This window comes from Flavobacterium glycines (assembly GCF_900100165.1).
GTDB lineage: Bacteria > Bacteroidota > Bacteroidia > Flavobacteriales > Flavobacteriaceae > Flavobacterium > Flavobacterium glycines.
The window spans coordinates 230,686-288,356 of sequence record NZ_FNEO01000002.1; the positions used below are offsets into that span (position 1 = coordinate 230,686).

At 35.6% G+C, this 57,671-nt stretch carries 44 protein-coding genes (2 of these 44 only partly in view); 19 read left to right on the top strand and 25 right to left on the bottom strand.

Features of this window, described 5'->3' with window-relative positions; genetic code table 11:
- From BLR17_RS09385 to BLR17_RS09430, 10 genes are all read left to right on the top strand, one after another.
- Positions 1-815, top strand: partial view of a glycoside hydrolase family 3 C-terminal domain-containing protein gene (locus tag BLR17_RS09385; protein ID WP_066329728.1) — the end only. The gene continues 1,483 nt to the left of window position 1, outside the view; only the last 815 of its 2,298 coding nucleotides appear in the window; the start codon falls outside the window, past its left edge; its stop codon occupies positions 813-815.
- 31 nt (positions 816-846) lie between these two features.
- Positions 847-1,716: an alpha/beta hydrolase gene (locus BLR17_RS09390; RefSeq protein ID WP_066329727.1), complete on the top strand. Its 870-nt coding sequence runs from the start codon at positions 847-849 to the stop codon at positions 1,714-1,716.
- A gap of 17 nt (positions 1,717-1,733) precedes the next feature.
- Positions 1,734-3,329: a glycoside hydrolase family 43 protein gene (locus BLR17_RS09395; RefSeq protein WP_066329964.1), complete on the top strand. Its 1,596-nt coding sequence runs from the start codon at positions 1,734-1,736 to the stop codon at positions 3,327-3,329.
- Positions 3,330-3,379: 50 nt separating this feature from the next.
- Positions 3,380-3,700: a DUF3861 domain-containing protein gene (locus BLR17_RS09400; protein ID WP_066329726.1), complete on the top strand. Its 321-nt coding sequence runs from the start codon at positions 3,380-3,382 to the stop codon at positions 3,698-3,700.
- A 12-nt stretch (positions 3,701-3,712) separates the two neighbouring features.
- Positions 3,713-4,201, top strand: coding sequence for a cupin domain-containing protein (locus tag BLR17_RS09405; protein ID WP_174544393.1), 489 nt, complete (start codon positions 3,713-3,715; stop codon positions 4,199-4,201).
- A gap of 123 nt (positions 4,202-4,324) precedes the next feature.
- Positions 4,325-5,092: an SDR family oxidoreductase gene (locus tag BLR17_RS09410; RefSeq protein ID WP_066329720.1), complete on the top strand. Its 768-nt coding sequence runs from the start codon at positions 4,325-4,327 to the stop codon at positions 5,090-5,092.
- A 152-nt stretch (positions 5,093-5,244) separates the two neighbouring features.
- Positions 5,245-6,234, top strand: a complete 990-nt coding sequence (locus tag BLR17_RS09415; protein ID WP_066329718.1) for a VOC family protein — start codon at positions 5,245-5,247, stop codon at positions 6,232-6,234.
- A gap of 46 nt (positions 6,235-6,280) precedes the next feature.
- On the top strand, positions 6,281-7,390 hold the full coding sequence (locus tag BLR17_RS09420; protein WP_066329716.1) for an alpha/beta hydrolase family protein: 1,110 nt from the start codon (positions 6,281-6,283) through the stop codon (positions 7,388-7,390).
- Between the two features lie 35 nt (positions 7,391-7,425).
- A complete protein-coding gene (locus BLR17_RS09425; RefSeq protein ID WP_066329714.1) occupies positions 7,426-8,565 on the top strand; it encodes an FAD-dependent monooxygenase in 1,140 nt (379 codons plus the stop codon).
- 7 nt (positions 8,566-8,572) lie between these two features.
- On the top strand, positions 8,573-9,526 hold the full coding sequence (locus tag BLR17_RS09430; protein WP_066329712.1) for a fumarylacetoacetate hydrolase family protein: 954 nt from the start codon (positions 8,573-8,575) through the stop codon (positions 9,524-9,526).
- Between the two features lie 182 nt (positions 9,527-9,708).
- Here BLR17_RS09430 and xylA read toward each other — a convergent pair whose 3' ends face one another.
- The 4 genes from xylA to BLR17_RS09450 all read right to left on the bottom strand — a co-directional run bounded on the left by xylA (position 9,709) and on the right by BLR17_RS09450 (position 15,730).
- Positions 9,709-11,034, bottom strand: coding sequence for a xylose isomerase (xylA, locus tag BLR17_RS09435; protein WP_066329711.1), 1,326 nt, complete (start codon positions 11,032-11,034; stop codon positions 9,709-9,711).
- A 14-nt stretch (positions 11,035-11,048) separates the two neighbouring features.
- On the bottom strand, positions 11,049-12,530 hold the full coding sequence (locus BLR17_RS09440; protein WP_066329710.1) for a xylulokinase: 1,482 nt from the start codon (positions 12,528-12,530) through the stop codon (positions 11,049-11,051).
- A gap of 289 nt (positions 12,531-12,819) precedes the next feature.
- Complete coding sequence (locus tag BLR17_RS09445) at positions 12,820-15,108, bottom strand: type IA DNA topoisomerase (protein ID WP_066329709.1); 2,289 nt, start codon at positions 15,106-15,108, stop codon at positions 12,820-12,822.
- Between the two features lie 160 nt (positions 15,109-15,268).
- Positions 15,269-15,730 (bottom strand): OsmC family protein, encoded by a 462-nt coding sequence (locus BLR17_RS09450; protein ID WP_066329708.1) that lies wholly within the window; start codon positions 15,728-15,730, stop codon positions 15,269-15,271.
- A 161-nt stretch (positions 15,731-15,891) separates the two neighbouring features.
- On the opposite strand from BLR17_RS09450, the gene BLR17_RS09455 reads away from it, so the two are divergent.
- Positions 15,892-16,326: an META domain-containing protein gene (locus tag BLR17_RS09455; RefSeq protein WP_066329706.1), complete on the top strand. Its 435-nt coding sequence runs from the start codon at positions 15,892-15,894 to the stop codon at positions 16,324-16,326.
- Between the two features lie 6 nt (positions 16,327-16,332).
- Positions 16,333-16,779: a peptide-methionine (R)-S-oxide reductase MsrB gene (gene msrB, locus BLR17_RS09460; RefSeq protein ID WP_066329704.1), complete on the top strand. Its 447-nt coding sequence runs from the start codon at positions 16,333-16,335 to the stop codon at positions 16,777-16,779.
- Between the two features lie 160 nt (positions 16,780-16,939).
- Here msrB and BLR17_RS09465 read toward each other — a convergent pair whose 3' ends face one another.
- The 21 genes from BLR17_RS09465 to BLR17_RS09565 all read right to left on the bottom strand — a co-directional run bounded on the left by BLR17_RS09465 (position 16,940) and on the right by BLR17_RS09565 (position 52,102).
- A complete protein-coding gene (locus BLR17_RS09465; protein WP_066329702.1) occupies positions 16,940-17,527 on the bottom strand; it encodes a LutC/YkgG family protein in 588 nt (195 codons plus the stop codon).
- A complete protein-coding gene (locus tag BLR17_RS09470; RefSeq protein ID WP_066329701.1) occupies positions 17,527-18,915 on the bottom strand; it encodes a lactate utilization protein B in 1,389 nt (462 codons plus the stop codon). The genes BLR17_RS09465 and BLR17_RS09470 overlap by 1 nt, the downstream gene beginning before the upstream one ends.
- Positions 18,912-19,646: a (Fe-S)-binding protein gene (locus tag BLR17_RS09475; protein ID WP_066329698.1), complete on the bottom strand. Its 735-nt coding sequence runs from the start codon at positions 19,644-19,646 to the stop codon at positions 18,912-18,914. Before BLR17_RS09475 ends, BLR17_RS09470 begins: the two co-directional genes overlap by 4 nt.
- Positions 19,647-19,820: 174 nt before the next feature.
- Entirely contained in the window at positions 19,821-21,173 is a 1,353-nt protein-coding gene (locus BLR17_RS09480) for an FGGY-family carbohydrate kinase (RefSeq protein WP_066329696.1), read from the bottom strand.
- 187 nt (positions 21,174-21,360) lie between these two features.
- Complete coding sequence (locus BLR17_RS09485; protein WP_066329692.1) at positions 21,361-22,635, bottom strand: sugar isomerase; 1,275 nt, start codon at positions 22,633-22,635, stop codon at positions 21,361-21,363.
- A 15-nt stretch (positions 22,636-22,650) separates the two neighbouring features.
- On the bottom strand, positions 22,651-22,965 hold the full coding sequence (gene rhaM / locus BLR17_RS09490; protein WP_066329691.1) for an L-rhamnose mutarotase: 315 nt from the start codon (positions 22,963-22,965) through the stop codon (positions 22,651-22,653).
- Positions 22,966-23,141: 176 nt separating this feature from the next.
- On the bottom strand, positions 23,142-25,277 hold the full coding sequence (locus tag BLR17_RS09495) for a bifunctional aldolase/short-chain dehydrogenase (RefSeq protein WP_066329690.1): 2,136 nt from the start codon (positions 25,275-25,277) through the stop codon (positions 23,142-23,144).
- Positions 25,278-25,310: 33 nt separating this feature from the next.
- Positions 25,311-26,381 (bottom strand): L-rhamnose/proton symporter RhaT, encoded by a 1,071-nt coding sequence (rhaT, locus tag BLR17_RS09500; RefSeq protein ID WP_066329689.1) that lies wholly within the window; start codon positions 26,379-26,381, stop codon positions 25,311-25,313.
- 212 nt (positions 26,382-26,593) lie between these two features.
- Positions 26,594-27,625 (bottom strand): GntR family transcriptional regulator, encoded by a 1,032-nt coding sequence (locus BLR17_RS09505; RefSeq protein WP_066329688.1) that lies wholly within the window; start codon positions 27,623-27,625, stop codon positions 26,594-26,596.
- An 82-nt stretch (positions 27,626-27,707) separates the two neighbouring features.
- Entirely contained in the window at positions 27,708-29,078 is a 1,371-nt protein-coding gene (locus BLR17_RS09510) for a TolB-like translocation protein (protein WP_066329687.1), read from the bottom strand.
- Positions 29,079-29,090: 12 nt separating this feature from the next.
- Positions 29,091-30,659 carry a rhamnogalacturonidase gene (locus tag BLR17_RS09515; RefSeq protein ID WP_083189576.1) on the bottom strand — a complete coding sequence of 523 codons (1,569 nt, stop codon included), beginning with the start codon at positions 30,657-30,659 and terminating at the stop codon, positions 29,091-29,093.
- Between the two features lie 150 nt (positions 30,660-30,809).
- On the bottom strand, positions 30,810-32,705 hold the full coding sequence (locus tag BLR17_RS09520; protein WP_169817176.1) for a glycoside hydrolase family 43 protein: 1,896 nt from the start codon (positions 32,703-32,705) through the stop codon (positions 30,810-30,812).
- A 35-nt stretch (positions 32,706-32,740) separates the two neighbouring features.
- Positions 32,741-34,108, bottom strand: a complete 1,368-nt coding sequence (locus BLR17_RS09525) for a glycoside hydrolase family 27 protein (RefSeq protein ID WP_074517175.1) — start codon at positions 34,106-34,108, stop codon at positions 32,741-32,743.
- A 147-nt stretch (positions 34,109-34,255) separates the two neighbouring features.
- Entirely contained in the window at positions 34,256-36,691 is a 2,436-nt protein-coding gene (locus BLR17_RS09530; RefSeq protein ID WP_066329683.1) for a glycoside hydrolase family 2 TIM barrel-domain containing protein, read from the bottom strand.
- Between the two features lie 173 nt (positions 36,692-36,864).
- A complete protein-coding gene (locus tag BLR17_RS09535; protein WP_066329681.1) occupies positions 36,865-38,505 on the bottom strand; it encodes a glycoside hydrolase in 1,641 nt (546 codons plus the stop codon).
- A 1-nt stretch (position 38,506) separates the two neighbouring features.
- Entirely contained in the window at positions 38,507-40,114 is a 1,608-nt protein-coding gene (locus BLR17_RS09540) for a RagB/SusD family nutrient uptake outer membrane protein (RefSeq protein WP_066329680.1), read from the bottom strand.
- Positions 40,115-40,126: 12 nt separating this feature from the next.
- Positions 40,127-43,138, bottom strand: coding sequence for a SusC/RagA family TonB-linked outer membrane protein (locus BLR17_RS09545; RefSeq protein WP_066329679.1), 3,012 nt, complete (start codon positions 43,136-43,138; stop codon positions 40,127-40,129).
- Between the two features lie 40 nt (positions 43,139-43,178).
- Positions 43,179-44,579 carry a cadherin repeat domain-containing protein gene (locus BLR17_RS09550; RefSeq protein ID WP_066329677.1) on the bottom strand — a complete coding sequence of 467 codons (1,401 nt, stop codon included), beginning with the start codon at positions 44,577-44,579 and terminating at the stop codon, positions 43,179-43,181.
- A 465-nt stretch (positions 44,580-45,044) separates the two neighbouring features.
- Positions 45,045-49,124 (bottom strand): hybrid sensor histidine kinase/response regulator transcription factor, encoded by a 4,080-nt coding sequence (locus BLR17_RS09555; protein ID WP_066329675.1) that lies wholly within the window; start codon positions 49,122-49,124, stop codon positions 45,045-45,047.
- A gap of 176 nt (positions 49,125-49,300) precedes the next feature.
- A complete protein-coding gene (locus BLR17_RS09560; RefSeq protein ID WP_066329673.1) occupies positions 49,301-50,986 on the bottom strand; it encodes a sodium/sugar symporter in 1,686 nt (561 codons plus the stop codon).
- Positions 50,987-51,373: 387 nt separating this feature from the next.
- On the bottom strand, positions 51,374-52,102 hold the full coding sequence (locus BLR17_RS09565; protein ID WP_066329671.1) for a biotin--[acetyl-CoA-carboxylase] ligase: 729 nt from the start codon (positions 52,100-52,102) through the stop codon (positions 51,374-51,376).
- A gap of 96 nt (positions 52,103-52,198) precedes the next feature.
- Here BLR17_RS09565 and rsfS point away from each other — a divergent pair, with 96 nt between their 5' ends.
- From rsfS to BLR17_RS09600, 7 genes are all read left to right on the top strand, one after another.
- Positions 52,199-52,570 (top strand): ribosome silencing factor, encoded by a 372-nt coding sequence (rsfS, locus tag BLR17_RS09570; protein ID WP_066329668.1) that lies wholly within the window; start codon positions 52,199-52,201, stop codon positions 52,568-52,570.
- Positions 52,571-52,589: 19 nt separating this feature from the next.
- Positions 52,590-54,518 (top strand): ATP-dependent zinc metalloprotease FtsH, encoded by a 1,929-nt coding sequence (gene ftsH, locus BLR17_RS09575; RefSeq protein WP_066329667.1) that lies wholly within the window; start codon positions 52,590-52,592, stop codon positions 54,516-54,518.
- A 110-nt stretch (positions 54,519-54,628) separates the two neighbouring features.
- A complete protein-coding gene (locus BLR17_RS09580; RefSeq protein ID WP_066329666.1) occupies positions 54,629-55,231 on the top strand; it encodes a lactate utilization protein B/C in 603 nt (200 codons plus the stop codon).
- 1 nt (position 55,232) lies between these two features.
- Positions 55,233-56,123 (top strand): phosphatidate cytidylyltransferase, encoded by an 891-nt coding sequence (locus BLR17_RS09585; RefSeq protein WP_066329665.1) that lies wholly within the window; start codon positions 55,233-55,235, stop codon positions 56,121-56,123.
- A complete protein-coding gene (locus BLR17_RS09590) occupies positions 56,113-56,763 on the top strand; it encodes a phosphatidylserine decarboxylase family protein (protein WP_066329664.1) in 651 nt (216 codons plus the stop codon). Before BLR17_RS09585 ends, BLR17_RS09590 begins: the two co-directional genes overlap by 11 nt.
- Complete coding sequence (locus BLR17_RS09595) at positions 56,763-57,023, top strand: acyl-CoA-binding protein (RefSeq protein ID WP_066329659.1); 261 nt, start codon at positions 56,763-56,765, stop codon at positions 57,021-57,023. Before BLR17_RS09590 ends, BLR17_RS09595 begins: the two co-directional genes overlap by 1 nt.
- 14 nt (positions 57,024-57,037) lie before the next feature.
- Positions 57,038-57,671: the 5' portion of a superoxide dismutase gene (locus tag BLR17_RS09600; protein WP_066329657.1), read on the top strand. It continues 143 nt past the right edge of the window; the window shows 634 of its 777 coding nt (coding positions 1-634); its start codon is at positions 57,038-57,040; its stop codon lies beyond the right edge, outside the window.

Consider the following 57,671-nt stretch of genomic DNA (forward strand, 5'->3'; position numbering starts at 1 on the left):
ATTTTAATTTAACGGATGCTGAAAAACAAACGCTTAAAACACTTTCTGAATCTTTCCATGCTAAAAACAAAAAAGTTATTGTAGTGATTAATGCCGGCGGTGTTATTGAAACGGCAAGTTGGAATCAATGGGCTGATGCCATTTTAATGGCCTGGCAACCGGGTATGGAAGGCGGAAATGCCATAGCCGATATCCTATCAGGAAAAGTAAATCCGTCAGGAAAATTAACGACCAGCTTTCCAGTTTCATATATAGATGTTCCCTCTTCTAAAAATTTTCCAGGAAAACAATTGCCGCTTAAGGAAGGCGAAATACTGGATCCTGTAATGCCTACTTATCCTGCTGAAATAACTTATGATGATGACATTTATGTGGGTTATCGTCATTTTAATACCAATAATATCAAAACTGCTTATGAATTTGGATTTGGTTTAAGCTATACCCAATTTGAATACAGCGACATTAAACTGAGCTCTTCTGAATTTAAAGATAAAATTACGGCTACCATTACCATCAAAAACACTGGAAAAACTGCTGGTAAAGAAGTTGTTCAATTATACTTAAACGCTCCATCAGTAAAATTGAAAAAGCCTTCAGAAGAACTGAAAGGATTTGCAAAAACTAAATTATTGCAAGCCGGAGAATCGCAAACAATTAGTTTCACACTGACTCCTGGGGAACTGGCATCTTATGATTCAAATATTTCATCCTGGATTGCCGAAGCAGGAAACTATACTATTCAAATTGGAGCTTCTTCATTGAACATTAAAAAAACAAAACAATTCCATCTTGCAAAAGATTTGGTCGTTAAATAAATGATTTTCGAACATCTAAAACATTTTTAAAATGAAAAATAAAATCATATTCCTACTCTTATTTAGTGCTTTTGCAGCAAATGCACAAAAAGTAATTCCGCTTTATCAGGGCAAAGCAGCCGGTTCAGAAAACTGGAACTGGAACGAAAAAGAAATGTTTTCAGAAACGTTTCAAACTCAGGTAGTGTACAATGTTTCGCAACCTACACTTACGGTGTATGCACCGGACAAAGCCTTGGCAAACGGAACCGCTGTGATTGTTTGTCCTGGAGGTGGTTTTCATACCCTATCAATCAACAGCGAAGGAATTGAGGTAGCGAAATGGTTAAATTCTAAAGGAATAACTGCCTTTGTATTAAAATACCGATTAGTAAAAAGTGAAACTGATGATCCGGTAAAAGAGCTTTTTCCATTATTCAATAACAGAAAAAAATTAGATTCCATTAATGCTCCCGTTGTGACTCTAGCAATTGCCGATGGCTTAGCAGCAATACAATACGCCAGAGATCATGCTACTGAATATAATATTGAGAAAAATAAAATTGGAATTATAGGATTTTCAGCCGGGGGCACTGTAGCTGCCGGTACCGTTTATAATTCGAAAGGAAATAATCGTCCCGATTTTGCAGCCCCAATTTATGCCTACACCGGAGCCTTAAAAAATACGGTGGTTCCTGCGGATGCCCCACCACTATTTATTGCAGCCGCTTCAGACGATCAATTGGGTTTAGCACCCAATAGTGTAAAAACCTATAGCGATTGGTTAGCCGCTGGAAAATCAGCCGAATTGCATATCTATTCTAAAGGAGGTCATGGTTTTGGAATGCGTAAACTGAATTTACCTGTTGAAAGCTGGATTGAACGCTTTGGAGATTGGCTAAAATTACAAGACTTACTGTAACTGATAAACTTCAAAAAATGAAACTTTCTAAAACTAAAAAATTACTGCTACTACTGCTTTTCATACAGCAAACAGGCTTTAGTCAGGTACATTTTCAAAATCCTGTTTTACCAGGATTTTATCCTGATCCCAGCATCTGCAGGGTCAATAATGACTATTACATGGTTAACAGTAGTTTTGGTTATTTTCCGGGAGTCCCCCTATTTCACAGTAAAAACCTGGTTAACTGGGAGCAAATTGGTTACGTTTTAGACAGAGAAGAACAATTACCATTGGCAAAAGCACAGGTTACTTTAGGGATTTTTGCACCTACAATTCGGTATCATAATGGTTTGTTTTATATGATAACAACCAATATTACTGACAAAGGAAACTTTTATGTTACAGCCAAAAATCCTGCCGGCCCCTGGTCCAATCCCATTTGGATTGAAACACCCGGAATTGATCCTAGTTTATTTTTTGATGAAGATGGAAAAGTTTATGTTACCTCAGCACAAAATTGGGGCGCTGTAAAAAACCGAATTGTAATGTCTGAAATTGATATTGCAACAGGCAAACTACTTACGGAACCTGTAACAATCTGGAAAGGAACCGGCGGAAAATTTCCAGAAGGACCGCATTTATATAAAAAAGATGGTTTTTATTATCTAATCATTGCCGAAGGCGGAACGGAATACGGACATAAAGTAACCATCGCCAGAAGTAAAAACATTTGGGGGGATTATGAATCGAATCCTGCCAATCCAATTCTTACTCACGCCAATGCCAACGAAGAAAACAATCCAATCCAAGGTACCGGTCATGCCGATTTAGTACAAACAACTGATGGAAGCTGGTTCTTAGTAGCATTAGGATTCAGACCATTAGACAGTCATCAGATTTTAGGTCGTGAAACTTTCTTAGCACCGGTAATTTGGAATACTAACGAATGGCCCATTGTAAATAAAAATGGAAGTCTTTCTTTAGAAATGAATGTAGAAAAACTCCCTGAAGAAGTCAAAATTAAAAACTACAATCAAACGGATGATTTCTCCCAAAACAAACTTGATTTTGAATGGAATTACATCAACAATCCGATAACTCAAAACTATTCGCTCAGCGAACGCAAAGGTTATTTAAGATTGTACGGAAGCGAAAAAACATTGAATGAAAATCCGGGATTAAGCTTTATAGGCAGAAGACAACAACATTTTAATTTCATAGTTGCAACCACTCTTGATTTTAATCCGTCAACGGAAAATGAAGAAGCCGGAATTACCCTATACAAAGATGCTCAACATCATTACCAACTTTATATTCGAAAAAAAGGAAAAGAAAGAGAATTAGTTTTAGCCTACAGCATCGGTAAAATTCATGCCATTGAAAAGACTATTCTTTTAAAAAATGGAACTGTACAATTGAAGATTACCGGAACGCCTGAATCATATGAGTTTGCCTATTCACAGGGAAATGATACTGTAATCTTGCTTGGAAATGTAGATACAAAATACCTCAGCACGGAAACCGCCGGTGGTTTTACCGGAGTTTACATTGGCTTATATGCCAGCGGAAATAAAAGCCAATCAAAGTCTGCTGCTGATTTTAATGATTTTAGTTATACCACAAAAGAATAATCATTTACGAAGATTATGAAATTTATTCAACAACTGTAATAAATAAAAAAATGGAAAAACGTACCAATAAATACCAATTAAGACTGGAGTTACTAAAAACTTCAAAAGTTGATGATACCATCTACTCACCTATCGAACTGGAATTCGATAATCACGATAATATTTTTACGATTATCGAAAGAATGAAAAAAAGAAATCTTTTCCACACCGAAAACCAAGCTATTGAATTTGCCATAGGTTTAAAAATGTTCAGCGAAGTAATGCTGAAAAACAGAGAAAATGAACTTTTTTCTGAGTTAAGACCGGCTTTCAGTGAATTTATGAAAAAGCTTAAATCGACTCCAACAAAAGACGAAGACAAAAAAGATTAAAAATAAATCAAAATGAATTTACCCATCAGAAGAGTTGTAACCGGTCATAATCACGAAGGCACTGCGGTATTTACTTCGGACGAAGTATTTGAACCCCAAATTATCCCAACCGGCGATGCTGCTATGGCTACAATATGGACCACAGCTACCGTTCCTGCCGATTGTAATGATGAAACGGATGGTGCCAAAAGAGATGCCGGAACAACACTAAAAGGTGGCTCGGTAATTCGTATTGTAGATATGTTGCCGGGCGCTTCTTCCCCGCTTCACCGAACGGACAGTATTGATTATGGAATTGTGATTAGCGGCGAAATCGAATTGGAATTAGAAAATGAAATTTCGAAGAAAATGGGTGCCGGAGCAATTATAGTGCAACGCGGAACCCTTCATAAATGGAGAAATCCAAGCGAAACTGAAGTTTGCAGAATTGTTTTTGTACTCATTGAAGCAAAAGCATACGAGATTAACGGAATTCCGCTTCCTGAATATATGCAGCATTAGAATCTGTCGCTTTATTTAGAGGAACACTCTAAAGCAGGTGGATTTATAACGAGTCAAAACACCACCATTGGTGGAGGAACGACCATTAGCGATGGAAATTGAATAAGATAAAAAAGAAACACAATGAAACGATTTGAAAATAAAGTTTGCTTAGTAACCGGTGCTTCATCAGGAATTGGAAGGGCTACCGCTATATCATTTGCTAAAGAAGGAGCTAATGTCGTGGTTTCGGATGTAAATGAAGCGGCAGGAGAATTAGTTGTTAACGAAATCAAAGCATTAGGAAAAGAAGCTTTTTTTGTAAAATGTGATATTTCGCAAAGAGCCGAAGTTGAAAATATGATACAAAAAACCGTAAAGACATTTGGGCGTTTGGACTGTGCCGTAAACTCAGCGGGTATCGCAGGAACTTTATCCTTACCTACACATGAATATCCGGAAGATGCCTGGTTGCAGCAAATCAACATCAACCTAACCGGTACCTGGTATTGCGTGAAATACCAATTAATAGAAATGTTAAAACAAGGCGGCGGAAATATTGTATGCGTATCCTCGGCGGCAGGTTTAGTGGGACAACCGGACAATGTTCCTTATTGCGCTTCAAAACACGGAGTAATCGGAATTGTAAAAAGTGCCGCAATAGAAAACGCAACCAAAAATATTCGCATCAACGCTATTTGCCCTACCGCTATAGAAACGCCAATGATAATGGAAGGCAGAAGAAAACTAGCTCATAATCCCGAAGCCTTAGAAGCGGCAATCAATCTGCAAAGAATGAAGCGTATGGGACAACCGCTGGAAGTAGCCGATGTGGCTTTGTGGATGTGTTCGGATCAGTCAACTTTCATTACAGGTCACGCTATGGCGGTAGACGGAGGCGCTTTTGCATAGAAAAAGAATACAAAAAGACATTAAAAACAACCCGAAACAGCTAAGAAGATTGATTTTGAATAGTATCGGAATGTAATTGACTAACTCTCAGAGCCAATTCTCAATAATTTTGTTTACACAAAAAATAAAAAAACATCTAAATTAAAATACAAATGGCAAAAAATCCACATTATTTTTCACAAATGGCACACGTTGAGGTGCTAACTACAGATTTAGAAAAATCAGTACACTTTTTTGGAGACATTGTAGGCATGGATATTACCGGTAAAGAAGGTAATTCAGTATACTTAAGAGCTTGGGGTGATTATTTTCACCATACATTAAAATTAACACAAAGCGAAACTTCAGGTTTAGGACATATTGGCTGGAGAGCTGACAGCCCGGAAGCTTTAGAAGAAGCGGTAGCTTACTTAGAAAGTATTAGCGCAGGACTTGGCTGGGACAATGGCGATTTAGGTCATGGAAAAGCTTACCGTTTCAAATCTCCTGAAGGACATATTCACGAAATTTTCTGGGACGTAGTCTGGTTAAGAGAAGAAGGCGAAAGAGGAAGTGTTTATGCTGACAGATATGCCAGCAACCGTTTACAGGGAGCTAATCCGCGTCGTTTTGACCACGTAACTTATATGGTTTCTAAAGGAAAATATGCTGAGGAAAAAGCGTTTTGGAAAGCTTTAGGTTTAAGAAACCCTGACGAAATCAGAATTACAGATGATATGCCTCCTATTGGTGGTTTGTTTACCACAGCCAATCTTTCTCATGATATTGCCATATTCACAGACCCAAATATTGAACCAAATCAGGCAGTACTAAACCATATTTGCTGGAATGTAGACAGTCGAGAAGAGGTTTTATTAGCCTTAGATTATTTTATCGAAAAGGGATACAAAAGCGTTATGGGAGCACCTACCAGACATAAAGCTGACGAAGGTTTCTTTATCTACATCATTGATCCGGGAAGTGGCATTTTATTCGAATACTATGCCTGCGCCCGATTAGTTTTTGCACCCGATCATTTAGATGTTCATTACCTAAAAGACAATCCTAATGATGCCTGGGGAACTGCTAATCCATTTGCTGAAATGGCTAAAGGAAAAAAATTAGGATTAACAGACGGTGTGGTAAAACCAATGGATATCTAATTTATTAGAGCAAAAAACAATTATTAAAATTTAAAAAGCACAAATTATGTGGCACTATTTTCCGGGACAATACATGCCTTCTTATCAGGTAAATCGTGCGCTTACACAAGCGCATTATGGAGGAGGCGAATTTGCAGAAATATTAGAAGTAGCTAGTAAAATAGACCCTAATAACAGAGAATCTTACAACGAAGCCTGGCTGGAAATGGGGAATCCTGTTTATGAACTTGCCGAAGATTTTGAAAAAAATGGTAACTTTATTTCGGCGAGAAGAACTTATTTAAGAGCTTTTAATTACTTGCGTTCGGCTGAGTTTTTTATGAACCTTAATCATCCGAAAAAAATACCTACTTATTTAAAAGCAAGAGAAGCTTTCCTGAAAGCTATTAAATATTTTGATGAAAAAGTATTGCAGGTTGAAGTTCCTTTTGAAGGTTCCTTTCTACCGGGTTATTTGTTTAAACCGGCAGGAGTGAAAAATCCTCCGATGATGATTATGTTTGGTGGTTTGGATAGTTTGGCCGAAGAGCTTTATTTTGGTATTGGTCAGCATTTAAACGAGCGTGGCATTGCACTTTTGGCAATGGACGGACCGGGTCAGGGAGCTGCTTTGCGCTTGAATAATATCCATACCCGTCATGACTATAATGTGGCAGGAACAGCGGTTTTAGACTGGAGTATTGAAAATTTAAAAAACGAAATAGCCGTTGATCGTATTGGTATCGGAGCCGTTTCTATGGGAGGTTATATGGCTGCCCGCTGTGCCGCTTTCGAACCGCGTTTTAAAGTATGCATGGTGTATGGTGCGGTTTGGTCTTATTATGATGTTTGGGCAGGACGTCCTGACAATCATCCATTGGCAGAAATTGTTCAGCATATTGTGGGAGCGCCGGACATGAACGAAACCCGTAAAAGACTGGAAGGTTTTACACTTGAAAATGGTGTTGCCGAAAAAATTTCAATGCCTACTTACATTCTTCATGGTGAAGATGATAAACAAAATTTTGTTGAACATGCTTATAACCTTGAAAAACATTTAACTTGCGAGCACAAGTTAGAAGTCATTCCGGTGGGAGAAAGCGGTTCGCAACATTGTCAAATCGATGATTTCACCAAGACTTTCAACATGTACGATTGGATCGCTAAAAGGCTGTAAACTGACTAATTTTAACTATTATAACCGACCAAAATATGAAGTCCATAAATAAAGTATTAATTGTTGGTGGTGGCATTGGTGGCCAGTCGGCTGGTATTGCCCTTAGACAAATTGGAATTGATGTTGAGATTGTTGAACTTCAACCCAAATTTGATGTGTATGGCGTGGGGATTATCCAGCAGGCAAATGCATTAAGAGCACTTGATGTCTTAGGATGTGCTGACGAAGCGATGAGAAGAGGTTCGCCTTACCCGATGGTTAAAATGTGTACTCCTACAGGTCATCAAATAGCCGAAGCGGGAACACCACCTATTGGACGATTTCCAAGTCATAACGGAATTTCAAGAAGGGTTTTGCATGAGGTTTTACTCGAAAGAAGTAAAGAAGTGGGAGTTGTATACCGCATGGGACTTACTGTTGATACCATTACCAATAAACAAGATGGCGTTGATGTAGTTTTCTCTGATGGTTCAACCGGAAGTTATGATATTTTAATTGGTGGAGACGGTATCAACTCCAAAGTTCGCAACTTAATCTTTGGAGAATCAAAACCGAATTATGTTGGATTATCTAACTGGCGGTATGCTTTTAGAAGACCTAAGGATTTAGATACAGGATATATTTATTTTGGAAAACAGAGTAAATTAGGAATCATTCCGATGACTGAAAACAGCTGTTACATCTTTGTAGTTTCTGCTGAAGGAGCTGATAATCCTTTTATAACCCAAGATCAGATGATTCCGAAGCTACAATCCTATATGGCCGAATATCCTATCCCAATGATTCAGGAATTAATCGATCAGGTAGTTGATGCCAAACTGGTCAACTACCGACCATTAGAAACATTGAATCTTCCGGCACCTTGGCATAAAGGCAATGTTATCATAATTGGTGATGCAGCACATGCAACTATTCCGCAATTAGGTTCAGGTGCAGCCTTGGCTATTGAAGACGCTGTGGTATTAGCCGAAGAAATGAAACAACAGGACGGTGCCGATGCTATTTTCTCAAGATTTATGCAACGCCGATACGACCGTTGTAAAATGGTTGTCGAAAGTTCTGAAAAACTGGGAGAATGGGAATTATTAGCATTCGAAGGAAAACCATTGCCGGAAGGCGCTAATATTGGTGCTACAATGGGAAAAACCTGCATGGCACTTACACAACCAATTTAAAAACAAGATGAAATTAATAACTTTTCAAAATAAAACAGGCGAAAGCCGTATTGGTTGGTTACAGGACAATGCGGTTGTAGATATGAATCTTGCCGATTCCAGACTACCTGTTGACATGCTTACATTCATAGACAATCACGAAGCTAATTTCGAAATCATAAAAGAATTAGAATTTACTGAACCTCATTATTCCCTTGATGAAATAAAATTATTGGCTCCATTGCCAAATCCACGTAGTTTTAGGGATTACATCGGATTTGAACAGCACATGCTCAATGCTTCAAAATCTTTTGGACATATCGTTGGAGCAGCATGGTATGAAATACCTATTTTCTATTTTACTAACCATCATGGTATTTATGGCCCTGAAGATGAAATTAAGCGTCCTAAAGGAGAAGAGAAATTAGATATTGAACTCGAAATGGCAGTTATTATTGGCAAAAAAGGAAAAGATATAAAGGCCGAAGATGCCGATGAATATATTTTTGGTTATACCGTTTTTAATGATTGGACGGCACGTGCTATACAAAAACATGAAATGACTGTGCCACTGGGACCACACAAAGGAAAAGATTTTGCAAATGCTATTGGACCATGTATTGTTACCAAAGATGAATTTGAGAAATATCGTTGTACTATCTCAAGAGAATCGCATCCGGAGCATTTGGCTATGCCTAAAACTAATGGCGCCCGATTTGATTTAAAAATGACTGCAAAAATTAATGATGAAGTCATCTGCGAAGGAAATTACAAAACCGTTCACTGGACGTTTCCTCAAATGATGGAACGTGCTTCCGAAAACAATGTTACACTAATGCCCGGAGACATTTTAGGTTCTGGAACTGTAGGCTGGGGAAGTTTGATCGAAAATAACTTTAGCGTTCACCGCCCTTTAGAACCGGGGGACATAGTAGAACTAGAAATTGAAGGAATCGGTATCCTTAAAAATACCGTTATTTAGTTAAGTTGGTTTACTAACGAAACCCCTTTTGCTTATTTTTAGTAAAAGGGGTTTCTTTTACTAAAAAAACAGGAAAATGTTACTTCTTGTTTTTCAATTAATTTTTACAAAAAAAATGTTACCAATACTTTTCATTCGTATTGATAACATTTTCCAAACTAATACTATTTTAAAAGAATTTTTTAAATATACTGATTGATTATATTTTCAAAAAGTTCTTGTTTACCACTTTGTAATTGTAGTTCTCCGTTTTCCTGAGCGATTTTGTATAAATCTTCTAAACCTAATTTTCCGTTTTCGAAATCTTTACCTTTTCCTGAATCGAATGAGCTGTATCTTTGAGTTCTTAATTTATCATAAGGAGAAGAAGCAATGATTTTATCAGCTGTTAGTAAAGCTCTTGCAAAAGTATCAGCACCACCAATGTGAGCTAAGAAAACATCTTCCATATCTGTTGAGTTTCTTCTGATTTTTGCATCAAAATTAACTCCTCCACCCTGTAGTCCTCCTGCTTTTAAGAAAACCAGCATCGCTTCAGTAATCTCCTGAATGTTGTTTGGAAATTGATCTGTATCCCAACCATTTTGATAATCACCACGATTCGCATCTAAACTTCCTAACATTCCTGCATTAGCAGCCACTTCAATTTCGTGTTGGAAAGTATGTTGTGCTAATGTAGCGTGGTTTACTTCGATATTGATTTTGAAATCTTTCTCTAAACCATATTTATGCAAGAATCCGATAGCCGTAGCCGAATCAAAATCGTATTGATGTTTCATCGGCTCCATTGGTTTTGGCTCAATGAAAAAGTTTCCTTTGAATCCCTGAGCACGAGCATAATCTCTGGCTTTCACTAAAAATTGTCCCATGTGGTCTAATTCACGTCCCATATCGGTATTCAACAAAGACATATAACCTTCGCGACCTCCCCAGAATACATAATTTTCACCTCCTAAGGCAATTGTAGCATCCAAAGCTAATTTTACCTGTCCTCCGGCTCTTGCTACTACATTAAAATCAGGATTAGTAGCTGCTCCGTTCATATAACGTGGATTAGAAAAACAGTTAGCTGTACCCCAAAGTAACTTTGTTCCTGAAGCTGCTTGTTTTTCCTTTAAATACTCCGTAATAGTAGCTAATCTTTTTTCAGATTCAGCGAAAGTTGCTCCTTCTTGTACCAAGTCATAATCATGGAAACAATAGTAATCAAATCCCATTTTAGTAATAAATTCAAAAGCTGCATCAGCTTTGTCTTTAGCTGCCTGAATTGGGTCATTAGCTAAATCCCAAGCAAAATTTTGTGTTCCCGGTCCGAATGGATCTGAACCCTGCCCACAGAAAGTATGCCAGTAAGCAATTGAAAATTTAAACCAGTCTTTCATGGTTCTTCCCGCTACTACTTGCTCCGGGTTGTAATATTTAAACGCTAAAGGATTATCCGATTCTTTTCCTTCAAACTTAATTTCACCAATACCTTTAAAGTATTCTTTGTTTCCTATTAAAGCCATTTTTTAATTTTATTTTATTTGTTGATAATTAGTTCTAATTCTTTTTTCCACTTTTGATATGCTACTAAATAAGGTGTTTTATTTTGCAAAGGCATAAATGTCATTACATGATCATTTTTTATAATATTATCGCCAAAACTTTCATAATCACCGTTAATTAATCCTACTGCTCTTGCCGCTCCTACTGCACCTGTAGTATTGTAAATTTCTATTTCGTGACCAATTAATGTGGCTACGGTATTCGAAAAAATTTCCGAGCGGAATAGATTGTCATTTCCTGCTCTGATAACATTAATTTCCGCATTATCAGCTTTCATAATTTCCATTCCGTAAACAAAAGCAAAGGCAATTCCTTCTAAGGTAGCGCGGTACAAATGACCATGACTGTGTTTGTTTAAATTCAGATTTAAGAAATGACTGTCGATGTTTTTATTGTTCAGCATACGTTCAGCTCCATTTCCAAAAGGAATTACAATTACACCATCTGAACCTACTGCAACTTCTTCCGCTTTAATATTCATGTTTTCGTAAGAATCCCAGCCGCAATGGTTACGTAACCATCGGTATTGAATTCCTGCACCATTAATGCACAATAATTTTCCCACAGTAGGTTTATCATTGGAATAATTCACATGAACAAAACTGTTGATTCTGGATGTTTCTTTTGATTTTAATTTATCGGTAACAGCATAAATCACTCCTGATGTTCCACCTGTTGCTGCTACTTCTCCTGGTTTTAAAATATTAAGAGACAAGGCATTGTTAGGTTGGTCACCCGCACGGTAAACTACCGGAATTCCAACAGGCAACCCTGATTCTTTGGCTCCTTTATCGTTTAAGAAACATTGGTTTGTGAAATTTTCAACAATTGGAGGAGTTAAAGCCTCATCAATCCCATAATATCGTAACAACCAATTGGCTACTGCATTTTCTTTATAATCCCAAAGCATACCTTCGGACAAACCATTTTTAGTTGTATTGATTTCGCCAGTAAGTTTAAAGGCGATGAAATCACCCGGAAGCATGTATTTGTAAATTTGACTGTAAATTTCAGGTTCATTCTCTTTTACCCAGGTTAATTTAGAAGCAGTAAAATTTCCCGGAGAATTTAATAAATGCGAAGCACATTGCTCTTCACCTAAATCTTCAAAAGCTTTGTCACCAATTTCTACTGCACGACTATCGCACCAAATAATAGAATTACGCAATGATTTTCCTTCCTTATCAACAACCACTAATCCGTGCATTTGATAAGAAATCCCCACTCCGGATATTTTCGAAGCTTCAATATTGGCTTCTTTTATAGCTCTTTTAGTTGCAATACAACAATATTCCCACCACATTTCCGGATCCTGTTCAGCCCAGTCTTTATGATAGGCTATAATTTCCATCTCATTTGCAGGCTCATGAAGATTAATTATTTTTTTTCCTGTTGCTGCTTCAACTATAGCAACTTTTACTGAAGAACTCCCTATATCGTATCCAATGTAATACATAATTTATACTAATTCTCTTGTGGTTATTTTTTTATTGGTTGATTTACTCAAACACTTTTTTGCGAAAACAAAAAACCATACTGTTCTGTTCCGGTATGCAAACTTAGTTTATTTTTTTATTTAAAAAAAGAACTCATTCTTTTTATTTAAAAAATAATACTAAAAATACATTAGTTACACTAAAAACCTACTATTCAAAAAGATAATAATACAACTTAAGTAATAAATTATAATATACAGGCTTATAAAACCAATATTAAAAAGAAGTTGACAATCAGAAACTCTATTATCAAACTTCCTTCAAAATTGCATAAACCAATTCTTTTGTAGGTTTTTGATTCTGAAGTTTTTCTCGAACTATTTCGAAACTAACTTTAAAGTTACATCCTGATTTATAATCGCTGCAACCATAAGCAGTATTTCCTTTTAAAATGGTTCCTTTTTGACATTTCGGACAGGCCAATTCATCAGCAATTGCTTTGGGTGCTGTTTTCTTAGTTGCTAATACGAGTTTGAAATTTTCATCAAAACGGAGCAAACCTTCCACCATACCGGTATCGGTTTTAAAGTCTTTTAAATTAACGGTAGATCCTTTTTGAAGCAATCGTAAATATTGATTCTCCGATATTTTTTTATCTGCAAAAGTAAAAGGCAATACAAAATCGCAACCTACTTTGTAATCACCACAACCATAAGCTGATTTACCCTTAATAAGTGTCGCTTTTTTACATTTAGGGCAGGATTCCGCTACAATTCCCGCTGCTTTCTTTTTCTCTGTTTTTACAACTTCTTTCTTTACACTTTCGGCGTGCGAAATATTAGCATGAATCCTTTCACTTCGTACTTCATACACCAAAGCATCTACCATGCGTTTCATATTGTTTATAAACGCAGTAGCTGTAAAAGTTCCTTTTTCAATATCTTTCAGTTGTTTTTCCCAAACTCCTGTCAATTCAGCCGATTTTAATAAATCGTTTTGAATAATATCAATCAACTGAATTCCTGTAGGTGTAGGCAATACCTGTTTTTTATTTCGAACGATATACTGACGTTTAAAAAGCGTTTCAATAATATTCGCTCTTGTAGACGGACGACCAATACCATTTTCTTTCATCAATTCGCGCAAATCTTCGTCGTCAACCTGTTTTCCAGCAGTTTCCATAGCACGCAGCAAAGTTGCCTCTGTAAACTGATTGGGTGGCTTGGTTTCTTTTTGAAGAAAGGAAGGTTCATGTGGTCCTTTTTCGCCCACAACAAAACTCGGTAATAAATCAGCTTCTTTTTCCTTTGCATTCGGATCTTCAAAAACAACGCGGAATCCTTTTTTCAGGATTTCTTTTCCGGTAGTTTTAAAAGTAACATCTGCTGCTTTCCCAATTACTGTGGTGTTGGCAACCAAACAATCATCATAAAAAACGGCAATAAACCGTTTTACAATAATATCATACACCTGCTGCTGATTGTACGGCAGATTGTTTTGAACACCCGTTGGAATAATTGCATGGTGATCGGTTACTTTTTTATCATTGAAAACCTTAGGCGATTTTTTGATTTTCTTCCCCAAAAGTGGTTCTGTCAACACCGAATAATTGGTCAGTTTTTGAAGAATTCCGGGTACTTTCGGATAAATGTCACTCGGCAAAAAAGTCGTATCTACTCTGGGATAAGTCACTACTTTTTGTTCGTATAAAGTCTGGACAATTTTCAGTGTTTCATCAGCTGAGAATCCAAACTTGGTATTACAATACACCTGTAAACCTGTTAAATCAAACAACTTTGGAGCATATTCATTACCATTCTTTTTTTCGACAGTAACAATTTCGAAATCACTTTCTTTAACTTTATTAGCTAAAATCTCTCCATCCTCTTTTTTAAGAAAACGTCCTTCTTCATAACTAAAGAGTGTTTCTCTGTATAAAGTTTGTAATTCCCAATAAGGTTGCGGCACGAAATTTTCGATTTCTTTAAAACGATCTACAACCATTGCCAATGTTGGGGTTTGCACCCGACCAATAGACAACACCTGCTTATAACCACCGTGTTTTACTGTGTACAAACGCGTAGCATTCATTCCCAATAACCAGTCGCCAATGGCTCTGGAAAAACCGGCATAGAATAAATTATCGTAATTGGTGGATGGTTTTAAGTTTTCAAAACCTTCTTTAATCGCTTCTGTAGTCAATGAAGAAATCCACAGCCGTTTTACCTCACCTTTATAATTGGCTTCATTCATTACCCATCGCTGGATGAGTTCTCCCTCCTGCCCAGCATCCCCGCAATTGATAACCAATTCGGCTTTGTCAAACAGACTTTTTACAATTTTAAATTGCTTTTGGATTCCGGAATTCTCAACGACTTTAGTTTCAAATTTTTCGGGAAGCATCGGAAGATTATTCAAATCCCAACTTTTCCAATAAGGTCTGTAATCATTAGGTTCTTTCAAGGTGCATAAATGACCAAAAGTATAGGTTACTGCATAACCATTCCCTTCATAATAGCCATCATGCTTCGTATTGGCACCCAAAACGGCTGCAATTTCACGCGCTACACTTGGTTTTTCGGCAATACAAACCTTCATTTTTCTCCTTCTAATTTGAGAGCGCAAATTAGGAATTTAGAAATTGGTACTAAAAATAAATTATAAGTAGTTATGAACTAAATAGGTCTTCTAAATATCTTTTATAGAAAAAACTTAATCAACTATTTAAAGTTTACAACATCTGTTTTTATTGTTAATTTCATTCAGAAAACTCACTATTTTCACATGTTGGAAAATGTAAAATCGGGAAATTGCAGGAATTAGCAATGAAACAAAGTTCATTAGCTTTTTTGTGCAAATTCAAAGCTTCAGCTATTTTCTCTTTTCCTTTGACAATTACTTTTGGATATAAACGAATTTCTGTAAAACGACCGGAACCATTATGAGAAACTTCTAAATCAGCTTCAGCATTATCCTTATACGAAATCACTTCGATTCCGTTTTGGGCACAAACATATAAATACGACATCATGTGGCAGGAAACCACACTACTTAACAGTAAATCTTCCGGATTGTGTAAAACTGGATCACCTTTGAAAACTTTGGCAGCCGAAACATTAAGTATTTTTTTTCCCTCGATAGCAATTTGATGGCTTTTTTGATATCTTTTTGATGTCAAATTCCAATCTAATTTTGCTTTGAATAAGTGTTTAAATGCCATAGCTAATCTTTAAAAATCAAATATAACCAAATAATAACAGTTGGTAGCCAATGTTTATTTACTGAAAAAAATAAGATTTTGTAAACAATGAAAGCGTAGTCCCTTCGTTATATTTGCAATAGCTACAAATTATTACTTCAAATTATCAAAAAAAAACTAAAATGAAAAAATATATAAGTCTCGGAATTGTATCCCTACTTTTATTTTCTTGCAGCGCTGCTAAAAAAAATGCTTCAGCAGCAAATCAACTTCAGGAAAAATATTGGAAATTAATTGAAATCAGAGGTCAAAAAGTCACATCTGAAAATTATTTTAAAGAACCTCATCTTGTCTTAAAAGCTAAAGAAAATAGAATTATTGGTAATAGTGGCTGTAACTCTTTTTCAGGTACATATGAATTACAGGATAAGACAAATCGAATTGCCATTTATCAATTAGCAGTAACCAGAATGGCCTGTATCAAACCAACTGTTGAAGAAGCTTTTTTAAAAGTTTTGGAAACGGCTGATAATTATACCGTAAAAAATGACACCTTACAATTGAATAAAGCCCGAATGGCTCCGATGGCTAAATTTGTTGCTGTATATCTAAAATAACACACTATGCTAAACTGGAACGACCTTATAAAATTTGCCACTCATGGCAATCCAACTCCTCCGAAAAGAGTAGAAAAAACAGCGAAAGAATGGGAATTAGAATTGACTCCTGAGGAATTCTACGTAACCCGCCAACATGGAACTGAAAGAGCCCATAGTTCTGAAATGTGTAATTTATTCGAAGCCGGGAAATATGCCTGTAAATGTTGCAAAACACCACTTTTTGATGCTACAACCAAATTTCAAAGTGGAACGGGTTGGCCTTCCTTTACGCAGCCGATAGTCATCGAAAATGTAGCTTATAATAAAGATACCAGCTATGGAATGATTCGCATTGAATGTGTTTGTAACATCTGCGATGCACACTTGGGACATGTATTTCCTGATGGTCCTGAACCAAGTGGTTTGCGTTACTGCATCAATGCTGTTTCTTTGGAAAAAATAAAAGACTAAAGTTTTAGCATTAAGAAATTTAGAAAAATTAAGGGTTAAAAATTTGGACCATTAAAAGTAAAGCCGACAGTTTTTAAAAAACTTGTCGGCTTATTTTTTTTAAAGCAAGTTTAAAATAAAACTTAAATTACTTTAATTTCTTAATGGTTTCAATAAAAAATTAGTCCATTAAAAAAACCGTTAATCCTCTTGCACCATGCGCTCCAAGAACTAATGATTGTTCGATATCGGCAGTCTTTGAAGGTCCTGCGATGAATGTTCCAAAACCATAATCTATAGCTCCAATTCGTTCATAAGCCTGTTGCATTGTAGGTACGATGTCTTTTTTATTGACAATAATCGCTAAATATTGCGGAATAAAAGGTGAAACTCTTTGTCCTAAAATAGCATCCGTTACCCAAAGTCCTGAATTTTCAGCCACACCTAAATGTGCTTTTATAACAGCTAATTCTACATTTTGTAAACTATGCGGATCATCATTTGTCCAATCCGTTTCAGCAATATCAGCTAATTCCGTAATGGTGGTAATCATTCTTTTTTCAGTTGGATAATGTGTCGCAATATAGTTTTTCACTTCGTCTAAACTACTCACTTCTTCACAAAAGCCACCAATACCTTTTAAAACCGTTTTGTAGGTTTCAATAACGTCAAATTTTTCTAATCCCAAAACACTCAGATCAGGCAATTCATTGACTGAAGAAGGTTGATTGCTTTTTATCTTATTTAAAATACTGTCTCTGCTGCTCATTATTTTTTGTCTTTAGATTCTTTTTGCTTTTTAGCATACCATTCTCTAAATGATTCTTGTGGAGGCGTTGGCATTTCTCTTTGATTGTACCAAGCATTCATGCTATTATTTACCATAAAAGGCATATTCTTAATAACAAACCTTCCCGCTTTACCAGCAATTTTAAAAACCGTTGGATTTGCTAAAACAGCCGACATTCCTTTCATAGCAACAGTTTTAGAAGTAGGTGTATAACCTTCTTTTACTAAAACCTGACGCCATTTGTACAACTGATCGTGAATATCAATTTTTACCGGACAAACATTGGTACAAGAACCACAAAGCGTACTTGCAAAAGGCAAATCGGCATTCTTTTTCATGTCTAAATTTGGTGCCAAAATAGAACCAATAGGACCTGCCACTGCATTGTGATAACTGTGTCCTCCACTTCTTCTGTAAACCGGACAAGTATTCATACAAGCTCCACAACGGATACATTTTAGTGAATTTCTAAATTCTTCACGTCCTAATTGGGTACTTCTGCCATTGTCCACAATAACAATGTGCATTTCCTGACCTTCTCTTGGTTTTTTAAAGTGACTTGAAAAAGTAGTAATAGGCTGCCCTGTAGCACTTCTGGCTAAAAGTCTCAGGAAAACACCTAAATGTTTACGCTGAGGAACTAATTTTTCAAATCCCATACAGGCAATATGAACATCTGCAAGATGCGCACCCATATCGGCATTTCCTTCATTGGTACAAACTACAAATTCACCTGTTTCGGCTACAGCAAAATTCACTCCTGTTAAAGCTACTTTTCTGGTTAAGAACGTATCTCTTAATTCTTTTCGGGCTGCTTCGGTTAAATATTGTGGATTATTATTCCCTTTTTCTGTTCCAAGGTGCTCATGAAAAGTATCACTTACATCTTCCTTTTTAAGGTGAATAGCAGGCAATACAATATGACTTGGCGGTTCTTTTCTTAATTGAACAATAAATTCCCCTAAATCAGAATCAATTACTTCAACTCCATTATCTGCTAAATATTCATTCAAATGACATTCTTCTGTAAGCATTGATTTGGATTTTACCATTTGAGTAACCCCATGCTTAGCAATAATAGAATGTACTATTTTATTGTGTTCGTCTCCATCAGCAGCCCAGTGAACGATGATTCCGTTTTCTTTTGCTTTTTCCTCAAATTCCTGCAAATAATGATGCATATTTGAAAGCACATTGTTTTTTATATTTGATGCAGTCTCACGAAGCGTTTCCCATTCAGGAATAGCGTGCGCTGATTTATCTCTTTTTGAACGAACAAACCAAAGCGTTTCATCATGCCAGTTGACACGTTCTACATCTTTGTTAAAAGTAGCTGCCGCTGTACTGTGATCTATTGTGTTTTTCATATTGAGTTTAATATTTCTGCAATGTGAATTACTTTAATATTGCTTTTTTGTCTTTTTAAAATTCCTTCCAAGTGCATTAAGCATGACATATCTCCACCAGTAATATAATCCACCTGATGTGCTGCGTGGTCTTTGATACGGTCTTGTCCCATTTTTACAGAAACAGCTTCTTCGGTAACACAAAAAGTACCACCAAAACCACAACATTCATCTTTTCTGCTTAAAGAAACTAATTCTAAACCTTTTATCTTCGTCAGTAATTGTTCCGGTTTAGAAAAAGGTGCCGCATTTAACTCACTCATTTGAGAAAGCTTTAATCCGCGCTGGCCGTGACAACTTTGGTGCATTCCTACCTTATAAGGAAAATTTCCTTCGATAGATTCTACTTTTAATACATCGGTTAGAAATTCTGTCAGTTCGTACACATTATTTCTAATATGCGTAGCAGCAGCTTCATTCTCCTTAGAATGAAGGTGATCCTTCACATGCAGGGTACAACTTCCGGAAGGACAAACGATATAATCAAATTCAGAAAAGTTAGCCACAAAATTAGCATCACATCCTCCGGTTAAATGAGCATATCCGCTATTTGCCATTGGTTGTCCGCAGCAGGTTTGATCCATTGGAAAACTTACTTCACATCCTAATTTTTGTAATAATTCTAAGCTTGCAATACCTATTTGCGGATAAAACTGATCCACGTAACAAGGTATAAAAAGTCCAACTTTCATATGCAAATATTTATTTTTTTTAAAGGTCATATATAATTTGCATAAGATTTAATTGGTTCTGATGACTAATTAAAACTTATGCAATTACATAAGATTATTTTTAATTGTTTAACACTTTATGTAAAATTGCCTATCAATATTCTTTAGTTGAATGATGATAGGCAAAGTTAAATATTAATGCTTGTAAAATTTCAAATCTATTAAATCATTTTGAATTGGCTTCGTATTCCAATTTTTATGAATGGCTAAGGCTGCTCCTAACGAACTGGCCTGCGCCATGGATGCGGCGTACACTTCCATTGTAGGGTAAGCTTCCGCTAACAAATTCATGTAAATCGAATTTTTACTAAAACCTCCGTCAACAAAAACTTTCTTAACCGGACTATTGTGAATCACTAAATTGGTCGAAACAATTTGTTGGGCTATTAAATCCAACATCAACTGATGGTAAGCTTCATCGTAATTTTCAAAATCTGAAAGTACTCTCTCATTGAAAGGACAATCTTTTAGAATTGCACTATCTCCCTTAGTATACTGTTTGAATTTAGTTCTCAGTTTAGTAATAATGTCTTTATCATAAAGAACGTGTTTGTAAGAATCGATTGGCGCATCAAAATGTTTTGCCAATTTTACTGACTGAATTTCATGCTCATTTCCTGCAAACAAACGGGAAGCCTTAACCGGTTTTCCTTTATAATGCAAGAAACACAGGCAGTCATTTTGCAATTCATCAAAAGTCAACTTTTTGCTATTGAATGGATTCATGGTAATCACCCAGGTTCCTGTTGACAACAATACAAACGGATCTTCAAAATTGATAATGTAAGGAATCAAAGCCGAAGAACTGTCGTGTAATCCAATTCCAACTGCGATATCACCTTCAACGGTAATAGTATCTTCAGAATCGTGAATTGGAGGCAATTTTTCAGTTATTCCTTCCTTTTTAATCCATTTATGGTATTTCATTCTATTGAAATTCCAAAGATTTGTATGACAGCCAATGCTGGTAATATCAGTAAATCCTTCTTTGGTCAAAAGAAAACTCATGTATTGCGGCAAATGCAAACAGTGTTTTACTTTGTCGAAAACCTCCGGTTTTTCGTTTTTCAAACGGTAAATTTGCATTCCTGAATTCAGACTTCCTAAAACCGGAGAAGCAGTTTTCACTGCGAAAACTTCTTCTCCTTTATATTTAGAATAAAACTCATTTTTAAGATTTTCAGGATATGGTTTCAAATAATTGTACAATGGCGTCAAAGGATTTCCTTCTTTGTCAACATACACAAAACTGGCACCATAAGTACTAAAATTAACTGCTTTTAAATTGTATTGTTTTTGAGATTTCATCTCTTCCCAACAACCCAAAAACCATTCTTTTAGCGCTACAATATCTTCGCATGGAAAACCGTCTTCATCAACTGTTTCAGGAAGGTTTACTGAATTTTCCCAAACTATTTGATAGCTTTCATTAAATAAGAACGCTTTTTTATTTGTTTTTCCAATGTCGAAAATGGCTACTGCATTCATTAATTATGTGTTATGAGTTAAGCGTTATGAGTTAGGGGTTATAGAATAAGGGTAATGAATTCTTAATCTTGGGTTATGAAGTATATTATTTGCCTGAATAGTTCAATCGCTATAGGCTAAAATCTTTTTTACTTCAAACAGTCAACTTTATAACTCATAACCCATAACTCACAACTTATAATTAAAATTACAATCCTGTTGCTACAGTTTTCAATCCTCTTGCTCCAATTAAAGCATCACGTACTCCTAACTCACGGTATAAAGCAACCGGATTAAGAGCTGCACCAGCGCGTAAACGAGCCTCAGCTACTAATGCACGAACATCCGTACGGAAAGCATTTTGTAAAATTTCCTGAGCTTTAACTACGTCATTTTCATTTTGAGCAATTTCTAATGCTTTTCTGTCAACAGAAAGTGCCTGAGCATAAGCAATCATGATAGCCTCAACAGATTGTAATAAATCTTCCATTGGATCTTTTACGTTGTGAGAAGCATCAATCATCCAACCTAAATCAGTAGCGTGGTTCATTCCTCTTGCATCCATTCCTTCAACTAATTCATTGAAGATTAAGAATAATTGGTATGGTTTTAATGCACCTGCAGTTAAATCGTCATCTCCGTATTTAGAGTCGTTGAAGTGGAAACCTCCTAATTTATCTTCCATCAATAATAAAGAAACAATTTGCTCAATATTAGCATTTGGAAGGTGGTGACCTAAATCAACTAAAGTTTTAGCTTGTTCACCTAATTTTTTCACGTAAGAATACGATTGTCCCCAATCGGCAACTGTAGTTGAGTAAAAATTAGGCTCAGCACATTTGTACTCTAAGAATAATTTCCAGTTAGAAGGCAATGCTTCGTAAATTTCCTGTAAACTTTCTAAAGTGTTTTCGTAAGCTTTACGGAAGTTCAATTGTCCAGGGAAGCAAGATCCATCAGCTAACCATACAGTTAACGACTCAGAACCTAACTCAACACCTTGTTGGATTACGTCGATATTATGTTGAACCGCTTGTTTACGGATTGATTTGTTTACATTTTGTAATGAACCAAATTTATAAGAATAAGCACTATCAGCCTGATCCTGGAAAGTATTAGAGTTTACAGCGTCAAATTTCAAACCATGTTGAGCAGCTAAAGCTTTGATAGCATTACGGTCAGTTGGGATATCCCAAGGAATGTGTAATGAAATAGCTCCAGAAGCATTGTTCAAAGCGTGTAACAAACCTACATCTTCGATTTTTTCTTCTAAAGAACGAGGCTCACCACCACCCGGAAAACGTCCAAAACGAGTTCCTCCAGTTCCTAAAGCCCAAGACGGAATTGCGATTTGAAAATCGATTAATTTTTTAATGATGCTTTCAGTTTCTGCAATTTCAGAAGCTGTGAAAACTAATTTATTTTTATGAGCTGTATAAAGACCGTCATTATGAGCAGCTACTTTGTTAGAATCTAATATCATGATAATTATAATTTTTTAAGGTAAATAGAAAACTTCTTTGAGTGAAACACTCACCGGGGAATTATCCGGATTGGCATCCATAATATCGCCCATATATTTCCACCATTTTTGCATAACAGGATGCTGAGGCAGTGTGTCTAAACGACTTGGATCTTCAATTTTTAAAACACCAAAAAGGGCATGCGTATCTTCGTCAAAAAAAATAGAGTAATCTTCTACTCCTACGCTTTTTAACAAATCGGCTAATTCCGGCCATAATTCATCATGTCTTTTTTGATATTCCTGAACCTGACCTTCATGCAACTGCATTTTAAATGCTACTTTTTTCATATGCGGAAATTATTGTGGTAGACTCAAACAATTTTTGAAACCCTAAATTGTTATGAATAATTGTTTTAAAATAGAAGGAAAAAAAAATTAAAAATGCAGTAATCAGATTAAGAAAAATCTAACGCCCGAAACAAATCGGACGTTAGATAAATCAATCTAAAAACTAACATCTAAAACTATCTATAAAAGCCCATAGATACTCCACCGTCAACATTTAATGCATTTCCTGTTGATTTGCTTAACAAACCTCCAACAAAAGCGTAACATGCGTTAGCGATATCGTCCGGTAATATAATTTCATTTAATAAAGTACGCTTAGCGTAGTAAGCTGGTAATTCAGCAACTGTAATTCCGTAAGCTTTAGCACGTCCTTCAGCCCATCCGCCTGACCAAATGTTTGAATCAGAGATTACAGCATCCGGGTTAACTGTGTTCACACGGATTTTATCAGCTCCTAATTCAGCAGCCATCAAACGAGTCAAGTGAGCCTGAGCCGCTTTAGCAGATCCGTAACCAGGGTTGTTTGGTCCTGCAACAACTGCATTTTTAGATACGATGTTTACGATATCTCCACCAAATCCTTGTTTACGCATTACTTCGATTCCTGCTTTAGAAACAATAAATTGTCCTTTAACCAAGATATCGTATAATCTGTCCCACTCTTCTAATGAGTGCTCAGCGATTGATTTAGAAATACTGATACCTGCATTGTTAACTACGATATCAACTCCTCCAAATGCTAAACAAGCAGCATCTAAAGCTAAAGCTGTACTAGCATCATCAGTTACGTTTAATAAAGTACTAGAAACTGCATCTTTACCAAAAGATTTGATAAAATCAGCTGTTGCTCCTTGTAAACGCTCTTCATTGATATCATTGATTACGATACAAGCACCTTCTTCAGCAAATTTCTTAGCGATAGCCTTACCAATTCCTCCTGCAGAACCTGTAATCAAAGCGATTCTTCCAGATAAAGCTTTTGGTTTTGGCATACGTTGTAATTTAGCTTCTTCTAACAACCAGTACTCGATATCAAAAGCTTCCTGATGTGGCAATGAAGTATATTCAGAAACAGCTTCAGCACCTTTCATTACGTTTACAGCATTTGTATAATATTCAGATGCCAAACGAGCCATTGTTTTATCTTTTGCAAAAGTAAACATACCTACTCCTGGATATAAAATTACAACCGGGTTAGGATCACGCATTGCTGGTGAATTTGATTTTTTACAAGTATTATAGTAGTCAGTGTACATTTGACGGTAAGCTTCAAAAGCCGGAGTCAATTTAGCTTTGATAGCGTCAACGTCTGATAAATCTTCGTTTGGAGCTAATTCAATTACTAAAGGACTGATTTTAGTTCTCAAAAAGTGATCCGGACAAGAAGTTCCAAGAGGAGCTAATTTCTCTAAATCATTTGAGTTGATGAATTCTAAAACTCTTGCGTCATCCGTATAGTGACCAATCATTTTACGCTCAGAAGAACAGAAACCTCTCAAGATTGGAGCTAATTTAGCAGCTTGCAACTGACGCGCTTCAACCGGAAGACTTTCGATTTTTTGACCTCCAAATACCGGACGCGTTTTTCCGTAGTTAGACTCTAAATACTCAGCACATTTTTCAATTACTTCAAGAGTGTTGATATAACTTTCGTATGAAGTATCTCCCCAAGTAAACAAACCGTGAGATCCTAACATTACTCCTTTTAATTTTTTACCTTTTGCAGCAGCTTCTTCAAGGCAAGCACGCATTTGCAAACCTAAATCGAAGCCCGGACGTTGCCATCCAACCCATCCAATCTCTCCGTTGAATAATTCTTCAGTGATTTTTTTACCGTCTTTTGCAGCAGCAATAGCAATAGCTGCATCAGGGTGTAAGTGATCGATGTGAGCGAATGGTAAGAAACCGTGTAATGGCGTATCGATAGAAGGCGCTTTAGAAGCTAAATCAAAGATACAGTGGTTGAATAATTCTACCATTTCATCTTCAAATTCGATTCCTCTGTAAACGTTTTCTAAATTGCGTAATCTTTCTAAGTAAAGAGCAGCACAACCTGATTTTGTTAATGTTCCAATATCACCACCAGAACCTTTAATCCACATTACCTCAGTAGCAGCTCCAGTTAATGGATCTTTATCGGTAATTTTTACAGATGTGTTTCCTCCTCCATAGTTCGTTAATCTCAAATCTGCTCCTAATAAATTAGAGCGATAAATAAATAGTGCTACTTCATCTCCTGCTAATTCAGCAGCCTTAGCATCATCCCAAAGGTAACTTACGTGTTTAAAAGTCATTGCGTTTGTATTTGACATTGTTATATAAATTTAAAATTGTTGTTCTATTCCTTATAGTGAGTTTCCAAAACCAACCAAAACAATTGATAAAAACATTAAAGCAATTCCGAAGAAGAAAACCTTATAAGTCTTATCAGAAACTCCTTTCCATTCTTTTAAATAAAATCCCCAGAAATTAGCTGTCAAAATAATTGTTGACATGTGTAAAATCCAAGAACTTGCACCATTTCCTAATTTACTTTCTCCCATTCCGTAGAAGAAAAATTGTAAAAACCACATTGTTCCGGCAATACCTGAAAACAAAACATTTCTGGCAATTGGCGTATTTTTATTGGTATAATCTCCAAAAGTTTTATTTTTAAAATTAAGGTACATACACCATATAAAATTGGTTGTAAGACCTCCCCAAAGTAGTACTACATAAGTAACATTATTTTGAAACAAGAATTCACCCTGACCCGGATTTAATGCTTGCCAAGCCTCATTAGCTGTATCAGCCATTGGTTTTCCTGCTTCAATTCCGAAATTAAAGAACGAACTTAAAATCCCTGAAATAATTGCGATAATAAGACCTTTCACTAAATTAAAATCTTTATCCTTGTCTTCATGACCTACTGCAAAGTCTTTTTCTTTAAGCATCCCGGCTTTTCCTAGTAATACAATTCCTAAAATACAAACCAATACTCCTAACAAAACCAATTGTCCTCCTGAACTATTAACCATTTCCCCAAAAGAAACTTTCCCTTCAGTAGGATTAAAATTATAATAGATTGGTGGTACTAATGCCCCAAATGCTGAACAAAAACCTAACGTAATAGAGTTCCCTAAAGACATTCCTAAATAACGAACACCTAAACCATAAGTCAATCCTCCAATACCCCAAATCAATCCCATTGAATAAGTAACCGTTTTAATTGATGGCGCAGCTGCACTAATGATTTCAGTAAAATTTGGAATCGTTAAATAAGCTGCCAATGGCGGTACTATCAACCAAGAGAAAAATCCCCCTATAATCCAGTAGCTTTCCCAAGCCCAACCTTTTACCTTTTTAAAAGGCATATAAAAACTTCCGGAAGAAAAACCTCCAATTGAGTGAAAAAGAATACCAAGAATTGATTCCATAAATAAATTTGAGTTAAAGGTTAATTAATAGAGGTGTAAAATAAAAAAAAAGGAAAATTAAAACTGTCCTGTACAGTCCTTGTATTAACATTATTTATACTTTTTTTACACATTTATGACAGATTTAATACTAATTGTTAAAATTAAATATGAAAAATACTGCATATTTTAATACAAAACAGCAGAGCAATGAGAAAAATTTTAAAAGTAAATTACAATGATCCCCTGAGAATCAATTTAAAGGGGTTTTCGATATGTTCTTTGGAATTATTTAATACCAAATTAGCGGCTGTGATGCCCATTGTTTTAAAATCGGTAGAAATTGTGGTGAGTCCGCTCATGATATAATTCTTAAGAGGCGTTTCATTATAAGAAATCAAACCTACCTGTTTTCCAAGTGTTAGATTTAAACTTATAATTTTATCTAAGATTTTAACCAAATCCTCTTCCATCAAATTAATATAGACTTCGCCTTCGCTTACCTGCTCTTCATCAAGATTATGAACTATTTTAAAGTTAAAGGCATAGTTGTAGCAAAAATTCTCAAAGCCTTTTACGATTTCTTTAGAGAAATAACTATTGACCGGAAAAATTAGTTTTAAAGTATGGTATTTGCTTAACGGCTCCAAAGCCTCAGTCAAGGCATTGTAAATATCCTGTTCAAAATTTTCATAAACCGCAGCATAATCCCCTGTGATGTCTTTTATTTTTTTACCAACTAAAACGAGTTTCTCTTTTGGAAGCTCTTCAATCAGCAATCGGTAGGCATCTGATTTTTCAATAAAATGGGGAATGATTACATAATGGGTATAATCTGTTTTTTGTTGTTTCAGCAATTTTTTAAACAAAGCATAATCGTTATTGTAAATATAAAAATCAATCGCTGCTTTATCTCCCAAAGTTTCAACAAAGGCATCATAAATGAGTTTTTTGTGCGCACTCAACTTATTGAACATTAAAAATATTTTAATATCCTGCGAAACATCAGTATTGGCAATGAAATACCCCTTGCCATGAAAGGCTTCTAAAATCCCCATTTTTCTAAGGGTATTATAGCCTTTTTCGATAGTAACTCTCGAAATTTCGTATTGAAAACTAAGTTCATTGATAGAAGGCATAGCATCGCCTTTTTTCAACACACCCTGTTTAATTGCATTCAATATGGCATTAACCAATTGTTGGTACTTCGGCGTTGCTGAAAATTCGTCAATAGTAAGACTATCTATCTTAGAAGTTTTTTTCATTAATTTTATAACTGAAATTAAAAAACAGACTCCAAATATAGTAATTTAAAAAAAACTCTAATCCATAAATTGAGTGACTAAATCAGTACTTCCTTTTTAACCATTCTTCCGGAACCGGAATAATACAGATATTCATGCTCTTGTTATCTTCGCTCAGCATAGCTGACTGGATTTCGATTTTAGTTCCGTCAGGACTCATAGTAGGATGCGGATGGTCTGAAGCTGTGACTTTATGACCAGTAGAAAGCAATAGCATCTCATGGGTATGGCGATCGATTAAATAAACACTTCGTGAAAAATCATCCCCTACTGCCCATCGGCCATCCGGTGAACCGCTTACATGCCATAAGCCACTTCCTTTTTCGGTTTGTCCTTCTATTCTCATTTCCCTTGTACGCAAATTCACGATAGCCAGTCCCGTAGGTTTTTCTCTGGTTCCCGAAACTCCCCAGGCAGCTTCCTGACCGGGATTAGCTCCGCCAACAGCTGTGCCTGTAGTATCAGAACCCTGAATTTTTCGGTGTCCCATAATTGCCATAGCCACTTCATCTTTACTAATTACCGCTTCGTGGGTTACCCATTCGTATTCCGATTCAGGATATAACGGACGAAGACCGGTTCCGTCACTCATAACTGTCCAGGTGCGTTGCGGAGATTTCCCTCCCGTTTCCCAGCAAAAAACAATTTCGCCCGGCATCCACGGATTGGTTTGTATATGTCCTATCTGAAAAGGAACCGATACCACATATTTAATTTCACCTGTATGTACATTCATCGCAGCAATTCCGGATGGACCTGCTCCCATATTTCTGGGACCGTAATTTTTTTCCAATTTTGTATCAGCAGGCAAATGCCTTGCAGCCTCTTCTTTTCCTACTCTAAAATAAGCCCAGTTTTCATCACCATCTAAAGCCAAATCACCACCGGCTCCCATTTTAGGGTCAGTTGATCCGCAAACCCGCTGGTAGTAGGCTGCTTTTTTCAATTTTCCATTCTTACTATCAGCAAATAATTTCGCTAAATCTACTTCAACAATCTGCATCGATATTGGCATGGTTTTCAAATTTTTATCATTTTGCTTTGCAATACTATCGAGCGGTTTTCGCATAAAAAAAAGTTTCATGCTATTGCGTGCCACATTTAGCATTCCTACATAACCACCCTGTGTCACCTGAACCATTTCTCCGGTTTTTTCATGTACAGCCATGGCTTCGCCCTTTGCCCTATTGGAACGAAAAATAAGCCACTCCCCATCAGATGTCCACTGATTGTGCGTTTGATAAATTTTAGAATCCCCCATTTCCGTACTGGTCAAAAATGTTAACATTGTACCGGTAACAGGATCCTTTACCACTTTCCGTTCAGAAGGAAATCGTTTGCCAATTTGTGCATTTGCATCAGCTATTAAAAATAAAAGACTACTTAAAACGCTAATAATAGTATGCTGTTTCATAATATGGGATTATTAATAACTTTTGTTTTTTACTTGCTTTACTTTCCTGTCTTTTAATGGTGCGCTATCTTTTACAGACAAATCACTTACATTATGCATTATTAAAGATGCGGCATTAGTCCCTTTTGCTGTAGTTACATTTCGCAGCTTTATTCCTTTTACATCGTTTACCATCATAGCAGGACGGGTTTCATCCCCCAACAGATAAAGATTAATATTATTTAATTCTATATTTTTAGCATGGCGAATAAAGAATCCATAGGCAGGAATTATTCCGAATTTCTGTGGTTCAGGATATCCTTTTTCGAATTCAGGAACTTCTTGTTGAATACTTTCTTTGGATACAGAATCAAGTGGGCGATACCAAATACTGATATTACTCAAACGCACATCTTCAATATCATGACCGGGAATACCACTAATTAAAGTCGTAAAACGTGAATCGGCATTATACACATTAATATTACTGATGTTGATTCGTCTCAAAGCGCCTATTGGTGTGCCTTCAGGTGCGCGCATCCGACCTCCAAGACGTAAAAAAATGGGCGAATTGATTATATCCCGCATAGTAATATTACTGATAGTCACATCTTCCAATATGCCACCATCAACGGTTTCTAATGCTAAACCGCGGCAATATTCAAAGATACAATTACTAATAGCAATATTTTTAAAACCACCATTCGATTCTGTACCCAATTTAATACGCCCTGTTGGTCCTTCTTTATCAGGCACCAAATTGGCTTCATTGCGCAGATAAGTTCCATTATAAAAAGTTCCACGATCAAAACCGCTTACACTACAATTGGTAATCGTTACATTTTCTGTTGATCGGGCAAAACCCAATGCAAAGGAACTTTTTAGGCAAATACCATCGTCCCAAGGAGAATTAACGCTACAGTTAGAAATACGAACGTTTTTACAACAATCTATATCCATACCATCTCGATTGGTATCTATCTTCAGATTATCAATAGTTAAATTATCAACTCCCGTGGCCAGTATCCCAAAATGACCGCCATACAATATTGTAAAATCTTTCAGTGTCACGTTACGGCAAAGCTTCAAAGCGATGGCTTTATTTCCAATTGGCGCTTTAAAAGGTGCATTCCTGGACAATCCTTTTCCATGAATTATTCCCGGACCGAGAATCGAAATATCTTCCAAATTCTCACCCCATATTAAACTGTTGTGCCAATGACTGTGTCCAAAATCCTGAAAAGTGTCGTTAGCAGCCGTTTCTGGAGCATCATAACCCACGTCACCGGATGGTGTTGCGGCCAAAATAACCGCTCCCTGATCTAAATAAAGTGAAATATGACTTTGCAGCCGAATTGAAAAACTAAGATAGGTCCCCGCAGGAAAATAAACAGTACCACCACCTGCTTTTGCCGCTGCAGCTATAGTATTATTAATAGCCTCTGAATCTAATGTAACATTATCACCTTTTGCGCCAAAAGCTTTAACATTAAAAACAGTTTCCTGTGCTGCATGAATACTACTTAAACTTAAGAATAAAAAACACAAACAAAGATGGTACTTAGACAAAAATGTTTTAATAAAGCCAATGCTTTTTTTCATACTATTAACAAAATTTATTGATAATTCTATGCAATTTACAAATTCAATATAAATAGTCATCCTGTGGCATCCTGTTTAAAAAACTATTGACATAAAAAAACCGGTAAACTCTTTTGTTTACCGGTTTTAAGATTAACTAAATGAAATAAATTACTTAACAGGATTAATTCCTTTGTGAGTAGGAACAACTTGTTTAATTGTTCCGTCAGCATTGAATTCCAGTTTATCGATACAAACTTCGCGATGGAAACCGGCTGCATCGCCCATACTTATTCCGGTAGGGTAAGAAAAACGATGGTAAACAAGATACCATTCATCTTTTTTAGGCACTTTCACAACCGAATTATGTCCTGTTGCATAGATTTCTTCTGCTTTATTTCCCTGAATAACAATGTTATCTTTTGGCATTTCCAGTGGTCCAACAGGCGATTTAGAAATGGCATATCTCACTTTGTAATTCGGACTTCTGGTATCGTCTTCACTCCAGAAAAAATAGTACAAACCGTTTCTGTAAATCACATAAGTCCCTTCACGGAAACTCTCATTTACTTTGATGATTTTAGTAGTTCCCGGTTTTAAAGAAACCATATCCGGATTTAACTCAGCAACTCCCATATACATATTTCCCCAATACAAATAACTTTTACCCGTTTTTGGATCGGTAAAAACGTCCGGATCAATTTCCTGACCGTCTTTTATGCCTTCCGGTCTGCCGGCTACAATTGGTTTTCCACTGTCTTTAAAAGGACCTGTAGGATTATCCGCAACCGCAACACCTACTTTTTGTGCTCCCGTATAATAATAGAAATATTGGTATTTTCCTTTTATTTTTTTCTCTACAATACAAGGCGCCCAGGCGTTTCTTCCTGCCCAAGGGACATCTTTCTTAAGGTCTAAAATAGTTCCTTCGGCTTTCCAATCAACTAAATTATCAGACGAAAAAGCTTTGAAATAATAACCGCCCCAACCATCAAATCCGTCGCTTGTTGGGTAGATATAATATTTGCCTGTTTTCTCAGCGTACAAAACTTCAGGATCAGCATGATAACCTTCTAAAACCGGATTGTTATTGATTTGAAGATAAGCTGCCGGCTTTCCCCATTTAGCAATTAATCGTTTTAATTCAGCACGGGTAATTGGCAAAATTGTTCCGTGACGCGGATGAAAATCCATTGAAATTTCGCTGTCAATCACCGTGAAATTCTCTAAATCTTTCGTTTTCGTAAACTGATATTTACCTTTCATGTACATATCATACATCAGAATATATTCGTCAGAATGATTTAGTTTGAAGACACTGGAACCTTCAACACCTTCTTTAGTCTGTTGCAAATAATTATTATTTTCTGTCCAGTTTCCGGATGTTAAATCAGTGGTTGTTGCCACTTTAATCCCCGGTGTATTGGTTTCGGTTTTATAAAAAAGATGGTAAACGCCGTCTTTTTCGATAATATCTCCGTCAATACAGGCATTTCCTGATTTAGGAACAAACAATAATTTTGGCGCACTTTCTAAAGCCGTAAAATCTTTATTAGCGTAAGCATAATATATTTTATCCGGACCACCAGCGTGTTGCATACTGAAATAAATCATGTACTTCCCAGCTTTAGCATCATAAATAGTTTGAGGAGCCCAAACACGTTTTAAGTTTTCGTTTCCAGAAAAAGTAGTTTGGATATTCACCACACTGCTTTTCCAGTTTACCAAATCGGTGCTTTTTAATAACACCATCGCACGATTGCTATCCCAACCTTTAGAAGAAGTCATATCGGTTAAAACCATGTAAAATGTTTTACCATCGGCTCCACGTAAAATATGCGGATCACGAACACCTCCTGTTTCACTGATAATTTTACTATCTATTACGGATTTGTTATCATTCAAATGATAATAATGATAACCATCTGCACTAATAGCGAAACGCACGGCTTCTTCTTCAACAGAATTCCCAGTGAAATACACAAACAGATAGGCGGTTAAATCTTTTTCGGCAAGTACAGGCGGAACCCCGCTTTTATTTTGAGCTTGCAAAAATTGAAACAGCATTAAAAATAATGCTAGACTAAAACATACTTTTTTCACTATTTTTTACTTTTTAATTTATACAAAACCGAAGCATGTGCATTTAAGGTTACTGTAACTTCGTCTTTAACCGCTCCTAATTTTTCGCCTGTCCACATATTTGTAACCTCAGCATTTTTGATACCCAAATCAGCTAAACGTACTGCTACTTTTTCAGAAAATTTATCTGAAATATTGAACAATGCTAAGTAGATACTTCCGTCTTTTGGATTTTTAGAAGTAACAGCTACTTTTCCGTCTTTTTGAAAAAGTTGCTTTACATTAGTTCCTTCACGGTGCATTTTTAAAACTTCAGCATTCGTCAATAACGATAAGGTAAAAGGATCGTTACTTGGCATATCTCCACCAAAAAACAACGGTGATTTGAAGATGTTAAAGAAAGTCATTAAAGTATATTGCTCATCTTTTGTTAAACGAGACATACGGTCTTTGCCGCGTTCTCCTCTTAACGAAATTCTTCCTAACGGAATCATATCACAATCAGGCCATGTTCCCGGAGCAATATGCGGATACCATTTTTGAGCAACGTCCATTAAATGGGTAATGTGTGGCCAGGTATCCCAAACATCGTCCACCATACGCCACATATTAGCGTGTGAACCTACGTGAGCAGCAGCCGAAATTGGTGTTTCGCCAGGTGAAGTACTCAAAACTATTTTACGACCACATTTATCAATAGCTTTTCTAATCAGGTTGATTTCTCCTTCGTGATATGGTCTTGATAAATCGTCAATTTTGATAAAATCTACTCCCCATTGTGCGTATAATTCGAACAAAGAATCATAATATTCCTGAGCTCCCGGTTTATCAGCAAGAATAGTATAATTGTCTTTCAACCATTCGCATTGTAATTCAGTTGTATAAATTTGGTCGGCTGTAATTCCGTTTGCTCCTTTGATAGGGAGTTTTTCTTCCACGGCTTTTTTAGGAATACCGCGCATAATATGGATTCCAAATTTCAATCCTTTACTATGAATATAATCCGCTAATGGTTTGAATCCCTGTCCGTCTTTTGCAGAAGGAAAACGGTTCAATGCCGGTAAATATCTCCCGTATTTATCCATTACATAACGTGGATCTTTTTGATTATAGCCTCCCGCTTTATCATTTTCCACAAACCATCTGATATCTACTACGATGTACTCCCAACCTGATTTTTTTAAATTTTTGACCATATAATCAGCATTGGCTTTCACTTCATGTTCTTCAACTGTTGAGCCGTAACAATCCCAGCTATTCCATCCCATTGGCGGGGTTTGGGCCCATTGTTTGAATTCATCCTTCTTGAACGCTGTTTTTTGAGCATTGGAAGCAACCGATACCAAAACAACACCAAGTGTCAGAGCAATTTTATTCTTTAATTTCATTTTTTGGTTTTTATATGTGTTAATATTACACTTCAAAGATAACGAAGTTTTTTTATTATAAAAATTAACCTGTCTACTAAAAAAGTAAACAGGCTAATTCTCTAAAAAACAATATTTTATTTCTTTCTTTTATACTAAGAAAATAACTTATTTTACATTGATAGTAACCTCAACAGCTTTTAACCAAGGGCTTGAAAATTGAACTTTAATTGGTTCATTTTTGCCATTTGACTGAATATAAGCTAAAATATGTCCGTTAAAAGCACGTTGCGCATTATCAGTATAATCAGTCATATCCGAATTATTTCCGGCTTCCAATCCTAATAAAGTTGCAGCACCACTAACGATTGTACAAGTAATTTCGTTATCAGAAACCATTACCGGAACGCCATTCTCATCCACTAACTGTAACATGATTTCGGCTACTCCTTTGTCTTTATTGATCACTTTATCAGCAGTTTTTACAACAATAGCCTGAGGTTGTTTTGAAGAAGTAATCGCATAACGGCTTACTTCTTTGTTATTCTTATCCAATCCTACTGCTTCCAGTTTTCCGGATTGAAACGGAATATCCCATGAAATAATTCCCACTTCAGAATCATAGTTTTTCACTTCACCCACCACTTTTCCGTCTAGTTCCAAACGCGCTTTAGCAGCATTAGTATAACAAACTACTTTTACTTTTTGACCTTCGTTGTAATTCCATAATGGCCATGCATCCATTGAAAGGTCTTTTTTGTTTGGATTATTTGAAAGATAAGTTCCAATATAAATCATTGGTTTCTCTGACCAAAGTGACTGACGGAAATAACCTCTAGGTTTAATCTGTCCTGCAAAATCAACTAATCCTGAATAGAATCCTCTTGACGGCCATCTTCCTGATTCTCCTAAATAATCAATTCCTGTCCACAAGAATTGTCCAAAAATATGCTCGTTATTTTTTACCGCTAACCAGGCATCATAATCATGACGGTTTTCACTACCAAAGATTACTCTTTTTGGATATTTTTTATGATCAGACTGGTATTTGCTTTCAGTATAATTGTATCCTGTAATATCCAAAGCTCCCGGATATTCGGTTTCATTAGACATAGCCACTCCGGCTAAACCTGCCGTTGTAGGACGGGATTTATCGTATTTTTTTACAGCTGCAACCAAACGTTTTGCAATTGCACCTAAACGCATTGCATCCGGAGCATCTTTTTTATAACCTCCATAAGCAGCTTGAGAGAATCCTGTATCACCACCACCAGCCAATACCGGGTGCGAATACGGATCATTAGGATAATCTACTTCGTTACCAATACTCCAGGCAAAAACAGAAAGATGATTTCGGTCACGACGCACAAAATCTTCCAAATCTTTCTCTGCCCAATCAGCAAAAATATCAAAAGAACCTTCAAATCCTGGTGTCCCCTGATTCCATCCTTCTAACCATTTGCGTTTTGGAAATTCCCATTCGTCATAAGCTTCGTTTAAAACTAACAATCCTAATTGGTCACACAATTCATAAAAATCAGGTGCCTGAGGATTATGACTGGTACGCACAGCGTTTACTCCAATTTCTTTTAAAGTTTTCAATCTTCCTTCTAAAACTTCGCGAGGAACTGCCGAACCTAAAACTCCCGCATCATGGTGCAAACAAACTCCTTTTATTTTCATCCATTTGCCATTTAAAGCAAATCCTTTATTTGCATCGAATGTAAAATTGCGGAAACCTGTTTGAGTTGTAGAATGATCGATAACTTTACCGTCTTTTAAAACAGTCGTTTTCAATTGGTACAAATTAGGATTTTCTAAATCCCATAACTTAGGATTATTCACTTTTATTTTCGCAGCAATTTTCCCTGACTGATTAGCAGCAATTGCTACAGTATTAGAACTTTTGGCTACTGTTTTTCCATCATTTGCAATTAACTCGTTAACAACAGTCAAATTTGATTTTTCTGCTGAACCATTTTCAACATCTACTTCAACGTTCAACGTTCCTGTGTTTTTATTCACTTCAGGATAAGCATACACACCCCATTGTGCAATATGCACCGGATTAGCATAGACTACCCAAACATTTCTATAAATTCCTGAACCGGTGTACCAACGGGAATCGGCACTCTTACTATGATCTACTCGAACTGCTATTGTATTTTTTTCTCCGTATTTAATATAAGGAGTGGCGTCATAAGCAAAAGAAATGTATCCGTTAGGACGTTTTCCTAAAGAATGTCCGTTAACGAAAACTTCACTTCGGTTATACACACCTTCAAAATACAGGAATACTTTTTCTCCTTTTTTGGCAGATGGAACATCCATTGTTTTTCTGTACCAGGCAATTCCTCCCGGTAAAAATCCTGTAGCACTGGCAAGAGTAGGACTCAACTGTCCTTTAATACTCCAGTCATGAGGAACAGCAACAGTTTGCCACTTGCTGTCATTAAAAGAATTATCCTGAAAGTCTTTATTGTCCTGCAGAATAAATTTCCATTGTTCATTAATTTTTTGAGAATCTCCAAATCCTATTTGACTAAATGCAGATGTGCAAGAGCAAACCAGAAATGACAGAAAGATTTTTTTTGTTGTTAACATAAATTATATTTTTTAATAAATAAGAGAGTCCTATACCATTCTGAATTTCTATAAAGACAGCTTAAAAAAGCAAAGAAATGATTAAAGCTTAATAATCATGAGGGGTAAATTGGTAAAATAAGTACTATAAAATTACCCAAAATTATCTTTTTTCAATTTTATAGTACCAAATCTTATTTATAAACACCTACATAAGTGACTACTGCTCTGGCCGGAATTTCAAAATTAGTAGCTGTTACATCAGTTCCTTTTTTCAAACTTTTCAATTCAGAAGTTACATACGGAGTCAATGTATTGTTCACCAATGTACCTCCTGCAAGATTTAAATTGTATGTTCTTGCCGAACTACTGAAATTAACCGCAACGATAACCAGTTTTTTATTTACTTCGTCTTTGTAAGCGGTAACCATAACATCAGTAGTAGCCGTTGCATTATCTAAATTAGGAATTTGAACCCTTTGCATTCCCTGTTTTACAAAGAAAGAAAAATTTCCAAAAGCCCAAAGAATTTTCGAATCCCTAACATAACCATCGTATTTACAATAATTAGCATCTCCGGCACCTTTTGTAATTCCGTCATCAACGTGAACCAATCCGTCTTTGTAATCTCCACGACTTACAGCAGTCCACCATTGCCATGAAGTTACACCACCAATTGAAATATCGGTACTGATAATACGAGCAACCCAAAGTGCTGTTTGCATTCCTAAATCCCTTCCCGGACCGGCACCTCCCGGTAATTCGGCTGTACCAGGACTCTCAAGAATAGAATATTCCGAAGCCCAAACACTCAAGCCCGGAACAGTATTAGCTCTGGCAGCAACAGCTTGTCTTGACGAAATTAATGTGCTTATTGGCCATGCCTGCCAGTAACTGTGTCCTGAAATTGTCTTTTTAACATTCGTTAATCCGGCAATATTTTTAGTCGAATTAACACCAAAGAAATAATCAATTTGATTCGAACGATTTTCTTTTCCGCTTACTGTTTTATACAAAGGTTCGAAAGCACCTGCTTCTCCAACAACAATTTGTGAACTCAATCCCTTTGCCTGTAATTTTGGAGCCAAAGTATTTACAAAACTGTAAATATTAGCATTTGAAGCCGGAGAACCTTCCTGTCCAGAACCATCCCATTCGTATTGCGGTTCGTTAAACGGACTTACATAATCAATTGTTAAGTTATGAACTGATTTTAATTTATCAATAGCATTCACCCAGAAATCAGCCAATTCAGGCATTTTTCCATCTTTTAAATTATAAAAAGTACTGATGCTGGCATGTGCTTTTCCGTTTTGAGTTAAATAAACAGGTGCACTATTTGTAAAAGCCAATAACTTATCTACTCCACGCTGTTTAGCGGCTTTCATAAACCAAACCTGACCTGCCTGCTTGTTCATGTCGTAAATTACTCCATCAGTAGTAAAACACTCCGTACGTCTCCATTCATCAGTTATATCACTTGCATCACCTTGCTCAGTACTTCCAGCACCAAGATTAAAACGCCATAATGACAAACCGATTCCTTTAGGGTTTCCATCGGCATCTACTTCTCTGCTGAATAACAAATCGGCAATAGCATTTTTCTTTTCTGAAGGCCAGTTTTTACCAATATTATTACACTGCCAGGCATCAGATGCTCCAAAACTCTCCATCGTTTGCAGATTCGCATCCAAATTGATTTTTAATTCTCTTGTCGTTTCAACAACTGGTTCTGAATTTTCATTGTTGTCCGACGAACAGCTAATGAATGCTGTACTCATTGAAAATAAGCCTGCAAACAGCAGGCTTACTTTGTATTTTTTTATCAAATTCATATTAATAATTTGGATTTTGTTTAATTATTCCTCCACTCAAATCGATTTCCAATTGTGGTATCGGCCAAACTAAATGCTTCGTAGGATCAAAATTGATTCCTTTATCCTGAGCTTCTTTAGTATTGGTAGTTTCGTAAGGATCAGTCGAACTCAGATTGTATTTTACAAAAGTTCCGTTAGCTCCCATCAAAGATTCGATAACCGGTTTTCCTGTACTTGGATCTTTTTCTCTTCGAATATCAAACAAACGCAATCCTTCAAAAGCCAATTCTAAACGACGCTCTTTGTAAATTTTTCTCAAAAGATTTGGACCTGCCATTCCTACTACCGGATCAAGACTTACGCGGGCTCTCACCACATTGATATCTCTCATAGCGCCATCGGCATCATTTAAATGGTAATTTGCTTCGGCTCTTGTAAGATACATTTCGGCCAAACGAATCAATGGCACATTCAATGGTAAGTGTCCGTCTTTTTTATCTAAAGCTCTACGGGTAGCAATTGGAATATAATATTTACGACAAATACGTCCTGATTTATTATCGTTCAAACTGAATTTGTGTGTTGGATTCAACACTTCATCGCCATAAGCCGCTTCTCCCCATTTAGTGATAGTACTTCTGCGACGAATTACATCACCTTCAGAAATATAAGCGTTTTCCAAATCACTTGTAGGCATACACCATCCCCAACCATCGAGTACATCCGCTGCATCATTACTTGGGAAATATTTTTTATCTTCCCCTCTGGCGCCTGACAAAGTAGGTAATGCACATCCTAAACTCTTATCCTGAACACTTGAAGACTGCGCCTCAAGAATAGACTCCACTCCATTATGATTGTTAACATCCCAAATATTTAAGAAGTTTGGTTCTAATGAAAAAGGTCCTTCGGTAATTACTTTGTTAGCATACAATTTCGCTTCAGCCCATTTTTCCTGGAACAAAGAAACACGAGCCAATAAAGCATAAGCTGCCCATTTATTGATTCTTCCGTTTCTGTAAACTTCAATCGTCTCTAATTTTTCAGCTGATGCTTTAAGATCAGCTTCAATTTGAGCATATACTTCTGTAGCGGTACTACGTGCTAATTTCAAATCGCTGGTCCCAAGAACTGAAGTATACAATGGCACACCTCCGTAATTGTTTACTAATTCATAGTAGCAATAAGCTCGTACAAATAAAGATTCACCAACGTATTGATTTCTTTGAGACTCGCTAATTGGAGCTAAAGCCATTCTTGCCAAACCTATATTACAAGACTGAATGGTATAGAAATGCGCAGTGTACATGCTGTTCATATCTCCCATATTATCAGGAGTAATAAAATATTGTGAACTAGGTCGGTGAGCTCCGCTGTCCTGACCGGTATTCCCCATCCAGGCATCATCGGTAGCCATTTCGTTAGTTACTCTTGGTGCAATTAAAGTCCACCAATCATTTGGCAATAACAATCTATGCGTTAACTCATTTACATAATTCTCACACTCCTGTGCTGTTTGGAAATAATTTTCTAAGGTTTGAGTTCCTCTTGCATCTTTTTCAATAAAGTCGCTACAGGAAACTGCAACGGCAGCAAAAGTTAATATTGATACTAGTATTTTTTTCATATTCGTTTATTATTAAAATGCTACATTAAGCCCCATCAAAATGGTTGGTTGAACCGGATAATTCCATCCTCCGAAACCAGAACCCAAAACACCTCCGCCTACTTCAGGATCTACACCTGAATATTTAGTCCATGTCCATAAATTTTGACCTGATAATGAAATTCTCAATTTGTCAAATCCAAATTTGTTATAAAGAGAATAACCTAACTGAAGGTTTTTCATGCGCACAAAAGAACCATCTTCTACATATAAAGAAGAGAATTTTGTGAAGTTCTCGTTGTTGTCATCTTTAGAAAGTCTAGGAATATAATTAGAAGTTCCTTCACCATGCCAAGCCATTTGGTCTAATCCGCTTACTTTGTTTGTTAAACTTGCTCCGTTGTATAAGTCAGAGATATTTTGGTTTACCAAATCATTTCCAATGCTTGAATAGAAGTTAGCCACCAAATCAAAGTTTTTGTAAGCAAAATTCAAATTCAAACCAACATTATAATCAGCCCAAGGAGAACCAATTTTTGTACGGTCTTTATCGTCTAATTTTCCATCACCGTTTACATCCTTGAAACGAACATCACCTACCTGAGCATAAGGCTGCATTTTAGTTCCGTGCTCATCAGTATGAGAATTTAATTCTGTTTGATTTTGGAACAAACCATCAGCTACATATCCGTAGAAATATCCCGGCTCTTCACCCTGAACAGTTAAAGTTCTGTTACTTGAACCGTAAAGCTTTTCTCCATCAGTAGATAAAGAAACCATTTTAACATTCACAGTTGTAAAAGTCAAATCGGCACCATAAGAGAAATCACCTTTTTTATCTTTGTATGACAAAAGCAAATCGATTCCGTTAGAACGCATCGAACCAACGTTAGTCCAAATTGTTGCATAAGAAGGGAAACCACTATAAGTAGGGAACTGTTTTACAAACAACATGTCTTTTGTTGTTTTTTGGTAATATTCTAAAGTCCCTGAAATTTTGTTTTTCCAAAGTCCAAAATCAAGTCCAAAGTTGATATCTTCTACAATTTCCCAACGAATGTCTTTGTTAGCCATAGTGGAAGGATAAGAAGTATCGACAACATTACCATCAATAACATAATATCCTTGTCCAATATTAGACTGATAAACTGAAGATGGTAAATTTTGATTACCTACTCTACCCCAACCTGCTCTGAAAGTTAAATTGTTAACTAGCGAACTGGCATTCGCCATGAAATCTTCATTCGAAATTCTCCATGAAGCCGATGCAGCCGGGAAATTAGCCCATTTATTTTCAGCCATAAATTTAGAAGAACCATCACGTCTAAACGAAGCTGTTAAATAATATTTACTATCGAAATTATAAGACAAACGTGAAATATAAGACATCAAAGAACTTGACCAAGATGTTCCGCTACTATTACGGTTTTTAGTTGCTGCACTCACTTCTCTCATCGATTCTGAATTATTAGGTACACCTTCTCCGTAGCCCCAAACATCTGATGAATCATAATTCTCCATAGTCACACCGCCCATCAAACTTACATTGTGCTTCTCGGCAAATTTTCTGGAATATGTTGCTGTAGATTGCCATGTCCAATCCACATTAGTAGTTGCTTTTCTTTCTACACTATTGATTTCGGCTTTTTCGTGAGCCGCATCAATTACGAAATCCGGACTGAATTTATTCCAAACTTTGTTTCCAAATTCAACAGATCCCTGAGTTCTAATAATCAAACCTTTAATAGGCTCATATTGCAAATAAGCATTCGAATTCAAATTATACAAATCAGTATAATCATCATATCTTTTCACAGCTGCTATAGGATTCCAAACATAAGAAGGAGAACGTGCATAAATACTGTATTCATTTTCGGTTCCGTTTAATTGGTCAGCCGGTTTATAGATTGGTGTAATCGGGTCAATCTTAACAAAATCGGCCCAGTTGCTTGGAGAACCCCAGGTTTCATAACGAGGATTCAAAGTTACACCTGCCGAAAATTTATCGGTGAATTTAAAATCGTTGGCAATTCTGGCTGTAACTCTTTTCCATCCGCCAATATCATAAAATGAATCAGAGTTGTAATAGTTTAAACTAATAGCATAAGTATTTTTCTCAGAACCACCACTAACACCAATAGAAGCATTAGTTACCGAAGAAGTTCTATCGATTCCTGCTCCCCACCAATCGGTAGTTTTTCCTCTGTATTGTTCAGGATTAGGTAAATACTCTGAATAACCTGAATTTGTATAAGCCGTATTTAAGATAGTTGCATAATTTTCTGCATTAGCCATATCATAAGGCTTATTCATAATTTGGTAACCGGTACTCATGTCAACCGTGAATTTAGTTTTCCCGGCTTTTCCTTTTTTGGTAGTAATCAAAATAACCCCATTAGATGCACGAGAACCATAAATAGCACTTGCCGAAGCATCTTTAAGTACATCCATCGATTCGATTTCGTTATTACTAAGGAAATTGATACTCGTTCCCATCGGGATTCCGTCAACTACATAAAGAGGATCAGTACTTAAGTTTACTGTAGAAATTCCACGGATAAGAACTCTTGGTTGTGCTCCGGGACCACCGGCTCCGGTAATTTGAACCCCTGCCACTTTTCCTTGCAATGATTCGGTAACATTACCTACTGTCATTGTTTGAAGTTCTTTTCCTTTTACAGAAGCAATCGAACTGGTAACATCTTTCTTTTTCACCGTAGCGTAACCTACCACTACAACCTCGTCCAGAGTTTGATTGTTATCACTCAAAACTACATCAACAACAGTTCTTTGGTCAACTTTAATTGTTTGGGTTACAAAACCCATAAAAGAAAATTCAAGTTGGGCTTCTTTATTAGGAACTACAATAACATATTTCCCATCAAAATCAGTTGAAACCGAAGTTTGTGTTCCTTTTACAAAAACGTTTACTCCGGGAATAGGCACCGCTGATTTATCCTTAACAGTTCCTTTAACTGTTATTTGTGCAAAGGTTGCCGCACTACATAAAACAGCAATTAACAACCCTATAAATTTATATTTCATATCAAGATAATTTTTAATTAATGTTATAATCTATAACAAACTATTTTTTAGTGATAAAAGCTCTTTCTAACTCAGTATCCAAAATCACTTTATAAACTCCTGCAGCAGCTGAATATGCGCCATTTCCATTTTCTCCTGGTGACATGGTAGCAATTCCATTTTTAATCAATCTCCATTGTGGATTCCACCACTGACCTGTGAAAGTAATTTTCACACTTGATCCTGTAAGCGTAACCTCTCCAACTAATTGATATGGATTATCCGGATTATTGACTAAATGTAATCCTGTTTGAACCCAGGCATTCCAGGTATCCCAGTTGGAGTCTTTAACACCTTCACCACAAACACTAACAAAAGGTTTTCTCAATGCTTCAGTATCATTCCATACACCATTTGCTACATCTGCCCAAACTTTAGATGTTGGTGTGTATTTAGTGACAGTGTATGCCAATGTGCTTGGATTAACTTTTATTTTATAATAGCCTTTAGTAGGCAAAACAATAGGAGATGCTGTAACATTATCAACTAAATTTCCTGAACCATTTAATCCGAAACAATGTGGGGCAAAATCAGCTTCCTGACCTAAGAAATAAATTTCTTTATTATTACTATCTGCATAATATTTGAATTCAAAATCCTGTCCCGTTTTTTCGTGGAAATACATTGGCACTCCTGCAGCATCGGTAGTAAGATTAGTTCCTTTAGGCTGGTCACATAAATAAATTGCAGGATACTCATTGGTTGCAACCACATTAATATTTAAAGTTCCTGTATTTGGAATCTTAAACTTATCTCTTGCGGTAATGCTTAAAACATAAGATGCAGCCGTTACAGGTAATGTATAGGTTTTATTGAATGTATACGATTGAGGAGCTCCTGTTAACTGAACTGTTTCGTCAATTCCCAAAGCAGCACATTTTACCTGAACATAATCAATTCCTGAATCGTCGTTTACAACAAAATTTACCGGTAATTGATTGCTTGAAGACAATAAAACCACAGCTCCCTCTTTTGGTGTAATCATGTTAATAGCCGGAGTACTGAATTCACCATCTAAACGTAAATTAATATTTTGATCAACAGAATTCCCTGAAACATCCGTTATAGTTAATTTGATTACAAAAGCTTCTGAAACACCTCTGTCAGCAGGAACTTCAAAAAAGTAACTTAAATTGTAAGATGTCAATAAAGGATCGGTAGCAAAATTGATTACTTTATCTAAATCTAATTCCGGAATTTGAATTCTTACATTCTTTAAACCTAAATCATCTGCCAAAGTGGCTTTAATCTCAAACTTTCTGTTTGGGGCTCCATATATTTCAGTGGTTGAAACGGCAACCGTTGGATTATCCGAAGAAGGAAAATCGGCTTCATCATTTTGACATCCTGTAAAAAGAATGGTAAAAAATGTAAGCAAAAATAAAAACGAGAGTTTTTTCATATAGCTTTAGTTTTTTTAAGTTGGTTTTAAACAACTTCGTTTGGTTTTAATGGTAATTTGTATTCTTTGTTTTTAACTTAATCCTGCAAATTCTCATTGCGTCTTTATACTTTTCACAAGCTTAATTTTAATTTGTTGGGTTAATAAATTGTATGTAGTAGTTTGATTTTTTTATGATAATTTAACCTAGCAGAAACATTAAATTCTAAATAGAAAACTATCAAAAAAGCAAAGGAATGACTAAAAACAGCCTATTTAAGGGGGGTAAATTGAAAAAAAACGAGGTCTAATTCGAAAACAATAAGGACAGATTCGTCAAAAAACAGTAATTAACAAAAAAATACTACTTTATTTATTTTATACTAAAATTAGAGCTGATATTTCTTGAAATCAATAAAAAATCCTAACCACATTATTAATGCGATTAGGATTACAATACTAATTCTCAATTTTAATTAAGAATAACTATTTAATGATATTCAAATCTTTGTTAAATGAATCCTTGTATTTCTTAACATACAAAGAAGGAGTCATACCAAATAATTTCACAAACTGTTGTCTGAAATATTTTTGATCTTCAAAACCTACTTCGGCACTCGCCTGAGATATATTGACGTTTTCGGTAAGTAATATCATAGCAGCTCTTCTCAAACGAATTGAGCGGATAAAAGCATTCAGAGTCTCTCCTGAAATAATCTTGATTTTTGTGTACAAAGTACGATGACTCATTCCCATTTCGAGAGCGAAATTTTTAATTGAAAAATCCCTATTCCCCATATTGACTTCGATAATATCAATACATTTCTTTAAAAAATCCTGATACTCGGCCGGTACTTTTTGGACATTTTCTTTCAAAGTAATACTGTCTAAGAAATACTTTCTGAGATTTCCTCTATTCTTTAATAAAGTATCCACTCGGGCCACGAGCAAATCATCATCAAATGGTTTGGTAATATAATCATCGGCACCATCGGTTATCCCCTGCAAATGGGTTTCCGGATTATTTGTAGCCGTTAATAAAACAACCGGTATGTGCGATAATTCGTCACTTTCTTTTATTCTTTTACATAACTCCAGGCCATCCATCACTTCCATTGCAATATCCGAAATTACAATATCAGGCATGTATTTTTTAGTCAATTGTAAACCTTCGTGACCGTTTACAGCGCTATAAACCAAATGATTTCCGGAAAACAACTGAATCAAATAATTTCTAATCTCAACATTATCATCAATTATCAACACCGATTTTTTATCGGTAAGCATCTTTTTGTTGAGCTCTTCATTGAATTCAGCAGAACCGGCATCATCATTTTTATCTAAATCATCAAATAAAAGTTCTTCTACTAATTCGCTCATTTTAGGAACATTTGAACTAATTGGCAAATCGTCAAAATGCTCCTGACCTTTTAAAAATGCCAATGTAAAGCAGCTTCCTTTACCCAATTCACTTTCGCAGGCAACTTTTCCTTTGTGTTTGTCTACAAAATACTTCACGATATACAATCCAATTCCAAAACCTGTACTTACAGCAACTTTAGAATCTAATTGCTTGAATTTTTCAAAAATAGCTTCAATATTTTGCTGAGCAATACCTGTTCCTGTATCAGAAATGGCTACCGACACTTCTTTTTCAGTTTGGGTTAGTTTAACGGCAATACTTCCTCCATCGGCAGTATATTTAAACGCATTGGAAACCAAATTGAACAATGAAATTTCAATCTTTTCATAATCTCCAATAATTTGAAGAGTCTCATCAGGAATTTCAATCGTATAATTTATGGCTTTATCCCGGGCTTGCGTCACAAAACATTGGTACACTTCCTGACACAAATCGTTCATATTAATTTCTGACAATCGCAATACATCAGCATCGTTTTCGGCCTTACGGAAAAGCAACAATTGATCTACCAGACTTAACAATCGCCTTGCATTTCTATAAGCAATTTGCAAATCGCCTTTAGATGCATCATTTTGAGCATCTTCTTTTTTAATTACTTTTTTCAAAGGATTAATAATAAGTGCAAGCGGTGTACGGAATTCATGAGAAATATAAGTAAACATCGACGATTGCTTTTCGGCAATTTCTTTCTCTTTCTCTCTTTCCAGTTCTGCTATTTGGACTTTATACTTTAATCCTTCTTTGTATTTACTGTATTTGATATAATTGTAAATAATGCTTCCGCCAATAATCAAATACAAAAGATAAGCCCACCAGCTTCTGTACCATGGCGGCAAAACTACTATTCGAATCAAAGTCTCTGCCTTGCTTAATTCATCCTGAAAATTAGACGTTTTTACTTTGAAAAGATAAGTTCCCTCTGAGAGATGCGGATAATTGGCTTTTCTGTTTTGCCCAGCATTGCTCCATTGATCATCCCAGCCTTCGAGAAAATAAGCGTAATTAATTTTATCGGCACCCGAATAATCCAAAGCTACAAACTCAATAGAAAGTGTAGTCTGATCATAAGGTAATCTAATTTCCTGGATTTGATTGTTTTTAGTCCACTCCGAAATCAACTCGGGTTTAGTTGCGATGGGTTCGTTATTTACATTTAAATCCGAAAGAAGAATCTTTGTATTCGAAATTTCATCCTTTATTAATTCAGGATAAAACAAATTAAAACCATTGATTCCTCCAAAGAAAAACTCTCCGGTCGCTAATTTTAAACCGGCATTAAAACTAAACTGATTACTTTGTAATCCGTCATTTTTAGAAAAATTCCTGAAGGTTTTAGTCTTGGTATTCAACCTGCTCAAACCATTGTAGGTACTCATCCATAAATTACCATTTTTATCTTCCAATATTCTCAAAATAGTATTAGATGCCAAACCATCGGCAGTAGTAAACCTCTTGAAAGTGTTGGTTTTTCGATTAAACAATAGCAATCCTCCTTCCTGGGTTGCTACCCAAAGTTGCTTATTCCTGTCTTCGTGTACAGCACGTACAGGATAACCAATATTGATTTTTCCGTGTTTTCTTCGGGCATTATCTATCCATACAATCGAAGTATAATTACCACCCCAAAGTTTACCATCTCTGGTTTCCGTTAAGCATTGTAAATTATTGATATTCTTATCATAAAGCTGAAAGGAGTTTTTAGCACGATTAAAAAAGTACAAACAACCCTCATTAGTAGCACTTGCCCAAAGATTCTTTTTGGAATCCTCATAAACAAACCAAATATTTTTCTCTACCTGCTTTGTAAACGGATTATAACAGGAATAACGGCTTATGGAATTGGTTTTAGGATTGATTCGGTTAACACCTCCTGCCCAGGTTGAGAGCCAAATCTCATTATTACTGTCGCGAATAATATTGGTAATAAAGTTACTCGAAATAGCGTTTACCGAATTTAAACTGGTATTATAAACGGTATAAGTATTGTTTTTTCGATTCCAATAACGCAATCCTGCCCCATCGGTTCCTATCCACAAATTGTGTTTTTCATCCTCACAACTGGATAAAATAAAATTCTGAGCCAGATTGTTATCTTTAACATTGTATTTGATGTTTTTAAAATACTTGGGAGTAGCACTAATCATACTGATTCCGCCACGCAGCGTACCAAACCAAATGTTTCCAAAGAAATCTTCATAAACGCTCCAAATCGAACTACTTTTTACAATTGGCTGCGAATTAACGCTGCTATAAGGAATTACATTTTTATTAATTTTATCTAATTTATAAATCCCCGATCCATCAGTCGCAATCCAAAATTGGTTTTTCTTATCTCTAAGGATATTGGAAACAATACATTTATTAGAAAAATAGTTTTTTGAGATTGAAAAAGTGGTCGTATTAAAAAGAAAAAGTCCTTCATCGGTACCCAGCCAAAGATTGCCATCCTTATCCCTTTCCATGCATTTTACCTCCATAGACAATGGAGCTATCAATGTCATTTTTTTCGAAAGGTAATTGTAATTACATAGTCCTAAATTCCTAACATAGACCCAACAAGCTGTTCCCTTTGCATTGTTTTGAATCGTTACGGCATCATAACTAAATGCTTTCTTTAATTTAGCAATGGGAATCGTTTTACCCACAAACGTACCTTTTTCAAATACAATCAATCCTGAATTTTGTGTAGCCAATACAACCAATTCCTTCGAAACTGCTTTTATTTGATGCACTACATTTTTTAAAACTACAGCAGCAGCATTCTCCTGTTCTTTATATTTAACCGGATAAAACAGTGCTTTAGACTTATCATAAATGCTGGCTCCTTTATTTCCCCCAACCCAAATATTTCTTTTGGAATCGCCTTCTAAAGAATAAACCGTATTAGTTGATAAGGAATTTTCGTTATTAATTTCATTTCGAAAAACCTTAAATGTATAGCCATCATAGCGGTTCAAACCATCGTAAGTTCCAAACCACATAAATCCGTCCACATCCTGATAAATGGTAGTAACCGAATTATTAGACAAACCATCTGAAATATCGAGAAATTTCACCGAATAATCCTGAGCAATACCTATAAAAGGGAAGAAAAACAGCGCTAATAACAGAACTAAATATCTTAAAAGCAAAGATTTAAACATGAAATTACCTGATTATAATTGAACAGCACAAGATATAATAAAATTAGTTAATCTCATAAACTCATCGCCTTTTTCAAATAGAAATTATGATTTAAAAATGATTTTTAATGCATAAAAAAAATGTGAAATCAAATTGCTTCGATTTCACATTTTTTATTTAGAATCTTATCTATTTCTTACCAGAACTTCACATATAAAGCAGCGATAATTAATAATGTAATAATGATTAATACTGTAGTTTGAGGTTTAACCTTGAACATTTCAGTATCCAATTCAAATGCTTTAGGGTTAACTTTTGGTCCTGCAAAACTCACTCCAATCATCAAAATCATAGTGAATAAGAATGATAATCCCATACAAATGTGGAATGGAATTTCATATAAACCTTTACCATTTGGATAAGCCGTGTACAAGAAAGTTTCGTTTCCAAACATTCCCGGTGCATACTCATTGAATAAAACCGATAAGAAGAAACCAGCTAATACTCCCACGATAGCAGCCGTTCCTGTAGTTCTTTTCCAGAACATACCTAAGAAGAACATCGCAAATACCCCTGGACTAATGAATCCTGTATATTTTTGGATATAAGTAAATCCTCCTACTCCACCAATTCCTAGTAAATCATTCCAAGTAAATAATACCGCAAGTACCATTGAAGCAAAAACAGCATAGCGACCAATGTTTACCTGAGCTCTGTCAGAAGCTCCTTTTTGAATGTATTTTTTATGAACGTCTAAAGTATAGATTGTAGAAATACTGTTTACTTTACCCGCTAATGAAGCTACAATCGCAGCAGTCAAAGCCGCAACCGATAATCCTTTTAATCCTGTAGGCAAGAATGTCAACATAGCTGAGTAAGCTCCGTCTTTTCCTCCTACTAATTGTGGTAAATGTCCTCCTTGATATAAAACATAAGCTGCAATACCAGGTAACATTACAATTACAGGCATTAATAATTTTAATAAACCAGCAAATAAAATACCTGTACGAGCCGTTGTTAAATCAGCTCCTAAGGCTCTTTGAGTAATGTATTGGTTACATCCCCAATAGTTTAAGTTGATAATCCAGATACCTGCTAAATACGACAATATTCCAGGGAAAGTAAGGTATTTATCAATTTCTAACTGTGTAGAAGTAGCTGTTGGTCTAGGAATAATCATTTTGAAATGCTCCGGAGCTTCCTGCATTAAGACATTGAATCCAGCAATAGCATCTTTACCAACTCCAAAATATTCTCCTACTGTTGTTAAAGCGATATAAGAAGTTACTAAACCTCCAATAATCAATACTGCTACCTGAATAACGTCAGTATAAGCAACCACCTTCATACCTCCAAGAGAGATAATCAACGCAAAAATAGCCAATCCTAACATAATAACGTGAAGGTATTCTCCTCCCGCTAATCCGTTAATAGCAACAGCTCCTAAGTATAAAATAGAAGTTAAGTTTACAAATACATACAAAAACAACCAGAAAACAGCCATAATCAAAGCCGTAGTCTCATTATAACGTGTTGTCAGGAATTGAGGCATGGTGTAAATCTTGTTTTTCAAATAAACAGGAATAAACCAAATCGCAATGATAATTAAGGCGATAGCAGCAACCCATTCGTAAGCAGCTACAGCTATTCCTAAAAAGAATCCTTCCCCACTCATCCCGATAAACTGCTCAGCTGAAATGTTAGAAGCAATTAACGAAGCTCCAATAGCCCACCAGGTTAATGTTCCTTCGGCTAAGAAATACGCCTTAGCATCGTGTTCGTTTTTTTCGCGCTTGCGATAGATGATATATCCGTAAATGGATACTATCAAAAAGTAGACAATAAAGACTGCATAATCTGCAAATTCGAGACTTGAGCTCATAAAAAAATGGTTTTTAATTGATTAATATTAGTTGTTTAGATTTAAATTACAATTAATAATGTTTAAATTCTCATTTCTAAAAATCGTATATTTCTTTTACGAATAATTAAGAATCAGGAAGATAAAACTTTCGAATTCTGCTAAAATTTTAGTTATAAAATTCTACTTCAATTTTATTCTAAGATATTTTTTGCGAAAAACGAAATCCAAAAGTAAAATAAAAATACTTATTTCCATCATTTTTTTAAGTGTTCAAATAACATTTAACTTTTTCAAAAAACATAAATACCTTAAAAACAATTAAATAACAAAATAATAGAGCGTATTTTTTTTGGAAAAATAACAAAAATAGATCAAAAATCTTTTTCAAACCAGCTTGCAGGCTTTTCAATAAAGCATTTGAATTTCTTTAATATCATATTCAGCAAAAGTATCATCCTCTAAAAGAACAACTAATTTTCCTTTTTGAGTTACCCCCTGTATAATTCCCATAAAAGCTTTTTCCGTTTCTGTTTTAAAAGGCATCGGAATTCCTTTTTTAAACAATAGTTTAAAGTATTCGTTCCATAAATATTCAGGATTGGAAGCAACAAGTCCCAAATTAACTTTTAATCGCTCCACAATTAAGACAACTAATTCGTCTTTATCGAAAGTGGAATTGACTACAACTGCCATAGAAGAAGCTTTGGGTAAATTTTCAAAATCTGTTTGATTCACATTCAAACCGATACCAATGACAGAAGAAATAGTACCGTCACTTTTGAAACTATTTTCAATAAGAATGCCAGCAATTTTGAAATTAGCTGACATAATGTCGTTAGGCCATTTGATACTCAAATTGGGAATATTAAAAGTTTTCAGCACCTGAATGAGTGTTAAAGTAGTGGCTATATTAAAATTGTAAATCGCCTCCACACCCACTAACAAATCCTTAACAAAAACACTCATTATTAGATTCTTAGATTTTTCAGAATTCCAAACAGCTCCCATCTGACCCCGTCCTTTCGTTTGATTTTCGGCAGTAACTACAGTAAAATTTTCAAGCTCCTCAGTTGCCGATAATCCCTTTAGAAAATCATTTGTAGAATCTATGGCATCGAGTTTGATTAGTTTCATTAGCAATTATTTTTGTAACATTATTTAATATTATGTTAAGGTTCAAAAATAATCACAAAAAATGGTAACTTTACACACTTATTATAAAAATAATTCATGGCAAAAAAAACTGTAAATAATGATGCGTTACTTGCAAACATTATCAAAGGAATAGAAGAAGTAAAAGGAAATGACATAGATATTCTCGATCTCAGAGAAATAGACACTGCTGTTTGCGACTATTTTGTTATCTGCAACGGAAATTCAAATACTCAGGTTAACGCAATTGTTAACTCCATTCAAAAAATTGTTTCTAAAGAAATTAAAGATAAACCCTGGCATGTTGAAGGTACAGACAATGCCGAATGGGTACTTATGGACTACGTAAACATAGTGGTTCACGTTTTTCAAAAACAAATTAGAGAATATTACAACATTGAAAGTTTGTGGGGAGATGCGAAAATCACTACAATTGCAAACAAATACTAAATGTATAAGATAAAAAATAATGGCAAAAGACAATAATCCCAATCCTAATAAATTTAGAATTAGCCCTTGGTTAGTTTATACAACCATATTACTTATTTTTTTATTTATAAGTTTTGTAACTGGTAGTTCCAGCCTACAAGAACCTGCTCAATTAACTTCTTCAAAATTCAATATCTATTTAGAAAAAGGACAAATTGAAAAAGTTATTGTTTACAACAAAACAGAAGCAGAAGTTTTTTTAAAACCAGAAGCTTTAAAAGACAAAGAACACCAAAGAGTTGCCAAAGACATTTTTGACCGTCCTAACAAAGGGCCTCAATACACTTTTGAAATTGGTAACGATCAGATTTTTCAAACTAAATTAGAAAAAGCTGTTACCGAAGGAAAACTTAAAGATTTTAATTTTGTAGCCAAAAGTAATTGGTCTGATATCGTAATTAGCTTACTTCCGGTAATCATCATCATTGGTGTATGGATTTTTATCATGCGCAAAATGTCAGGTGGTGGCGCTGGTGGTGGCGGACAAATTTTCAGTATTGGAAAATCAAAAGCAAAACTTTTTGACGAAAAAACCGATGTTAAAACCACTTTTAAGGATGTTGCCGGACTTGAAGGAGCTAAAGAAGAAATTCAGGAAATTGTAGAATTCCTGAAAAATCCTGAAAAATACACTAATCTTGGAGGTAAAATCCCTAAAGGAGCACTACTTGTAGGACCTCCGGGAACAGGTAAAACACTTTTAGCAAAAGCCGTAGCCGGTGAAGCTCAGGTTCCGTTTTTCTCTTTATCAGGTTCTGATTTCGTAGAAATGTTTGTAGGAGTTGGTGCTTCAAGAGTTCGTGATTTATTCAAACAAGCTAAAGAAAAATCTCCTTCTATCATTTTTATTGACGAAATTGATGCAGTAGGTCGTGCCAGAGGAAAAAATAACATTTCAGGAGGAAACGACGAAAGAGAAAATACTTTGAACCAATTATTAACCGAAATGGATGGTTTTGGTTCTAATTCTAACGTAATTGTATTAGCTGCTACCAATAGAGCTGATGTTCTTGATAAAGCATTAATGCGTGCCGGACGTTTTGACAGACAAATCTTCGTTGATTTACCGGATGTTCGCGAACGTGCCGAAATCTTCAAAGTTCACCTTGCTCCTTTGAAAAAAGTAGAAGGCTTAGATTTAGACTTTTTAGCCAAACAAACTCCGGGATTCTCGGGTGCCGATATCGCTAACGTATGTAATGAAGCGGCTTTGATAGCTGCCCGAAATAATAAAACCGCTGTTGACAAACAGGATTTCCTGGATGCTGTTGACCGTATTGTAGGCGGATTAGAAAAGAAAAACAAAATCATCACTCCTGAGGAGAAAAAAGCAATTGCCATTCATGAAGCTGGTCACGCAACTGTGAGCTGGATGCTTGAACACGCTGCACCACTTATTAAAGTAACCATTGTTCCTCGCGGACAAAGTTTAGGAGCTGCCTGGTACTTACCGGAAGAGCGTCAAATTGTTCGTACTGACCAAATGCTCGATGAAATGTGCGCTACTATGGGAGGTCGTGCTGCCGAAAAAGTAACTTTCAATAAAATTTCTACAGGAGCACTTAGTGATTTAGAAAAAGTAACCCGCCAGGCAAGAGCAATGGTTACAGTTTATGGTTTAAATGAAAAAATTGGAAACGTAACTTATTACGATTCTACAGGACAAAGTGAATACAGTTTCTCTAAACCATATTCTGATGAAACGGCTCAGATTATTGACAAAGAAATCTCTTTATTAATTGAAAGTCAATACCAAAGAGCCATTCAAATACTAGAAGAAAACAAAGACAAATTACATGAACTTGCTGATATTCTTATCGAAAAAGAAGTAATTTTCAAAGACGATTTAGAAGCAATTTTTGGAAAAAGAAACTTTGACAAAAATCTGGAAGAAATAGTCTCTAAATAAGACACTTAATATAAATAATTTAAAATCTTAATTCAAAACCTCGTTTTGAATTAAGATTTTTTTATCTTTGGACGGTTACAAATAATATATCAAGTACCTTACAAAAAAATATGAGTCTTTTTAGAAAACTTTTTGGTTCAAGTATTTCGCCATCAGATGAGGAAAAAGAAAGTCAGAATAACAACTTCTTTCCTGATAACAACATTTCTGTTGACGAACGATTTATCTACAATTTCAAAAAAAATGGAGGTAAATTTTTATACTGTGAAAACAATCAGGAAGTAAAAGATCAATTTGAAAATATCTTAGAAGAAAACGATTGGTTTGAAACCGAAGTACTTTGTTACGACCCTAAACTTTTTTATCTTTTAGACGAAAACAAACTTCCTTACAACAAGCCTTCAAATCCTAAATTCTTACTATCCAGTTGTGAAAATTTAATTGCTGAAGAAGGCTCCATCCTTTTTTCATCAAAGCAAATCAAACAACACAAACCAAACGAATTACCCACTAACATCGTAGTTTTGGCCACAACCAGTCAAATTCTTGCTATGAAGAGTGACGGACTAAGCGCCATTAAAAAGAAATACGAAAGAGATTACCCTACTAATATTACCGCTATTAAATATTTTGAAAAAGCGAAAGAAGAAGACTTTACTCAATACGGCAGTTCTGCTAAAAATCTTTATTTGTTGCTTTTAGAAGATCTTTAAAATGAATGAAACCTTAAAAAGATCAATATCAGGTGCTATTTACATTATATTATTATTAGCTTCTATATTATTCTCTACCGAAAGTTTTTTTATTCTTTTCGGCATTTTTTTACTCATTGCTATTTATGAATTTTGCAATCTAACGCAAGTTAATAAAACACTTCCGTTAATTGCAGCCACGTTGCTATATACTACAATTACACTAATTAGTCATTACAACAAATTTACAACTACTGCAATCAATGAATATTTAGGAACTAATATTGAAATCACTGTAAACATCCAGCAACTTAATATTATTTTATTGGCAACTACTTTAGTAGTATCAGTAAAGTGTATTCTTTTTCTTTTTTATGATAGCGTTCAAACAATAAGTACTTCATCTAAATACTTATATCTTTTTGGCTACGTAACCTTACCATTTATTTTTATAACTAAAATTTCATTTGGTATAAAAGATTACAATCCAAAAATCATCATTGGGCTGTTTCTTTTAATTTGGACAAACGATACTTTTGCCTATATCGTTGGAAAATCCATTGGTAAACACAAACTACTCGAGCGCATTTCTCCTAAAAAAACAATTGAGGGATTTTTCGGCGGCATTCTTTTTGCCATTTTTGCAGGTTACTTAATATCTAAATATTACATTAAACCAAAAAGTGAATTTAGCCAACAATCCATCTTAATTTGGACTTCAATCGCAGCTATTGTTGGGATTTTTGGAACCATTGGCGATTTAATCGAATCTAAATTCAAACGTATTGCCGGTGTAAAAGACAGCGGAAACATCATGCCGGGTCACGGAGGTGTACTAGATAGACTGGATAGTGTTATATTTGTAGCACCAATTATATTTTTATTTTATCAAATTTTAAATTATGTTTCATAAAGAAGGAATCCCATCAATTTTTTTAGGATCAGTTTTTACCGTTGCAGTACTATTACTTGCAGATAAATTTATTGATATCAATTGGCTTAGAATGCTGGTTCAGATATTCGCTTTTCTGGTTTTAATTATCATTTTACAATTCTTTAGAAACCCAAAAAGATCAGTAATTATAAATGAAAACCAAATTCTGGCTCCCGTTGATGGAAAAGTAGTGGTTATCGAAGAAGTTTACGAAGGAGAATACTTTAAAGACAAACGTTTACAGGTTTCTATTTTTATGTCGCCTATTAATGTACACGTTACCAGATATGCAATGAGCGGAATTATTAAATTCAGCAAATACCATCCTGGTAAATTCTTAGTAGCCTGGCATCCAAAAGCAAGTGAAGAAAACGAAAGAACTACCGTTGTCATTGAAAACAATACTTTTGGAGCTATTTTATACCGCCAGATTGCAGGAGCATTAGCGCGCCGTATCGTAAACTATGCCGAAGAAGGCATGCAGGTTATTCAGGGTACCGATGCCGGCTTTATTAAATTTGGTTCAAGAGTAGATTTATTTTTACCTTTAGGTACTCCTGTTGAAGTAGTTCTTAACCAAAAAGCAATTGGAGGAAAAACTATTATTGCAAAAAAATAATGACTGAAAAAGATTTAGATACTCGATTTAACGAAGCGGTTGAAAAAGCCTCTAAAATGACTCAAGCATCTTTACCTCAAGATGTTCAGCTAAGACTCTATGCTTTTTACAAGCAAGCAACTATTGGCACTATGGAAATCAGACAAACATCTAATTTTCATTTAAGAGACGCTTTCAAAACGAATGCCTGGATGCAAATCAGCCATCTTTCAGCTGATGAAGCCAAAGAAAACTATATTGAAATCATTAATTCTCTTTGAAAAACACCCCATACATGAAAAAGATTTTCTTTACTTTAACAAGCCTACTTTTTTTAAGTTTTTTGATTTCATGTAATAATAAAAAACTGACTGAAGTAGTTGAAGTTCCTCTTCCTACAGCTCAAGAAAAAGTAACCCTTGGTTTCCCTGATGATGTAAAAGCAAACCCGGGTTCGTTTTTATTAGACAAACTACCCTATTCGTATGACGCTTTAGCTCCAAGTATTTCACCATTAACACTGGAAGTGCATTATTCAAAGCATTATTTAACATATACGAACAACCTAAATGCAGCTATAGAAGGTACGGAATACGAAAATATGTCTATAGAAAATATCTTAGCTAAACTGGATGTTAACGACACCGAATTAAGAAATAACGCAGGAGGATTTTACAATCATTCCCTATATTGGAAGTCGATGGGACCTAAAGGCGGAGGAACTCCTAAAGACACCATTGCTGTAGCAATCGACAGAGATTTTGGTTCTTTTAATGAGTTCAAAACTGCTTTTATACAGGAAGCAAGTTTGCAATTTGGCTCGGCTTGGGTTTGGTTAATCGTTGACAAAGCAGGAAAACTTAAAATCACCAGTTCTCAAAACCAGGACAATCCTTTAATGAGAAATGCAGCTGTTCCGGGAACTCCTA

Bases quoted from the DNA above. Each gene is read 5' to 3' on its own strand.
- BLR17_RS09390 (WP_066329727.1), top strand. From the start codon at position 847: ATGAAAAATAAAATCATATTCCTACTCTTATTTAGTGCTTTTGCAGCA.
- BLR17_RS09395 (WP_066329964.1), top strand. From the start codon at position 1,734: ATGAAACTTTCTAAAACTAAAAAATTACTGCTACTACTGCTTTTCATA.
- BLR17_RS09400 (WP_066329726.1), top strand. From the start codon at position 3,380: ATGGAAAAACGTACCAATAAATACCAATTAAGACTGGAGTTACTAAAA.
- BLR17_RS09405 (WP_174544393.1), top strand. From the start codon at position 3,713: ATGAATTTACCCATCAGAAGAGTTGTAACCGGTCATAATCACGAAGGC.
- BLR17_RS09410 (WP_066329720.1), top strand. From the start codon at position 4,325: ATGAAACGATTTGAAAATAAAGTTTGCTTAGTAACCGGTGCTTCATCA.
- BLR17_RS09415 (WP_066329718.1), top strand. From the start codon at position 5,245: ATGGCAAAAAATCCACATTATTTTTCACAAATGGCACACGTTGAGGTG.
- BLR17_RS09420 (WP_066329716.1), top strand. From the start codon at position 6,281: ATGTGGCACTATTTTCCGGGACAATACATGCCTTCTTATCAGGTAAAT.
- BLR17_RS09425 (WP_066329714.1), top strand. From the start codon at position 7,426: ATGAAGTCCATAAATAAAGTATTAATTGTTGGTGGTGGCATTGGTGGC.
- BLR17_RS09430 (WP_066329712.1), top strand. From the start codon at position 8,573: ATGAAATTAATAACTTTTCAAAATAAAACAGGCGAAAGCCGTATTGGT.
- xylA (WP_066329711.1), bottom strand. From the start codon at position 11,034: ATGGCTTTAATAGGAAACAAAGAATACTTTAAAGGTATTGGTGAAATT.
- BLR17_RS09440 (WP_066329710.1), bottom strand. From the start codon at position 12,530: ATGTATTACATTGGATACGATATAGGGAGTTCTTCAGTAAAAGTTGCT.
- BLR17_RS09445 (WP_066329709.1), bottom strand. From the start codon at position 15,108: ATGAAGGTTTGTATTGCCGAAAAACCAAGTGTAGCGCGTGAAATTGCA.
- BLR17_RS09450 (WP_066329708.1), bottom strand. From the start codon at position 15,730: ATGGCATTTAAACACTTATTCAAAGCAAAATTAGATTGGAATTTGACA.
- BLR17_RS09455 (WP_066329706.1), top strand. From the start codon at position 15,892: ATGAAAAAATATATAAGTCTCGGAATTGTATCCCTACTTTTATTTTCT.
- msrB (WP_066329704.1), top strand. From the start codon at position 16,333: ATGCTAAACTGGAACGACCTTATAAAATTTGCCACTCATGGCAATCCA.
- BLR17_RS09465 (WP_066329702.1), bottom strand. From the start codon at position 17,527: ATGAGCAGCAGAGACAGTATTTTAAATAAGATAAAAAGCAATCAACCT.
- BLR17_RS09470 (WP_066329701.1), bottom strand. From the start codon at position 18,915: ATGAAAAACACAATAGATCACAGTACAGCGGCAGCTACTTTTAACAAA.
- BLR17_RS09475 (WP_066329698.1), bottom strand. From the start codon at position 19,646: ATGAAAGTTGGACTTTTTATACCTTGTTACGTGGATCAGTTTTATCCG.
- BLR17_RS09480 (WP_066329696.1), bottom strand. From the start codon at position 21,173: ATGAATGCAGTAGCCATTTTCGACATTGGAAAAACAAATAAAAAAGCG.
- BLR17_RS09485 (WP_066329692.1), bottom strand. From the start codon at position 22,635: ATGATATTAGATTCTAACAAAGTAGCTGCTCATAATGACGGTCTTTAT.
- rhaM (WP_066329691.1), bottom strand. From the start codon at position 22,965: ATGAAAAAAGTAGCATTTAAAATGCAGTTGCATGAAGGTCAGGTTCAG.
- BLR17_RS09495 (WP_066329690.1), bottom strand. From the start codon at position 25,277: ATGTCAAATACAAACGCAATGACTTTTAAACACGTAAGTTACCTTTGG.
- rhaT (WP_066329689.1), bottom strand. From the start codon at position 26,381: ATGGAATCAATTCTTGGTATTCTTTTTCACTCAATTGGAGGTTTTTCT.
- BLR17_RS09505 (WP_066329688.1), bottom strand. From the start codon at position 27,625: ATGAAAAAAACTTCTAAGATAGATAGTCTTACTATTGACGAATTTTCA.
- BLR17_RS09510 (WP_066329687.1), bottom strand. From the start codon at position 29,078: ATGAAACAGCATACTATTATTAGCGTTTTAAGTAGTCTTTTATTTTTA.
- BLR17_RS09515 (WP_083189576.1), bottom strand. From the start codon at position 30,659: ATGAAAAAAAGCATTGGCTTTATTAAAACATTTTTGTCTAAGTACCAT.
- BLR17_RS09520 (WP_169817176.1), bottom strand. From the start codon at position 32,705: ATGCTGTTTCAATTTTTGCAAGCTCAAAATAAAAGCGGGGTTCCGCCT.
- BLR17_RS09525 (WP_074517175.1), bottom strand. From the start codon at position 34,108: ATGAAATTAAAGAATAAAATTGCTCTGACACTTGGTGTTGTTTTGGTA.
- BLR17_RS09530 (WP_066329683.1), bottom strand. From the start codon at position 36,691: ATGTTAACAACAAAAAAAATCTTTCTGTCATTTCTGGTTTGCTCTTGC.
- BLR17_RS09535 (WP_066329681.1), bottom strand. From the start codon at position 38,505: ATGAATTTGATAAAAAAATACAAAGTAAGCCTGCTGTTTGCAGGCTTA.
- BLR17_RS09540 (WP_066329680.1), bottom strand. From the start codon at position 40,114: ATGAAAAAAATACTAGTATCAATATTAACTTTTGCTGCCGTTGCAGTT.
- BLR17_RS09545 (WP_066329679.1), bottom strand. From the start codon at position 43,138: ATGAAATATAAATTTATAGGGTTGTTAATTGCTGTTTTATGTAGTGCG.
- BLR17_RS09550 (WP_066329677.1), bottom strand. From the start codon at position 44,579: ATGAAAAAACTCTCGTTTTTATTTTTGCTTACATTTTTTACCATTCTT.
- BLR17_RS09555 (WP_066329675.1), bottom strand. From the start codon at position 49,124: ATGTTTAAATCTTTGCTTTTAAGATATTTAGTTCTGTTATTAGCGCTG.
- BLR17_RS09560 (WP_066329673.1), bottom strand. From the start codon at position 50,986: ATGAGCTCAAGTCTCGAATTTGCAGATTATGCAGTCTTTATTGTCTAC.
- BLR17_RS09565 (WP_066329671.1), bottom strand. From the start codon at position 52,102: ATGAAACTAATCAAACTCGATGCCATAGATTCTACAAATGATTTTCTA.
- rsfS (WP_066329668.1), top strand. From the start codon at position 52,199: ATGGCAAAAAAAACTGTAAATAATGATGCGTTACTTGCAAACATTATC.
- ftsH (WP_066329667.1), top strand. From the start codon at position 52,590: ATGGCAAAAGACAATAATCCCAATCCTAATAAATTTAGAATTAGCCCT.
- BLR17_RS09580 (WP_066329666.1), top strand. From the start codon at position 54,629: ATGAGTCTTTTTAGAAAACTTTTTGGTTCAAGTATTTCGCCATCAGAT.
- BLR17_RS09585 (WP_066329665.1), top strand. From the start codon at position 55,233: ATGAATGAAACCTTAAAAAGATCAATATCAGGTGCTATTTACATTATA.
- BLR17_RS09590 (WP_066329664.1), top strand. From the start codon at position 56,113: ATGTTTCATAAAGAAGGAATCCCATCAATTTTTTTAGGATCAGTTTTT.
- BLR17_RS09595 (WP_066329659.1), top strand. From the start codon at position 56,763: ATGACTGAAAAAGATTTAGATACTCGATTTAACGAAGCGGTTGAAAAA.